The following is a 54,271-nucleotide window of genomic DNA, read 5'->3' as shown; positions in this document are numbered from 1 at the left end:
CTCATCAACACTCAACACCAACTCGGCCTTCGGCCGCCCAGTCCTAGGCATACAACCCACCCTAGACTTATGTTGCGAATTTCAGAAGCAGGACACTAGTGTCCTGCACCGCAAGTTCGCGTCATCAGTCAATCCCGATGCAATCGCGGCTCGGCCGGCGCGGCCCGCAGCCCCCGACCGGCACGTTCGGTCCGCAGACCTCCCCAAACCGGTTCGGGGAGGTCCGTGGACGGAACCGGGGAGCTCTACAGCCCATTTCGGGAGGGTAAACCTCCCCAAAGCCCCGTCGCGGCGCGGCGCGGCGCGGCGCGGCGCAGACACCTTCTAGCCGAAGACGTCTCGGATCATCTCGAGGTAGCCGTGGCCGTGGTGGGTGTCGGGGAGCAACGCCGAGCCCTCCGTCCACTCGTTCCACGCGTTGACGGTGACGATCGGATGCGGCTGGCCGTGGCGTTCGAGGAACGACTTGGCCAGCAGCAGCCCGTCCCTGAACTCCTCGGGCGAGGGATCGAACGTCGTCGTCCACGGATAGCGCCCGCGCTCGAACGCGCGGTTCTGGTCGGTGCGCGGGGACGCGTCCCACCCGACGGTCACGTTCGGGTAGAACGGTACGTCGAGTTCCGCGACGTACCGCTCGTACTCCGCGAACGCCGCGGCGCGCAGCGGCCCGATCTCGGCGCGCGGGAACTCGAACCCGCCGAGATCGGCGTGATGCACCCAGACGTACGACGTGGCCGACCGGAAGCCGAGCCTCCGCACCAGACCGGCCGGCGAGTCGAGCGTGATCGCTGTCGGCAGTACGCCGATACCCCAGACCACCGCATCCAGGTGGAGACCTTCGAAGCCCGCCTGGCGGGTCTGCTCGTCGAACCATGCCAAGGCATCCACGGTCTCCGGCACTCCGCCCAGGCCGGCGATGAGGCTGCCGAGTTCATAGATCGACAGCCACGGCCGGCCGTCGACGGTCAGGTAGTTCGGGCGCACGAAGTACCGGTCGATGACGTGCCTGGCCAGCTTCTCGAAGACGGCGCGATCGATCGCGCCGTTCTTCAGCCGCCGGGGTGAGTCGTTCGACGGGTCGTCGTGGGGGAAGATGTCGACGAGCTCGTGGTTCGCCCACATCAGCGCGAACTTCACGTCGTTGGTGTTCCGCGCGGCGAGCAGGCCGTCGTCGAGAGCGGCCTGCAGATACGGCCCGTCGTCGTACCAGTAGTAGTCGACCAGGAAGCCGTCGACGCCGTACTGCGCGGCAAGCCGGATCTGCCGTTCCGCCGCGGTCGGTGTGGCCTCGTCGAACGAGCCGTCGATCGGCCGGCGCGGTTGCCGGTGCCCCTCGAACCGTGGCCTCGCGGCTTCGAGCAGCGTCCACTCGTCCCAGTCCTCGCCGAACCACTGCGCGTTCCGCGGATCGCGGTGCCAATCCGGGAAGTAGTACGCGAGAACCTGGGGTCGATCCATCAATCAATCATTTCATTCGCCGGCGGAGGTGGATCGGCGGGTGCCCGGCGCAACTTTCCGGTCCCGCGAGGCATCGAGTAAGCAGAAGCGTTACTGCGTAGTGTGACCCGAGGGGCTGGCAATGTCCGGTCGATTGAGCATGGCGATGATCAGCCGGACGCTGACCTACGACACCTTCCTCGCCAACACCCGCGGCGGCGCGCCCCGGTACGGAACGATGCTGGTCGGCATCGACAAGGACACCCAGTCCGCCTACGCGTACGCCGTCGGGCACGCGAACGGCACGGCCACCGTGATCAAGGGGCTCGGCAAAGTGCCGGCCACGTTCGCCGATCCGGTGTACTTCCGGCGCCAGGCCCGTCAGGGCGACGCCCAGATGCTGTTCGGAGAATGAGGATTGTCATGTCCGTTCGACTGAGTACTGCCCGCTGGGCAGTCGCCACCGCGCTCCTCCTGACGGGGACCGTTCCTGGCATCGCATCCGCGAAGACTACAACTGGTACGGCCGCCTCCGCGGCCTGTCGCACTGCCCCGGGATCTGTGACAGCCGGCGGCGACCACACGCGCACGATCGTGACGGCCACGTCGCCGCCGACGGTGACGCCGACCCCTGTTTACACCGACATCTACCCTGACGGCCAGGTTCGGCTGAGCGGGTCCCTCGAGAACGATCCGGACATCACCGGTACCGGCGGGCGGTTCTCCGGTTACGTGGTGATGGGCTCGACGATGTACGGCAGCGGCTATCTGCTGACGGAGGACGGCGAGGTCGACCGGCCGACGATCGGACTCAGCCGGGTGGGCGGCGGCTGGGGTGACGCGACCTTCTTCGACTCGACCACGTACGCGAAGTACGGGGATCCCCTGGTCTTCACCTCGAAGTACTCACTGCGCAGCAACGGCACCCTCACGCGGTGGGACGACCGCTCCGGGACGGTCTGGGGCAACAAGCAGACCGCGACCGGGTTCGCCGCGGTCAAGACGATGGCGCTGATCAGCCAGACCCCGACGTACGACACGTTCCTGGCGAACACCAGGGGCGGCGCGCTCTACACGATCCGGATCCCCCGGACCTCACCGATGAAACCGATCGTCAAGCTCGTCCGCTCCTCGACCTGGCAGGGCTTCGAGGCGATGGTGATCGAGAAGTGCGGCATCTACGGAACGCTGCTGCTCGGCATCGACAAGGACACCGGGTCCGGCTATCTGTACGCTGTTGGTCACGCCAACGGAACCGCCACCGTCATCAAGGGGCTCGGCAAGGTCCCGGCGACGTTCGCCGACCCCGTCTACTTCCGCCACGTCCTCCGCCCGGGGGACAATCAGATGCTGTTCGGGGAGTGAGATCCATGTCGGGACGACTCGGGACTGCGGGGCGGGTGGCTGCTGCTGCCGCACTGGTGACCGGAGTGCTGGCAGTGGCTCCGGGAGAGGCACTGGCCGCTGACACCACCGCCACCGCGGCCTGCAAGCTGGAGGTCGGGTCGGTGACCGCCGGTGGCGATCACACGGACAGGGTGATCACTGCCGGCTCGCCGGCAACGGTGCAGCAGAAGCCGAGCTACCCCGATCTCTACCCTGAAGGCCTGCCCAGGTTGAGCAGTCTGTTCTTCAACGACCCCGTCGTGCAGGGTTTCGGCGGCGCGTACGCCGGCCACGTGGTGATCGGCTCGGGCCTGTACAGCAGCACCTACTTCCTCACGGAAGCCGGCGAGGTCGACCGAACGCAGTCGCACAACTTCCGGATCGGTGGCGGCTGGGGTGACGCCACCTTCCTCGAGACGAGCTACCCGAAAGATCCAGACCCCTGGGCACTGGTCAACCACTACTCGCTGCGCAGCAACGGCACGATCACCCGCTGGGACGACAAGGGCGGGTTCGGTTGGACCAACCCACAGTCCGCGGGTGGGTTCGCGGCGGTGAAGACGATGACACTGCTCAGCCAGACCGCGACGTACGACACCTTCCTGGCCACCACCCGGGGCGGGGCCCTCTACACGATCCGGCTCCCGCTGGCCTCGCCGATGAAACCGATCGTGAAGCGGGTCCGCAGCGCGACCTGGCAAGGCTTCGAGACGCTGATCGCCGAGAAGTGCGGCCAGTACGGCACGCTGCTGCTCGGGATCGACAAGGACACCGGGTCCGGCTACCTGTACGCCGTTGGTCACGCCAACGGTGCCGCCACCGTCATCAACGGTCTCGGCAAGGTTCCGGCGACGTTCGCCGACCCGGTCTCCTTCCGCCGCGTCCTGCAGCCCGGCGACCAGCCGTTGCTGTTCGGTGAGTAGCCGCACGCATGATGTCGCGGGGCGCGGGCACCGACAAGGAGGAACGTACTTCGATTTACTGAGGGTGGCGAGATGGTACTGGATCCGGTGGACAGCCTTGGTACGGCGATGACCAAGGTGGCTGCCACGATGCACGCGCCGGTCGACATGCCGGCGACGTTGCAGGCGATCACTCGCGCCACCGTCGACACGCTGCCGAACGTGGACTACGTGAGCATTTCGCTGACCCGCGACGACGGCCAGATCGTCACGGTCGCCCCGACAGCGCCGCTGGCGGCCGAGGCCGACGCGATGCAGTACCAGCTCGGCGAAGGCCCCTGTCTCGAGGCCGCCCTCGACGAGCCGGTGGTCCTGTCCGAGAACCTGGCCCGGGACGCCCGGTGGCCGTCGTACGGACCGACCGCCGCGCGGGCCGGGCTGGGATCGCAGGTCGCGTTCCAGTTCCTGGCCCAGCACGGTCACGTCCGCGGCGCGCTCAACCTGTACTCCGAACAGGCCAGTGCCCTGGATGCCGAGACGATGCAGATCGGCGCTCTGTTCGCCACCCAGGTCGCCATCACGATGGGCTGGGTGCGGCACGAGGAAGACGTGCAGGCCGCGCTGTACACCCGGGAGGAGATCGGCGTGGCGATCGGGATCCTGATGGAGCGCTACACGCTGACGCGCGACGCCGCGTTCAATTTCCTCGTCCGGACCTCCCAGACCGGCAACGTGAAGCTCCGCGAGGTCGCGGCCGGCATCATCGACGAAGCCGGCCGGGCCTCAGGTGCGGGGTAGTTTGCGGGTGTCGATGAGCTGCTGGGCGACGTCGCGCAGCTTCGTGTTGGTGTCCTGCGAGTAACGCTTGAGGATGGCGAACGCGCGGTCGCCGTCGAGTTCGTAGCGTTCCATCAGGATGCCCATGGCCTGGCCGACCAGTTTCCGGGCGTCGACCGCCTGGGCCATCGTCTGCTCGTGCCGGGCGGTGGCCACCGCGACCGATGCGTGCCGCGCGAGGATGTGGGCGATCGCCTCGTCGTCCGGACCGAAACCGTCCGGCTCCGGGGAGTACAACCCGAGGACGCCGAACGACCGCGCGCTGGCGCCGCCGACGGCCAGCGGCACGTCCAGCACACTGCGGACCCCGAGACGAGTCACCTCCGCCGCCCAGGTCGGCCAACGGACATCCGCCGCGGTGTCGCGGACCAGCACGACGGCCTGCCGGTTCATCGACTCGATCAGCGGGCCGGCTCCCTCGTCGATCTGCAGGTTGTAGATCTCGGCGACGACCGGATCCGTCACGGCCGGAATCTCCGGTCGCCGGCCGCGGTTGTAGAGCGCCACTCCGGAATAGCTGCAGCCCAAGGCTTGCAGCGCGAACTGGACCACCGCGTCGATGGTTTCCTCGACGCCGCCGGCGCTGTGCAACTCGACCGCGAGGCGCGCGAACACATCCGCCGCCTCGTCAACGGTCTCGACCATCCGCAGCCGGGGCTCGTCGGCCCTCTCGTGAGCGTTCAGCTCGAGGGCGTCATCCTCGATCTCGCTCATGCTGCGTCCATACCACCAACGGCCATGGTTCCTCCCAGTCAGCACAAAGTCACCCACCGGCTGCTGACTGCCCAACAGTCGCCGCTACCGAGCTTGCCACGATCCCGACCTCCACACCAGTCCCCTCTCCGACGGCTTCTGCTCGGCAAACGAGTGATTGCGAAAGGGGTGCAGGGGGCACTGGGGCGGTATGGCTCGTACACCGCAGACACGAGCGACGCGTACCGATCGGGCGCCGCAGTTGAGATATGTACGGACGTTCGGTTGTGCTGCGGACCGCTTGTGGAAGCTCATCACCGTCCCGGAGCAACTCAGTGGCTGGCTCGGACCGGCCGTTCTGAGTGACACGCAGTACGGCGGGTTCATGGTCGTCGCCGGCCCGCGGGTCGAACAGACCGGGATCGTGACGGTCTGCGAGCCCCCGCACTACTTCCGGGCTGCCTTCGACGACCCGCCGCACCCGGCGAGCACGGTCCTGGTGGACGTGATTCCGGGGCAGAACGAAGCGCACCTGATCCTGACCCACGGCGGCATCCGCCACAGCCTGCTGGCCGAGTACGACGCGCTGTGGACCGGCGCCTTCGACCGCCTCGCGGAGGTGGCGGGCGTCAGGTGGCAGGCTGGACCGCGCGGGTGAACGTGGTTTCGGCGGCCGGCGCGGCGTAGGAGTGGGCGCGGTCGCTGGCCAGTCGGGCGAACATTCCTGGGGTGAGGGCCCGGCTCGATCTGCGTGAGCATCCGCCGGCTGGCCTACTCTGGACGTCGGCTTGCTCACGTCATGATCGCGACCTCGAGGAGTTGTCTGAATGACCGGCTTGCGTGTGCTCTTTCTCGGTGGGACGGGGATCATCAGCTCGGCCTCCTCGTGGCGGGCCGTTGAGGCGGGGCTCGACCTCACGGTCGTCAACCGGGGGAAGACCTCGACTCGCGCGCTGCCTCCGGAGGCGCGGGTGCTGACCGCCGACGTCGACGACGCATCGGCGTTCGCCGCGGTGGCCGGTGAGGAGTTCGACGTCGTGGTCGATTGGTTGGCGTTCACGCCTGATCAGGTGCGGGCCCGTACCGACGCGCTGCGTGGGCGGGTCGGGCAGTACGTGTTCATCAGCTCCGCGTCGGCGTACCAGACGCCACCGGCGCGGCTGCCGATCACCGAGTCGACGCCGTTGCGCAATCCGTTCTGGCAGTACTCACGGAACAAGATCGCTTGCGAGGATCTGCTCACCGGTCTGTATCGCGAGGAGGGGTATCCGGTCACGATCGTGCGGCCTTCGCATACCTACGACCGGACGCTCGTTCCGTTCGACGGCGGGTGGACGATCGTGGAACGCATGCGACGCGGTCAGCCTGTCGTCGTCCACGGCGACGGCTCCTCGCTCTGGACCCTGACCCACCACCGCGATTTCGCCCGCGGCCTGGTGCCTTTGCTCGGTCATCCCCGGACGCTCGGCGAGGCCTTCCAGATCACCTCCGACGATGTCCTCACCTGGGACCAGATCGCAAACGCACTCGCCGCCGCGGCGGGCGTCACCGCCCAGATCGTCCACGTCCCGTCGGACGCGATCGCCGCAGTCCATCCAGCGTGGGGCGCCGGCCTCCTCGGAGACAAAACCCACTCAGCAGTCTTCGACAACACCAAACTCCGCCAAGTCGTCCCCGACTATGTCGCCACCATCCCCTTCGAGACCGGCGCCCGCGAAATCATCAGTTGGCACGACGAAGACGCCTCCCGCCGACGGGTAGACACCGACATCGACAACGCCATGAACACCCTCATCGCCCGATACACAATCTGACATGGCACGCCACATCATCACGACCGCGAATGCCCCGACTTCGCCGCTCTACAGCCAGGGAGTCAAGGCCGGATCCCACGTGTTCGTCTCAGGCACCGCCGGTATCGACCCGAGCACCGGCAGCCTCGTCGAAAGCACCATCCAGGCTCAGACACGGCAGGCACTGACGAACTGCGAGGCGATCCTCCACGCCGCCGGCGCCAGCCTGGACGACGTCATCGAGGTGGGCGTGCTCCTCGCAAACCCCACCGACTTCACCGGTCTGAACGAGGAATACGCGCGCTGGTTCCCCTCCGAGCCGCCCACGCGGTACGTCGCCAAACTGGGCCCTGAGCTACCCGGGCTACTCGTCTCAATCCGCATGACAGCCTTCACCGAATAACACCGCCCCCGGCACCTCTGCCCGAGCGCAAGGTCGGGGATCGCGGGCCCTTGAACACGTTATTGCGTGCCTCCATCCACCAGTTCCTGTCCACTCCCACCAGAAGCTGTCTCACGGCACCGCGATTCGCCCACCCACGCCTCACGAGAGCCGGGACTACTTCTTTCGCGGAGCGTGGTGGGTGAGTTGTCCTGCGAAGGTTCGGGTGATGCGGGTGGGGTGGGTGATGGCGCTCCCGACGACGACGGCGTACGCGCCGGCGTTCAGGCAAGCCAGGGCGTCGTCGGGGTTGCGGATGCGTCCTTCGGCGATGACCGGGACAGTCAGCTGTGCGACGAGTTCCTTGAGTAGGTCGAGGTCGGGGCCTCGGGTGATGGGACGCTCACCGGTGTAGCCGGCCAGCGTGGTTCCGATGCAGTCGGCGCCTGCCGCGACGCTGTAGAGCGCATCGTCCAGACTGCCGCAGTCGGCCATCACCAGGGCGCCTGCTGCGTGGACGGCGGCCACGGTCGCAGCCAGCGGTTGTCCATCGGGCCGGTCGCGGCGGGTGCCGTCCACGGCCACGATGTCCGCGCCGGCGGTGACACAGTCCAGCGCATCCGTGACCGTAGGCGTGATGAAGACGCCGTCGGCTCCGCGTTTGACCAATCCGATCAGGCAAACGTCGACGAGCGGACGAATAGCCTCCAGATCCTCGATCCCCTGAGCCCGGACACCACCCGCGCCACCAGCGACGACGGATTGCGCGACAGCGGCCATGATGGCTGGGGACCGCATCGGCTCACCGGGATAGGCCTGGCACGACACAACAAGCCGCCCCTCGATCGAGACGAGTCGCGAGTCGATCATCCGCTCATCCTCCCATCACAGAACGCGCCCCTATGGAAAGGACGCCATGAACGCCATGCAGAAGTTCTCCCTCGAGGGCAAGGTCGCTCTGGTCACCGGTGGTAGCCGGGGGCTTGGACGCGCGATGGCCGAGGCGCTCGGCGACGCCGGTGCGGCGGTGGCTGTGTCGGCGCGCACGCTCGCCTCGGCAGAAGCCGCCGCGACCGAACTGCGCGACCTCGGCATTCGCGCGTACGGCGTACAACTCGAGGTGTCCGATGTCGAGGACGTCGAACGTGCGGTCGAGCAGGTGAGTACCGAGTTCGGAGAGATCGACGTGTTGCTCAACAACGCCGGCATCGGTGTCGCCGGCCGGGCGTTCGAGACGCCCGACGACGCCTGGCACGACGTGTTCTCCGTCAACGTCGACGGCGTCTGGTACTGCAGTCGTGCGGTCGGACGCCGGATGGCGCAGCGCGGCGGCGGCACCATCGTCAACGTCGGTTCGATGTCGGCAGAGATCGTCAACCAGCCCCGCTGGCAGGCGTCGTACCTGTCGTCCAAGGCCGCGGTCCATCAACTGACCAAGGCGCTGGCGGCCGAGTGGGCGCCGCACGGGATCCGCGTGAACGCGATGGCGCCGGGCTATTTCCTGACGGAGATGTCACCCGTCGACCAGCCGGAGTTCAAGCAGTGGTGTGTCGATCCCGCCGCCATGAAGCGCTACGGACTGCCGCCGGAGCTCGGGCCGGTGGCGATCTTCCTCGCGAGCGAGGCGTCCAGTTTCATGACCGGCTCTGTCGTCAAGGTCGACGGCGGCTTCACACTGTTCTGATGGTCACCATAGGCATTGTCGGCGCCGGGTTGCGCGGGAGGCTGTTCGCCGAGGCTCTCGAGGGACAGCCGGACGTCACTGTCGTCGGGCTCGCGGAGCCGTCGGTCAAGGTGGCCGAGGAGGCCAGGGCCGCCACGGGTCTACCTGTCACCGCGTCGCACGCCGAGTTGCTCGGGGCCTTCGATCCGGATGCCGTGATCGTGGCGACCCCCGACTTCGCCCATCGCCAGATCGCCGTCGATGTGGCCGAAGCCGGTAAGCACCTGCTGATCGAGAAGCCGGTCGCCACTACCGTGGACGACGCCCGCGCCATAGCCGCCGCGGTCCACCGCGCAGGCGTTCGATGCCTCGTCGGCTTCGAGAACCGCTGGAACCCGCATGTCGTCCAGGCCAAGGCGGCGATCGCGAACCTCGGCAGGCCGATCACGGCGTCGGCCACCCTCAGCAACTCCTTCTTCGTGCCGACCACCATGCTGTCGTGGGCGGCTCAGTCGTCGCCGGCCTGGTTCCTCCTGCCGCATACCCTCGACCTGGTCCTCTGGCTCACCGGCCGGAAGCCCGAGTCGGTCAGCGCGGTGGGATCTCGCGGTGTCCTTGCTGAGCGCGGCATCGACACCTGGGACGTGGTGCACGCCCTGGTCACCTTCGACGACGGATCGACCGCGACACTCTCCTCGGCGTGGACGCTCCCGGACGCCGGGGACGGCATCGTCGACTTCCGGTTCCAGGTGATCGGCACCGGAGGGTCGGTGACAGCGGATCTGTCGCATCAGGGCCTCACGGTGGTGAGCGACAAGCACCGGTCGGTGTGGCCGGTCTCCGGCCGGATCGGGCGATCACAGGTCGGCCCGGCCGTGTGGATGGTGCAGGACTTCGCGGCCGGACTCGTCGACGGCGGCGATCTCGGGCCGGGCATCGACCACGGCGTACTCGTCACCCAGATCATCTGCGCGATCGAAGACTCGATCAGCACCGGCCAGACCGTGCACCTGTCCGCTCCGACTGGTTAGGACACCCTGGATAAACTGGATTCATATGATCTTTTGGGTGGGCGGGCCCGCGGGAGCGGGTAAGACGACGGTCAGTCGGTTGCTGGCGCGGAAGTATGGGTTTGTTCGGTACAGCGTGGATGCGCATGCGCGGGATCATGAGGCGCGGGCGGCCGCGGCGGGCCTTCATGTGTTGGGGAGCGGACCCGGGGATTTCGACCGGCGGCCGATGATCATCGAGGACATCCAGGCGCTACCCGGGGACACGTCGGTCGTTGTCGAAGGCGCCTTTGTCACTCCGGTGATGGCCGGGGTTGGCGAGAACGCCGTGTGGCTGATGCCTTCGCGCGACGAGCAGCTTGCGCGGCTGGAGCGTCGGAACCCCGGCGGCGATCACAAAGGTCTGGTCTGGGGGTGGGAGTTGGTGCGCAGCCAGCTCGACGGGTCCGGCGCACGGGTGATCGTGGTTGACGGTCAGAGTGTCGAGCAGACCGTCGAGGCGGTCGAGCAGGCGTTCGGCTGGGTGGCGCCCTGACACGCTGTCCCGATGCGGCCGGCGGGGAGACGAATGATGATGGTCCCTGCGTGTCTACTCGACGGGAGGAATGTGCCGGCATGGAATCCAGTGGTTGGTCGTTCGAGGACGATCGGCAGCAGCACGTCGCACTGGCGGGTCGTCCGGCGCGGGTGCTTGCGTACGCTCAGGCGGCGCAGACGTTGGGGCAGCTCGGCGTACCGGTCGTGGGGTACTTCGGCTCTCAGCACCACGCCGACAGCGGAACGGCGGCAGGGCTCGACCTTCCTTGCGTGGGAGCCGGTGACGGCATCGACCTCGACCTGGTCAAGTCCCTCCGTCCCGACCTCGTCGTGGGTGTCACGTATGCGGGTGAGGTGTACGGCGTTACGCCCGCCGTCGCCGACCAACTCGAAGGCATCGCGCCAAGCCTGCGGATCGGCATCGCCGGCGACCGGACGCTCCCATCCGTCATCGGTCGCTTCCACGAGCTGGCGAGCGCGCTGACCTCGACAGACCTCCCGGACTCCGAAGCTGACCTGACATCGGCGCTCGACGCACTCGGTGAGAAACCGTCGGTGCAGGTGGTTGCACTGTCGGGTGGCACCGAAACCGACGCCTACGTGGCGAACCCGGCCTACTGGCCGAGCCTGCACCTCCTCGCCGACGCAGGCGTGCAGTTCACGCCGACCACCACCGCAGGCGGGTGGGAGGTGGTGAAGTGGACCGAGCTCGCCGCGAAGCACCCTGCCGACCTCGTGCTGTACGACCAGCGCCCGAACTCGCTGGGCGCCGACCGCCTGGCCAACATCCCCGGGTGGTCCGAGGTCCCAGGTGTGCGCACCGGCAAGGTCCTGCCCTGGAACCCCGAACCACCGCTGACGTTCACCACCGCCGCCGCGTTCGTCACGACCGTCGCCGAACACCACTAGCGTCCGTCTCCATACCCCGTCGTCGCCCCAGGGCAATCCACCACCGGTCGAGCAGACGAGGACAAAGTTGCACGGAGCGACCATTTCTATCCCCACCACGACAGCTCACCCCACACCTCCACCCCGCCGGCGCCTGCAGCGAGCTGCCGGTTATCCCGGGCTCTGCTGACTGCTGGCAGCAGGTCCAGCCTTAGGTCTGGGTTAAGGGAATGAGGTTGAGGGCGGCGAGGTCTTGCCAGAGGGCCGGTGGGATCGGGCTGTTGAGGTGGGCCAGGTTCTGGTGGAGTTGATCGGGAGCCGCGGCGCCTGCGACGACTGAGATGACGCGTGGATCGAGCAGCGGGTATTGCAGTGCGGCGGCGGGAAGGGCAACTCCGTGGCCGGCGCACACCTTGTCGATCTCGAGCGCACGAGCGAAGACCTCGTCGGGCACGGCCTCGTAGTCGTACCTCGCATCGCGGCTCGGCGTCGAAGCGAGCAGCCCACTGTTGAACACCGCCGCCGCCACGATCCGTACGCCGTACTCGTCACACGCCTCCACCAGCTCCGGTACGGCGCTCTGGTCCAGCAGCGTGTAGCGATTCGCCACCATCAGTACGTCGGCCAGCCCGGTGCGGACTGTCGTCAGCTGAGCATCGATGCCGAGCGAACCCGTACCGATCGCAGCCACGATCCCCTCGTCACGCAACTCGGCAAGTGCTTCCAAGGCCGACTCCGTCGCGCCAGGGACCCCGGACAATTCCGGGTCGTGCACGTAGAGGATGTCGACCCGATTCAGCCCCAACCGCGTGAGTGACTCCTCGACCGACGCCCGTACGCCGGCGGCCGAGTAGTCGAGGACTCGCTGCAGGCGGGCGGGGACGACGAACCCGCCGGCCTCCATCGCCGCGCCGTCCCACGACGGATCCTCCCGCAGCAGGCGGCCGACCTTCGTGGACAGGACGTACTCGTCGCGCGGCTTCGTCGCGAGGAAGCGGCCGACCCGTTGCTCGGACAGTCCGAGCCCGTAGTGCGGCGCGGTGTCGAAGTGCCGGACGCCGGCGTTCCAGGCCGCGTCGAGGATCGCGTCGGCCTCCGCCTCGGAGTACTGCCGGAAAAGGTTGCCGAGCGGCGCGCACCCGAGACCGAACCGCGGAACGTCGATCACATCTGCTCCCCAGCGTTCTGAACCGTGGACAGCACGCTAGACATCATATGTTTCACCTGTCAATGTGAAACGAAGCCGCGAATTGTCCGGTCATGCATGGTGAAAGATACGATCTGGAGGTCCTACGATGAAGTTCGCCCGCTTGGGTCCTGTCGGTGCGGAAGCGCCCGTCGTCGTCACCGAGGACGGGGTCCGCAGCCTCGCCGGGATCACCGCGGACCTCGACGCCGGGTTCTGGGAGTCCGGCGGGCCGGCCCGCGTCGCGACCGCTCTGGCCGCCGGTGAGCTACCGCTCGTCGAGGACGCGGACGACCTGCGGATCGGTGCGCCGATCGCCCGGCCGGGCGCGATCGTGTGCATCGGTATGAACTACGCCGCGCACGCCGCCGAGTCGGGCGCCGAGCCGCCGTCGTCGCCGGTCATCTTCTTCAAGGCGCCGAACACGCTGGCCGGCCCGAACGACCCCGTGACCATCCCCAAGGGCAGCACGAAGACGGACTGGGAGGTCGAGCTCGGGGTCGTGATCGGCAAGCGCGCGTCGTACCTCGACTCCCCCGCGGACAGCCTGGAGCACGTGGCCGGTTTCGTGGTGGCGAACGACCTGTCCGAGCGCGCGTTCCAGATCGAGCAGTCCGGCGGCCAGTGGAGCAAGGGCAAGATCGCGGCCGGCTTCAGCCCGGTCGGTCCCTGGCTGGTCACCCCTGACGAGGTCGAGCACCAGAAGCTCACCCTGCGCAGCTTCGTCAACGGCGAGTCGCGGCAGGACTCCAGCACCGCCGACCAGATCTTCGACGTCGCCACCGTCATCCATCACCTGAGCCAGTACATGGTGCTCGACCCGGGCGACCTGATCATGACCGGAACGCCGGAGGGTGTGGCGTTGTCCGGGCGGTTCCCGTACCTGCGGCCCGGTGACGTCGTCGAGGTGGAGATCGACGGATTGGGCCGGCAGCGTCAGGAGTACGTCGCGTTCGAGGCCGGTCGATGAGCGGCGGGGAGTTCGACGGGCTGGTCGCGATCGTCACCGGAGGCGGTTCGGGGATCGGCGCGGCGATCGCCCGCGAACTCACCGCGCGGGGCGCGCGCGTCGCGGCGTTCGACCTCGAACCCGCCGGTGTCCCGGACGGCGTGCTCGGTATCAAGGCCGACGTGACGGACGACGCCGGCGTACGGGCGGCGGTCCAGCAGGTCGCCGACACGTTCGGCCGGATCGACGTGGTGGTCAACAACGCGGGCATCGGCGCACAGGGCACGATCGAGGACAACCCGGACGACCAGTGGCACCGCGTCTTCGACGTCAACGTGATGGGCGCGGTCCGGGTCAGCCGGGCCGCCCTCGCGCACCTGCGCGAGTCGCCGGCCGCCGCGATCGTCAACGTCGCCTCGGTCGCCGCGACCACCGGCATCCCCCAGCGAGCGCTCTACTCCACCACCAAAGGCGCGGTGCAGTCGCTGACGCAGGCGATGGCCGCCGACCATCTCCGCGAAGGCATCCGGGTCAACTGCGTCAACCCCGGTACGGCGGCGACACCGTGGGTGCAGCGTCTGCTCGACGCGGCCCCCGATCCCGCCGCCGAGCGGGCCGCCCTCGACGCCCGTCAGCCGCACGGACGGTTGGTCTCCGCCGAAGAGGTGGCGCTCGCCGTCGTCTACCTGGCCGGCCCGTCGTCCGGCTCGACCGCGGGGACGGCACTCGCCGTCGACGGCGGCATGGCTACGCTGCGACTCCGCCCCAAGGACCCCGCGGGCGCCAAGGACTGAGAAGGAAACGCATGGCTCTGACCGATGTCGCGATCGAGAAGATCAAGGCGATGATTCTCGACGGCCGCCTCAAGCCCGGCGACAAGCTGCCCCGCGAGGCGGATCTCGCGGAGCAGCTCGGTATCTCGCGGAGCCCGCTGCGCGAGGCGGTCAGCGTGCTCTCGATGCTGCGGATCCTCGACGTCCGACGCGGCGACGGGACCTATGTCACGAGCCTGACGCCCAACCTGCTGCTGGAGACGATGAGCTTCATCATCGACTTCCACCAGGACTCCAGCATCCTCGATCTGTTCGAGGTACGCCGGGCACTCGAGCCGATGGCCGCGGAGAAGGCGGCCCTCCTGATGAGCGCCGACGACGTGGCGGAACTGCTCGCCCTGACCGAGGCTGTCGACGCGGACAGCCCGGTCGGCGAGGTCGTGGCGAACGATCTCGAGTTCCATCACCGGATCGCGACGGCGGCCGGGAACCCGGTGCTCTGCTCGTTCGCCGACAGTGTCGCCGGGCGGACGCAGCAGGCGCGGATCTGGCGCGGGGTCACGCAAGAGGACTCCTTCGAGCAGACGCAACGCGAGCACCGCGCGATCGCCCTCGCAATCGGCGACCACCAGCCCAGCGTCGCCGCCGCCCTGTCCCTGTCCCACGTCGCCGGCATCGAAAACTGGATCCGCCGCAACCTAGGACCGGGCACTATGACCGCGTGAAGCGCGGAACCCGCTTCTCTGCGAAGGCTGCTCGGCCCTCGGCCGCGTCGTTCGTCGCGAAACAGACCGTCTGCAGATCACGCTCGTACGCGACCGCCTGGTCGAGCGGCAGGTTGAGCGCGGCCGCCACGTTCGCCTTGGCGGTCTCGACAGCGATCGGAGCCCGCGACGCGATCGTGCCGGCCAGCTCCAGCGCACGCGGCAGCAACGCATCCGGCTCCACCACCTCGCTGACCAGCCCCCAGCTCAAGGCACGCAAGGCATCGATCGGATCGCCCGTCATCAGCATCAGCGCGGCGTTCCCCGGCCCGATGCTGTGAGTCAGCAGCGCAGACATACCGCCACCACCGATCCATCCCAGCTTCACCTCCGCAGCCGCGAAACTCGCGGTCGTCGACGCGAGCCGGATATCGCAGATCAGTGCAGTCTCCAGCCCTCCGCCGAGCGCGAACCCGTTGACCGCGGCAACCACCGGCTTCCGCAGCACCTTGAGCGAGTCGCAGTAGTCCGCCCGGTTCCGGAACGCCCACGGCGTCGGGTACTTGTCGAGCTCCCGGATATCCGATCCCGCGCTGAACGCCCGCCCGGCCCCGGTCAGTACGACGGCCCGCACCTCGTCGGACTCGTTGCAGTGCCGAGCCAACTCGACCAGCGCATCCGACATCTCCGCCGTGACGGCGTTGAGCTTCGCCGGCCGATTGAGCGTGATGACGCCGACCTGTCCCCGCTGCTCGAACAGCACCTCGTCACTCATCGTCGATTCCCTTCCACAACATAGCGATCCGATCCAGGCCCGCACTGGTCGAGACGGCACCGTCCACGACCTCGCGGACCACCTCACTCGCCGCGGTCTGGAAGCCGATGTAGCCGGCACGCCTCGGCCGGACCCAGGCTGACGTGATCGTCGGCAGCGTCCGGCGATAGAAGTTCCCGACCGGTTGGTTGACCTGCTCCGACGTCCACGCGCTCAAGCGGGCGGGCTGTCCGGCGTGTTCCGGGATGAAGGACTCCTGGGCAGTTGCTGAAAGCAACCACTGGAGATGGTCGAAGAGCTCCGGCGAGGTCTCGCACCGTTTGGTGATCGCCAGCCCTGTTCCGCCGATCGTCGAACCCGGACGGGATCCCAGCCACTCCGACGGCGCATCGGTGAACGTCACGACGGGCGCATAGTTCACGTAGCCGTAGACCAACGGGCAGTGCGCGACGGTGTCGTCCGACACCATGTCGTCCAGCAGGCCGATCGGATCGAGCGACAGCGAATGCCGCGGAGCGCGAGAGGTCAGGTCCGACATCACGTCGAGCGCCCGACGGCCGGTCGCGGACGGCATGAACGAGTCAGGTTCCTCCCCGAGCGCAACGCAGATCGACAGGTAGGTGAGCAGCGCGTGTGGCCCCGCGAGCGACACCGTCACCGGCGCCCGATACGACAGCGCGATCACCTCGGACCACAGCTGTGGTGTCTCGCCGGCCAGGTCCACGCGGGTCGCGGCCACCTGCGTGGCGGCGTCGAGCGGCAGCGCCCACAGGTGCCCGTTCATCCGGTACGACGCGACGCTCGGCCCGACGAATTCGCCGTACAGGAGTTCGTCGACCGGTTGCAGGTGCCGCACCGCGTCCCCGAGGTGCGGGTGGTCGAGCACGATCACGTCGTACTTCTCGGCGAGCTGTTCGATCGGCGTGGACTCGAAGCCGCTCAGTGGGTGCACGTCCCAGGTCAGGTCGATCCCGCGATGGCGCGATGCCTCGACCAGCGCGTCCCGTCCGCGCGGATGGTCCCAGGTCAGTCCTCGGTAGCGCGGCATCACGGCACCGGATCCGGCAGCGGGGTCTCGGCGACGACGCCCGACGTCAGCAGGCCGTCGATCTCGTCCGCGCCGAACCCGGCCTCCGCCAGCACCTCCCGGCTGTGTTCCCCGACGAGGGGCGCACCGCGCTCGACCGTCGCGGGCGTCTTCTCGAAGCCGTACGGAAAGCCCGGTGTCTTGACGCGTCCCTCGGTGGGATGGTCGTACTCGACGAACGTGCCGTTGTGGCGGATCTGCGGATCGTTGACGAGTTGTTCGTAGTCGTAGACCGGCCCGCACCAGATCCCGGCCGCGGTCAGCTCCGCGAGCCACTCGTCGGTGGTCCGCCGGAGCAGACGCTCGGCGGTCAGCCGGAAGATCTCGTCGCGATGCGTCCAGCCGTGCACCTCGGAATCCATCGCGAGGAAGGTGTCCTCGCCGATCACCCGGCCGAGCGTCGGCAGATCCGGCATCGCCAGCGCGAGGAATCCGTCGGCGGTCTTGAAGGTCCCGTACGGCGCCCTGATGTACACGTGCGCGTGCGGCTCGGAACCCCTGTGCTGCGGCACGTTTCCGGCAGTGAAGACCGACAGCTCCTGCATCTGCAGGGTCGTGATCGCGTCGAGCATGTTCACCGTCACCAGCTGTCCCTGACCGGTGCGCTCCCGATGCAGCAACGCGGCGAGCGCCGCCTCGAACGCGGTCGACGCGGTCACCGCGTCGACGAGGTACTGCCCGGCCGGCTGCGGCGGTTCGCCGTGCCGTCCGGTCGACAGCATCGCGCCGGACTTTGCCTGCAGCAACAAGTCCTGCCCGGGCAGGTTCCGGTGCGGCCCGTCCTCGCCGTACCCGGACATCGACACGTAGACCAGACGCGGGTTGACGGCCGACAGGGTCGGGTAGTCGACGCCGAGCCGTTCCGCGACGCCCGGCCGGTAGTTCTGCAGGAACACGTCGGCGGTCTCGACCAGGCGCCGGAGAACACGTTTTCCTTCCGTTGCCTTGAGGTCGACGGCCAGCGAGCGCTTGTTGCGGTTCAGGGACAGGAACGACACGTTGATCGCGTTGCCCTTCGCGCCGCCGGCCGCGGCGTGGCGTTGCCATTCACCGGTCACCGGCTCGACCTTGACGACATCGGCGCCGAGGTCGCCGAGGCGCTGGGCCGCGAAGGGACCAGCCATCGCGATCGAGCAGTCGAGCACGCGGTACCCGTCGAGAATGCTCACAGTGTGGGTCTCCTGAGGTCGTCAGTCGGGCTGGCCGGCGACGCGGCGGATCGCGTCCCGGGCAGCGGTGGTGGCCTCGGCGCCGTCGAGCACCCGGATCGTCGTGCTGTACGCGCGCGACTCGCCGTGCTCCAGCCAGGTCATCGTGCCGTCCTCGCGCGCCGCGGCGTTCCCGGTGACGTGGTGGGTCGACGGTTCGAGGCCGACGGCGTACTGGCCGCTGCGGAGGTTCTGCCATTCGAAGAAGCACGGCATCGCGGCCGCGTCCCAGGTCACCTCCACGCCGAGCGTGCTGTCGCCACGGATCAGCGCGACCCGATGCCGGCCGTCGGGGTCCGGAACCAGGCGGTGCTCGTACACCTGCTCCACGAACCCGGGCTTCGGGTCGGGCTGCACGCGGTACGAAACGCCTTGCTCGGCGACGGAATCGCTGCGCCAGGTCGTCTCGGCGATCGGGGCGACGAACTCGGTACCGGCGTCGATCACCGGCCAGCCGAAGTTCAGGTGATACAGGAACATGTGCGGCGTGCGTTCGTACCCGAGGTTGTCCACGACGTCGGACAGCCGGATCTCGAGACCGTCGAAATCGACCTCGACCGTTCGGGTCAGCCGCAGGTGTTCGCCGAACGACGTCGCCTGCACGACCTCGCCCCGCACCCGCAGCGTGCACCGGTCGCCGTCCCAGACCTCGCCGGCCTCTAGCAACCGGCCCGGAATCGCGGCCAGCCGGCCGTGCAGACCGTGCGCCACGGACTGCTTCGGCGGATAGCGGTAGTGACCGGCGTCGACCTCGGCGCCGAACAGCGTGTGGTCGAGACCACCGGACACCAGCAAACCATCGAGCGCCCGCAGCCAGGACAGACCGCCCTCGTCGTTGTTCTCGTGCAGCCCCGGATGCCGAAACCCGTTCCCCGACCGCCACCCGAACGGCACCCCGCGAAACCGCGCCGCCCCCAGATCGAGCGCACGATCCACGAGAACCTCGACCTCAAGCCCCGCCGCACTCCGCAGCTGCACCGCACGCACACCCCGCTCGACACCGTTGCTCAGGACAACTTCTCGCACCCCGGCGACACTCGCCAGATCACCGGTCCGCTCCCGCAGCGCCGCAACGGACAACTCGTCTCCGAAGATGTTCACTCCATCACCCATCCGCCATTGACGTTGAGGGTCTGCCCGGTGACGAAGGAGGCGTCGGGGCCGACCAGGAAGGAGACCACTGAGGCGATCTCGGCCGGTGTGCCGCGGCGTTTGATCGACTGGTGGTCGAGGACGAAGGCGTTGTAGGCCTCGGGATTCTCGTGGATCGTCTCCGCCTTCGTCGGGAAGGCGCCGGGTGACACCGCGTTCACGCGGATGCCGTCCGGGCCGAGTTCGCGGGCGAGCGCCCGGGTGAGTGCGACCGCGGCGCCCTTCGTGCTGACGTAGCTGGCCAGCTTCTCCCAGCCGCCGTGCCAGGTGATCGAAGCGACGTTGACGATCGAACCCGCTCGCCGCGCGCGCATCGAGCGGGCGGCGGCCTGGGCCGCGACGAAGTACGCGCGCTGGTTCACCGCGACGACGTCGTCGTACTCGTCCAGCGAGATGTCGAGCAGCGGTGTCGCGGGATAGATCGCGGCGTTGTTCACCAGTACGTCGAGCGCACCCAAGGACTCGGCCTCGGCGAGCGTCCGCACGAGGGCCGCCGCGTCGCGCAGGTCGATCGGGAAGACGCCGTACCTCGCCCCCGCTGCCTTCAACTCAGCCGCTGACTCGTCCAGTCCGTCACCCGGTAGGTCGAGCAGCGCGACGCCGTACCCGTCCTGAGCCAGCCGGAGCGCGATCGCCCGGCCGAGAGAACCACCGGCGCCGGTCACAACAGCGGACTTCATTCCTGCGTCTCCCATCGTCCGGAGCGGATCGCGGGTTTGCCGACCAGCCGGCGCCCGGCGCGATCCGGGCGTACGTGCGGTCCCGCGTCGTCGTCCCAGCTGCCCGCTTCGCCGAGCCGCGCGACGGCGTCCTCGTCGAGGGTGTAGCCGAGGCCGGGTGATTCGCCGAGCACGAGGTGGCCGTCGGTGATCTCCTGGTCCGCGCCGATCCCGACCGGCGGCGCGAGGTCCTGGATCTCGATCGACAGATGGTTCGGTACGACGGCGGCCGCATGACCGAGCGGGTTGGCGTCGTACCCCACCGGGCTGATCGGGAGGTCGAACGCGTGCGCCAGCGCGGACACCCGGAGGAAGTGCGTGATCCCCCAGACGCTGCCGGTCTGGACGATGTCCACGGCGTTCGCGGCCACCAGCGGGCGGAACTGTTCGAGTCCCGTCAGGTTCTCACCGGTCGCGACCGCCGCCTTCACCGCACGCGTAACCATCCCGAGCCCGTCGACGTCCCAGCGCCGTACCGGCTCCTCGACCCACGCGAGGTCGACATGCTCCTCGATCCGCCGGATGTGCCGGACCGCTTCCTTGCGCGACCACGACTCGTTCGCGTCGAGCATCAGCGCGGGCGTCTGCCCGGTCTCGTCGCGGTACAGCTCACTCAGTACATCGAGGCGGCGCAGATCCGCGGCCACGTCGAGCCCGCCCTTCAGCTTCGCCGCCTGCAGACCACGCTCGGCGAACTGCTTGTGCAGCCTGACCAGTTCGTCGTCGGCCAGTGGGCCGTCGAGGCCGGACGCGTACGCCGGTACGACGTGATCGCGGGCGCCGAGGAGCCGCCACAACGGCTGCTCGACCGCCTTCGCCTTGAGGTCCCACAACGCCATGTCGAGTGCGCCGATCGCACCGAAGACCGCACCGGCATGCCCGCGCTTGAACACCCAGGCGAGCATCCGGTCGTACAGCGCCACCACCGCGCGCGGGTCCTGGCCGTCCAGCGCGGGGAACAGCGTGTCGATACCCTCGTGCGAGCCGAGCCCGATCCCTTCGAGGCCGACATCGGTGGTGAGTACGACGACCGGCACCGAGGTCTTGCCCGACCCGACCACCCCGTTCGCGTCACCGATCGGTCTGCCCCAGTCGTGCACCGTGGTGAGGGTGCGATATCCCGTGATGCGCATCTGGCTATCCCTTGGTCGAGCCGGCGGTGACGCCGTCGGTGATCTGGCGCTGGAAGAACAGGTAGATCGCGATCACGGGCAGGGCCGCGACGAGCACTCCGCCGGCGAAGAGCGGGATGTTGTCGGAGTACTGACCGCGCAGCGCGGTGACCCCGACCATCAGCGTGCGGTGCTGCTCGGACTGCATCACCAGCAGCGAGATCAGGACGTCGTTCCAGCAGAACAAGGCGTTCAGGATGCCGACCGAGAGCAGGGCCGGACGTCCGAGCGGCAGCATGATCCGCCGGTACACGCCGAGCGTCGTACTGCCGTCGACCCGCGCCGCCTCGACGATCTCGGCCGGAATGCGCGAGTAGAAACTCGTCATCAGGAAGATCGTGAACGGCAGGAACTGACCGGTGTACGCGAGGATCAGCCCCACGTGCGTGTCGAGCAGGTGGATCTGGCCGAGCACCCGGAAGAACGGCACCATGATCACCTGGAACGGGATCATCAACGCGCCCAGGCAGACCAGGAACAGCCACCGGCGGCCGCGGAACGTGAGCTGGCTGAACGCGTACCCGGCCATCGAGCCGAGCAGCAGCAACAGTGCGACCGAGCCCGCGGTGACCAGCACCGAGTTGAAGGTGTAGCGACCGAGACCGGAGGAGTTCCAGGCGTCGGCGATGTTCGCCGCGGTCAGGTGATCGGCCAGCGAGAACCGGTCCAGGACGTACTCGCGGCGCGACTTCATCGCGACGTTCAGCGTGAACACCATCGGATAGATCGTGGCCAGCGCCAGCAGGCACATCGGGATCGCGACGACCCAGCGGCCGAATCCGCTCCTCCGCATCGCTCACACCTCCTTGGTGGCGCGCTTGATCAGCCGGATCTGCGCGAGCCCGACCAGCAGCATCAGCACGAACAGCACCATCGACGCGGCCGACGCCAGCGCCGGGCTGTTCATCTGCCCCTGCGTGACCCAGATGTAGAACTCCGGCAGGTACGTCGCACCGCCCGGCCCGCCCGCGGTCATCACGTAGACCAGCCCGAACATCCCGGTCAGCATGCCGATCATCGTGGTGACGAAGACGAACTGGATCGTCCGGCTGAGCTCCGGGATCACCACGTGCCAGACGGTCTGCGGCAGCGTCGCGCCGTCGCAGCGCGCGGCGTCGAGCAACGACTGGTCCAGGGTCGAGAAGCCGGCCATGAAGATCACCAGCGCCATCCCGAACGTCGCCCAGACATGCACGCCGATCACCGACAGGATCGCGATGTGCGAGTTGCCCAGCCAGTCGACCGGCGCGATCCCGGCCTTACCGAGCAACTGGTTCAGCGGACCGTCGAACGACAGCAGGATGTTGAAGATCGCGCCGATGATCACCGGCGACAGCACCACCGGGAAGAAGTACACGCTGCGGTAGAACCGATGGCCGGGAACCTTCAGGAACAGGAACGTGGCCAGCAGCCCTGGTACGGCCACCGCGACCGGCAGCGCCAGGAACAACAGGCCGACGTTCCTGAGCGCGGTCCGGAAGACCGGATCGTCCAGCAGGGTCCGGTAGTTGGCCAGGCCAACGAACAGGCCGTTGCGGTCGCCGTCCCCGGTGAGCGAGTACTGCGCACCGAGGACGAGCGGGACGATCCGCAACCCGACGATGATCAGCAGCGCCGGCGTCACCAGCACCAGCGCCGCGATCTTGTGCTCGCTGAGGTGCCACCGGCGAGCTGCCGTCGTACGGCGGGCTGCGGGTACTGCCATGCTCTGCTCTCCGGACCCTGCGACTTGTTGGGTCACTTGTCCGACGCCGCCAACTGGGTCAACACCTGGTCGACCGTCACATCACCGCTGATCAGTTGCTGGGAGAGCCGGTGCATGAGGTCGAGCGTCTTCGCCGACAGCGCGGTGTGCAGCAGCGGCTTGCTGTCCGGCAGCCAGGACACGATCTCGCCGGCAGCCTTCACGTCGACCGACTTGGTGTCCACCGTCTTGTCCGCCGCGATCGCGCCGGCCTTCTCGAAGAACGACTTCTCCGCGTCCGTACTCGCCAGGCTCTTCACCAGGTCGACCGCGAGCGCCGGGTCCTTCGTCCACTTCATCACGCCGTACCCGATGCCGCCCTCCGCGGGCAGGAAGGTCGAGGTGACCTGTCCCGGGTTCGACACCGGCGGCTTGTAGACGCCGAGATCCGGGCCGAGGAACTCGTCGAACGACTTCCAGTGCGCGGTGTCGGAGATCAGCCCGATCACGTTGCCGCCCTTGCCGCCGGAGAACATCGTGAACTGGTCCATGAACATGGCGGTCGAGTTGACGCCCTTGTTGTACCAACCCTCGTCGTTCGTCTTCTTCCACAGGTCGAAGATCTGCTTGACCTCGGGCGACTTCCAGTCCCGCTTGCCGGCCAGCCACGCGTCGTACTGCGCCTGGCCGAACACGCCGGGGCCGAAGCCGGACAGGAAGAACTCGATGCCGAGGCCTTCCTTGTTGCCGAGGTTGAAGCAGGCGTTGCCGGACTTCTTGATCGCCGCGCAGGCGGTCTGCAGTTCGGCCAGGGTCTTCGGCGGCTTCTCCGGGTCGAGGCCGGCCTTCCTGTAGACAGCCTTGTTGTAGTAGAAGGGGAAGCCTTGCAGCGTGACCGGTACGGCGTACGTCGCGTTGTCCTTGCGGAACGCGTCCCAGCCGACCAGCCGGTCCTTCAGGTCACCGACCTTGTCGTCCAGCGGCAGCAAGGACGTGGCGCGATCCCGCATCTGGGCGCCGCCGTTGAACATCGAGATGTCCGGGCCCTTGCCGGCCTGGATCGCCGTACCGAGCAGTGTGTAGTACTGGTCGTAGGGCTGCGCGACGAACTCGACCTGGACACCCGGGTGCTTGGCCTCGAAGTCCGCCTTGGCCTTCGCGTAGTACTCCTTGGTGGTCGCGTCGCCGGAGTGCCAGTCCCAGACGACGAGCTTGCCGCCGCCGGCACTCGCCCCACTGCCGGACTGGGTCTGCGAGGCTGCGGCACCGCAGGCGGCGGACACGAGTGCCAACGCCGGCACGAGCGCGGCCGCGAACCAGCCGCGCCGCGAGCCGCGGATCCCGCGGGTGGTCGAACCTGAGGCGGTCGGCATGACGCGCCCTCCTTCTGTCGAGTTCCTCGAGCTCTTCAGCTCGGTTTGATGTTAGTTGTCTGTTGTCTGTTGTCAAGAGTTTGTTGACTGCTGAAGGATGGGCGAGAATCCGGTGACAGACATCGGTGCAGAGAACTCGGGAGGCATCATGGCGTCGGACCCCGGACAGGCTCCCGGACAGGCCACCGTTCGACTCGCTCCAGCGGCGGCCGCGCAACGTCCGGCGCGACTGGCCGACCTCGTGGTCGAGTCGATCCTCGACGGCGTGGTGTCCGGCGCGATCCAGCCGAACGCCGTACTCCCGCCGGAATCCGCCCTGTCCGAGCAGTTCCAGGTCAGCCGGATCACGGTCCGCGAGGCGGTCAAGCTGCTCGAGGCCAAGGGCCTGGTCGAGGTCCGCCGCGGGATCGGCGCCGTGGTGAAGGACGACTCGAACTGGAACCTGCTGGACTCCGCCGTCCTCGCGGCCGCGGTCCGCAACGACGCGAACCTGGGCATCCTCGACGAGCTGGTCGGCGTCCGGGTCGCGCTCGAGTCCAACCTGGCCGGGCTGGCCGCGACGCAGGCGACCGACGAGGACCGCGCGGCGATCGAGGCGATCTTCCACCGGCTCGAGGCCGACACGGCACGGCCCGAGGTCTTCATCGGGACCGACGTCGAGTTCCACGACCGGATCATGGCGGCCTCCGGGAACCGGCTGGCCCGGTCGATCGTGAGCACCGTGCACAGCCAGGCGCGGACCAGCATGCGCTACCAGGGCCACCCGAGTGTCGACGACGTTCGGACGACGAACGGCGAGCACCGGATCGTGCTGGAACGGATCCTGGACCGCGACCCCGCCGGCGCCGCCGAGGCGATGACCAACCACATCAACGCCGCCTGGCAGCGCCGCCGGCCACTCCCACGCACCTAGGCCGAATCCGGACCGGCGGTCCCGGTTCTCGAGATCAGCTGTTGCCCGATCCCGGGGTCGCTTCTACAGTGCCGCTGACAGATGTCAGACAACAGACGACATAGGAGTCAAGCATGACCCGACCTCGTCCGCTCCGAGTGATCGCCGCCTCGTGCGCGCTGATCCTCGCCGCCGCCCTCTCCGCCGCACCCGCCCAAGCCGCCCCACGGCCGACCAGCGTCATCCTGGTCTCCCCCGACGGCAAGAAGCCCAAGGACCTGCACGCCGACCAGGTCGTCCGCACTGTCGACGCCGCCCAGGCCCTGGCCCGGGCGAAGAACGCCACCGCCGACGTCCGCGTGCTGCTGACCGGCGGCACCTACGAACTGAAGAAACCGCTGCGCTTCGAGTCCCGCGACGGCGGCCGCAACGGCCACACCGTCACCTGGCAGAGCGTTCCCGGTCAGCACGCCGTACTGTCCGGCGGCGCGAAGGTGACGGGCTGGACGCTGACCGACCCGGCAAAGAACATCTGGTCCGCCGACGTCCCGGTCGGCAGCCGGTCGCGCCAGCTGTACGTCGACGGGCAGCTCGCGGAGCGCACCCAGCTCCTGCTCGCGGAGTCGAAGAAGACCCGCGACCACCTGGTCTTCAGCCGGCGCGGCCTGACGGTCAACGATCCGGCGCTGGCCGAACGCATCGCCGGGCTGTCGAACCCCGGCGAGCTCGAAATCGAGGAGCTGGGTTCGTTCACGGACCGCTACTCCCCTGTCCAGACGGTCGACGGCAGCACCCTGGTGATGGAGCAGCCGGCCTGGGACAACAACAACTTCGGGTACGACACCCTCAAGTCGCCGTACAACCGCGGTGCGGTCTACCTGAACAACGCGTACGAGCTGATCTCCGGCCCGAACCAGTGGTACCTCGACTCCGCGAAGGGCAAGGTCTTCTACCGGCCGGCCGACGGGCAGTCGATGGCGGCGGCCGACGTCCGGCTGCCGCGGCTGGAGTCGCTGGTGCAGGTCAGCGGCAGCTACCGCGACCCCGTCCAGAACCTTGCCTTCAGCAACCTCACGTTCGCGCACACCACCTGGAACTTCCCGAGCGGTCCGCAGGGGTACGTCGACCAGCAGAGCGGCGCGCACATCGTCGGGGAGTACGCCAAGCCGGCCGACTTCCTGACCAGCTGCCAGGACGGCTGTCCCGAGTTCGAGAAGACCCGCAACGAATGGCACCAGATCCCGGCCGCCGTCCAGGTCTCCGCCGCGGAACACGTCACGTTCGACGGCAACAGCTTCGAGCAACTCGGGTCGGTCGGGCTCGGCCTCGGCATGGACCCGAACGCGCACGCGTCCGGCGTCGGGTACGGCGCCGCCGAGATCGATGTCCGCGGCAACAGCTTCACCAACAGCGCCGCGTCGGCGATCGTGGCCGGGGGCGTGCAGCCCGACGCGCACCACCCGCGGGACCCGCGGATGACGAACCACGACGTACGCATCGTCGACAACACGATCAAGGGCGTCTCGAAGAACTACCGGGACAACGCCGGCATCCTGTCGACGTACGTCACCCGCGCGACGATCACCCACAACACCCTCACCGACCTGCCGTACGACGGTGTCGACATCGGCTGGGGATGGGGGATCAACGACCCGGGCGGCAACAAGTACTACCTCGAGGCCGGGCTCTACAACTACCAGCCGATCTACCGGACGCCGACGACGTTCCGGGAGAACTACGTCGCCTACAACCTGATCCACGACACCAAGCAGGCGATGCACGACGGCGGCAGCATCTACACGTTGTCGTCGAGCCCCGGCACCGTGATCGAGCGCAACTACGTGTACGACAGCCGGACCACGTTCGGCGCCCTCATCGACCAGGGAACGCGGTACGTCGTGATGCGCGACAACGTGTTCCTCGGGAGCAGCCGCTGGGTCTACGTCAACGCCGACGCCGATGACCCGGACACCTTCAACACCAAGGACAACCTGGTCACCGGCAACTGGTGGGACATCGGCCCGGCCCGCAACCCCGAAGGCCCCGGTTTCAACAACCAGCTGATCGACAACGTCCAGATCACCGACGGCGTCTTCCCCCCGGAGGCACAGAAGGTCATGACCGAAGCAGGCGCCCGCCGCTGAAGTGGTGGACGGTTCGGTGCCAGGGGTTTGAGCGGAGGGTCGGGTTGAGGAGTGCCGCGGCTACGCAGTACTTGCTGACCTGGATCGGGCGGACTCGGAGGTCGCGCAGTACGGCGTCCGCGGCACCGGTGCGGCCGCTGGTCTTGCTTTCGACGAGGACGGCGTCGGGGAGGACGTCGAGCGCGCTGGTCGCGTCGGCGAAGCGCAGGTCGATGTCGCAGGTCAGGCGCTCGTGCGCGGTCGGGTCGGTGAGCGTGCTCCTGCGGTACGTCGTGACCAGCGCGGGCCGCAGTCCGTCCACGGGCCCCACGCCGTACGCCGTCCTGAGTTGTTCGGCGAGGAAGTCGCGGGCGGGTTCGGTCAACCGCCCGCGATCCGCGGCGGCGTACGGCAGTCGTGACTTGATCGTCTCGGAGCGATTGCCCTTCAGCTTCACCTCGAAGCTGCACTCGCCGCTGTCCAGGTAGGTTCGCGTGCGGACCTTGTACCGGTAGCGCCGGCGCTGGAGGTGCTGCCGGTACAGCCCGAGCGACGGCGTGTCGAAGTACACGGATTCGTACTGAAAACTCCGCTGCCCGTCGATCTCCAGTACGGCGAACCGGTCGCGGAGCCGGCTCACCAGCTCGACGAAGACCCCGATCGGCACCAGATACTTGCGATCCACCCGAACCTGCAGCGCCGCCTCCGCCAGCACCTCCGCCAACGAGATCGGCTGCATCTCGGCCAGCACGCCGGTCACCGCGGCCCGTGTCCTCACGACGCGTACCGCTGGAACGGACGGACGGCGGCCGGTGCGTCCGGCAGGATCCGGTAGCGCACGTCGACGACGGTCGTGTCGGTGACCAGATCCAGATCGAGTACGACGAAGTACCGGACGTCGGCGCGCAGCAGCCGCCCGAGCGCCGGACCGACGTCACGGACATCCGGATACGCCTGGTCGAGAACGACCCGCTGCCGCCGCGACCGCAGCGTGAGCCGCGGGTGGTCGACGACGTACATCAGGGCGACCAGCAGGAAGCTCAGCGCGGGCGCGACCCAGAACGGACCGGGATGCAGGCCGTTGACGAGGCCGAGGGCCAGCGAGATGAAGTAATACGCCACCTCTTCCTGGGTGATCGAGTCCGAGCGGAGCCGGATGATCGACAGGATCCCGAACAACCCCAGCCCGAGGCCCACCCCGGCGCCGCTGCCGGCCAGCATCGCGGTGACCGCGAGCACGCCGGCGTTCAGCGCGACGTACGCGAGCAGCAGGTCGCGGCGGTGGTAGCGGCGGAAGTACGTGCCGTAGGCAAGCAGACCGATGGCGAGCAGATCGGCGGGTATCGCGAGTCCCAGACCGGACATGGTTTCCTCCAGGTGGCTGATGTTGCTACCACCTTTCCGGCCGTGGGTGAGACCTCGCTGAGGCGATCGTGAGAGAGCTCTCACGGAAGCAGGCGATACCCCATCCCGCGCACCGTCTGGATCCGCTCGGCGCCGAGTTTGCGGCGCAGGTACCGGATGTAGACGTCGACAACGTTCGAGCCCGGGTCGAAGTCGAAGCCCCAGACCTGTGAGAGCAGCTGTTCGCGGGACAACACCTGGTCGGGATGACGGCAGAACACCTCCGCGAGCAGGAACTCCCGCGCGGTGAGGTCGATCGACGCGCCGTCGACGAACGCACGACGCGTCCGCAGGTCCAGGCTGAGCTCGCCGACCTGCAGGATATTCGCGTCCGGCGTCCCTTCGCTGCGCAACCGGAGCCGGACCCGCGCCAGCAGTTCCTCGAACGCGAACGGTTTCGCGATGTAGTCGTCCGCACCGCCCTCCAGCCCGGCGACCGTGTCCCGGACACTGTCGCGCGCGGTCAGGATCACCACCGGCAGCGTGACCCTTGCCTCCCGCAACCGTCGCAGCACCGTGAACCCGTCCACCCGCGGCAGCCCGATGTCCAGGATCAGCAGATCATAGTTGCCGGTAGCACCTTCCTGGTACGCCGTCTCGCCGTCGCCGACCACCGTCGTCACGAACCCGTTGCTGCGCAGGCCGCGCTCGACGAACGAGGCGATCCGCTCCTCGTCCTCGGCGATCAGAATCCGGTTCATTCCGCCTCCACTCCGCGCGGTAACGTCAACTCGAACCTCGCGCCCGGCCCGGCCGCCAGCCGGACGTCACCACCGTGCGCCCGGGCGATCGACCGGACGATCGCCAGCCCCAACCCGGCGCCTTCGGTACGGCGTTGCGCCGTACCGCGGGCGAACCGCTCGAAGATGCGCTCGCGATCCTCCGGCGGAACCCCCGGCCCGGAGTCGGCCACCCACAGCAGCACGCTCCCGTCGGCGTCGACGTACGACCCGACCTCGATCCGGTCGTCCGTCTTCGTGTGCCGGACCGCGTTGGACACCAGCTGCATCAGGGTCTGCGTGAGCCGCTGCCCGTCGGCGACGATCGTCGCGTCCGCAGTCGCCGCGACCCGCCAGGCCCGCTCGGCCAGCGGTCGCGCCTTCGCCACCACCTCGACGACGAGTTCGGTCAGATTGACCTCGCCGAGTTCGAGGAACCCGGGCCGGTCGCTCTTCGCCAGCACCAGCAGGTCGTCGACCATCCGGTTCATCCGGGCCAGCTCGTCCAGCACCAGCGCCTTCGTCTCGGCGCGGTCCCGCGGGTCGTCGCCCATCAGTTCCAGGTGCCCGCGAATCACCGTGATCGGCGTCCGCAGCTCGTGGCCGGCGTTGTCGACGAACTCGCGCTGCGCGACGAACGCGTCCTCGAGCCGGTCCAGCATCGTGTTGAACGTCCGCGCCAGATGCGCGACATCGTCGTTGCCCACGACATCGATCCGGCGCCGCAGGTCGGTCTCGCTGATCCGTTCGGCCGTCGTCCGGAGCTGCCGGATCGGGGCCAGCACCCGGCCGGTGACCAGCCAGCTGGCGCCGGCCGCCAGCACCAGCGTGAGCGCGGCGATGATCACCAGCGCGCGGGCCGCGTCCATCGACGGCTGTGCGATCAGGTCCCGGAACTCGAGCACGACGAGCTGCGCCCGGACCGGCTGCGCCCCGATCCGTACCGGTAGTACGCCGTACCGGACGCGGCCCGCGGTGCTGTCGATCCAGCCGTACGCCGGTTCCTTCGCGCCGGCGAGGTGCCGTACGAAGGCCGTGTCGGTGTCGAGGCGGGCGGGCGGACTGCCCTGGCTGCGGTGGTACGGATTGCCGTTGACGATGGTGAAGAGCGCCTCGGAATCGTCCGGCAGATTGCTCTGCAGCCAGCGGTCCAGCAGGTCCTCCGGGCGCTGGAAGGACGCGGCGGCGGGTGAGGCCGCGAAGGCGCGGAACTTGTTCGCCTCATGGGTGAGTTCTTCGTCCGCGGAGTCGTCGGCGCGGGCCGCGAGCACCTGCCAGGTGAGGAAGACCAGAGCGCCCAGGGCGAGGGTGAGGACGCCGAACATCCAGCCGATGATCCGCACCCGGGCGCTGACCACCGGGCGGCGGTCAGCCATCGTCGTCCGGGTCGTCCACACCGTCATCGTCGTCGTCCACCCCGGCCGTCCGGGCCGGCGGCGGCGCGACCGGGGACGCACCGGTGGCCGTCGGTCTCGGTGTCGGCGTGGTGGTCGGTGTCGGCGTCGATGACGGCGTGCTGGGCGCCGTACTCGAAGGTGCCGGGACGACGACCGTGTCGCCGAGCTCCGGCGCGGACCGGCCGGCCAGGTACCGGGGCAGGACGAACCCGGCCACCACCAGCACGCCGGCGACGACCCCGTAGATCACGCGTGGAGACCGCATCCTCAAAGCCTGCGATCCCTCCCGGAGAACCGCATGAGCGGAACATTACAGACTTCTCATGTTCCACGGGGTCGCCGCCGGCCAGGGCTAGGCGGTCTTGCCGAAGGCTTCTAGTTCGTAGAGGGAGTAGCCGTACGTCGTGCCGCGCGCGGTGCCGTAGACGCGCAGGTACCGGCCCTGGCCGTTGAGGTTCGACCACTCGTCGGTGCCGCCGTTGCCTGCCGTCTCGGTGGCGAGGTTCGTCCAGGTGGAGCCGTCGGCGGAGATCTCGACCCGGTAGGCCTTCGCGTACGCGGCCTCCCAGGTCAGCTTGACCTTCGCAACGGTTGCTCCCGCTCCGAGATCGACCCGGATCCACTGCGGATCGGAGCCTTCGGCGCTCGCCCAGCGGGTGGACGCGTCGCCGTCGACGGCGCGGTCGGCAGTCAGCGTCGAGTCCTCCGTCGAGGACGAGGTGGTCGGCCGGTGCTGCGAGATCAGCACGCCGGCGGGGTCCGGTCCGGGATCGGTGCCGGGGTCCGGGTCGGTGTCGATGCGGAACGGCTCTCCGTACACCGCCCAGGCCAGCGGGGTGTTCAGATCCAGGTTGCCGTTGTCGAGGAAGACCCGTTGCGCGGTGTCGACCCGACTGGTGTCCTCGTGCGCCGCCTCCTTCTTCATCTCGACAACGCGTGCGTCCAGGAACGCGTTCAGGTACTCCGTCTCGTCGCCACCGTCGGCCGGAGTGGCGGCATGGTTCCTCGCGTCGGCGCGGATGCTGTCGAGTCCGCCCTCGCCGTGCATGACGATGGCGTCGTAGTAGGCGAACTGGCCCAGCGTCCGCAGGCCGTCCTGCTTGGCCTGCGTGACCGCCGGGTTGAAGTAGACCCGGTCGCGCTCGTGTTCCTGCGCGGCCTGGAACTCCGTCGTGGTGGCCGCCTGCTTCCAGGCGTCGGTGAAGCCGGGGTCGAGCCCCTCGTGCGAGTCGCTGCCGTCGACCTCACGGAGCGCCGGAAGGTACTCCGCGAGCGGGTTGTCCGGAACCTGATCGGTGTAGTACTCGACCAGTTCGAGCATGTCGTGCGTCCCCGAGCAGAAGCCGATGATGCCGGCCGTGTAGCCGCGGCCGTCGCCGATGTCCTCGATGTAGCCGAACTGGTCCCGCCAGTTCAGCGACGAGTTCTCCGCGGAGGAAACGATCTGCTGGGCGATTTCCTTCTTCACCGGATCGTCCAGGTCCGCAGCCTCGGCCGCGTGACCGACACCGAGGAACACGGTTGCCGGTACGGCGGCCAACGCCAGGGCTGTCACGAGCCGTCCAACGACCCGCCAGGGCGGGGCGGACGCCGGCTTCAGCGAATGCGTACGCATGCTCTTCTCCTTCTTCCGGGTGGGGCGGTGCCCAGGCAGGGAGGGTGCGCTCGACTGTTAGTAAACTTTCCTAATCGTCAAAGGTATTGATAGCGCGCCCTACCCCGCCTCCGCAAGAGGAGAGGTCAGATTGCCGGGTAGACCTCGAGTTCGTAGAGGGAGTAGCCGTACTGTGTCGCGCGATGGACGCCCTGCACGCGAACGTAGCGCGCGGTGGCGTCCAGCCAGAGTGTGTCGGTCCCGCCGTCGCCGTCCGTCACCTCGGTCGCGGTCGTCCAGGTACTCGCGTCGTCCGAGACCTGCACCCGGTACGCCGATCCGTACGCCGCCTCCCACCGAAGTACGAGCTTGCCGAGGCGCGTCGACGTACCGAGGTCGACCTGGAACCAGGACGCGTCGTCGTAGCCGGATGCCCAGCGCGTGGCGGGATCTCCGTCGACCGCGAGATCCGCCGTGAACGACGTACCGGGTTCGATGCTTGAGGCAACGGCCGGTCGATCCAGGGCCGCGTTGGCGGCACCGGTGCGGGGGCGTACGGCGACGCGCAGTACGGCGTCGAACGTGGTCGCGCCGGACGTGAACGTCACCGGGATGTCCACGTCGGCAAGGGCTGCGTCGGCGGGAGGTGTCAGCGTCACGGTGACGGACTGGGTGAATCCGCGCTTGACGGCGACCGGCGTACTGGCCGGCTCCGCGATCCATCCCGCGGGCGCGGCAACGCGCAAGGTGCCGCTCACATCGGCGCCGCGCTCGGCGGAGATGTCGACGACGAAGCTCGACGCCGTACCGCGGACCACGTCGGCCCGGTTCGCGTCGACGTGAAGCCCGGCGAGCGGCGTGTCACTCCACAGCGGCACGATCTCGGCCACGGCCGGGGGCCCGCTCTTCCACACCAGCCGCACGGCCTCGGCACGCAGATCGTTCGCAGGCACCTCGACGTACGCCGATGACACGGAGCCGATCCGCTGCCAGGCTCCCCCGACCTTGACCTCCACGTCCGCCGACCCCACGTTCGCCGACTGCTGGAGGATCGTGAGACCCGCCAGCTCCCTCGGCGCGGACAGGCCGACGGTCAACGCATCGCCTGCACTGGGCGCCGCAACCGGAACGTACGCCGTCTCCAAGTTCCCGTCCACCGCGCGCTGGTACGACGATCCCGGCGCGGGCGCCGGCGTACCAGCGGCTGTCAGCGTCGTCTTCCGGCCGCCGATCGTCTCCACCGAGAACTCTCGAACGACGACCCAGAAGTCGGTCGAGGACAACGACCGGTACCGCACGTAGCGCGCGGTCGTGCCCGCCGGTGCCGTGGTCCGGACTTCCGCCGTGGTGGCGCGCGTCAGCTCGGTCCAGCGCGTGCCGTCGAGCGAGTACTCCAGCGCACCCGACTGGATGTAGTCGTTCGGGCTGGACGTCTTGCCCATCAGCAGTTCGATCGCGCCGATCGTCGCGGGCTCACCGAGATCGACCCGGACCTCGGAACCCTGATCGGGAGCGCCGTTGCTCCAGAAGAACGTGTTCGGATCACCGTCGACCATCCGCGCCGGCACGTTGTCCTGGTAGGTCCCCAGGTTCGTCGTCGCGGTGCGGCCCGGCTGGACGCCGAGCCAGCGGTCGTGGACGCGGCCGGTCTCGGCGATCAGTTCGTCGACGACCCGTTCGCCGATCCGCGGATAGGTGCCGCTGTGCGGCAGCCGGCCGTCCCGGATCGCCTTGGCCGCGGTGACCAGACCGCTCAGCTGCTGCCGCTCGGTCCAGGCCGACGCTCCGTCGCCGGCGTCCAGCGCCGCGAGCAGATCCAGGGCGCGGCCCATCGCCTGTCCCCACAGCTCCGTTGCCTTGAGCCACGATTCCGCCTCGGCGGCGAACGCGGGATCCACTCCGGCCCGGATCGTTCCCGGCGCGGCAGTGATCGCGGCCACCCACGGCCGCAGCCCGGCGATCGCCTGGGCGCGCTGCCCGGAGCGCCAGCGCTGCCAGAACTGCTCGACCGCCGCACCGAACACCGGCGCACTCTCCGGATGCAGCGTGCCGTCGTACGTGTTCAGATCCGCGAACACCTGCAACGCAGCGGCTGTCGCCTGGTTGCCGCCCGCCTGTTCAGTCAGGGCACGCCGCCAGGACGCATCGGCGTCGTACTTCGCCGGATTCCAGCCGAGCTCGGCGAACGAGTACAGCGCGATCTTGCTGACTGCCGCCTGGTTCATCGGGTTCGAGATGACGCCGGCGACGTGATCGGCGATGGCCGGCTCACGGCCGCTGTACGGAGCGAGCAGCAATCGGCCGGCCGCGTAGTCGTTGACCGGGTAGTTGTCCCAGATCAGGATGTCGTGGCCGAACACGGCCTTCGCCTGGGCGGCCTGCGCGGCCGTGATCGTCCGCGGCACCACGCCGATCCCGGTCCAGTGCACGACCACGTCGGTGTCGAGCTGCTCCCGCAGTGCCTTCTTGTACGGCGTTTCGCTGACGTTGTAGTACTCCGTCGGCACCATCTGCAGCGGCGCGACGTCCGCCTTCGTCTCCACCCACTCGCGCTGCACCCGGTTCAGCAGGTCGCTCTGCGCCCGGCCGGCGGCGCCTCCGCCCGTTCCGTACTTCGCCTTGTCCGCATCGCAGTGCCACGCGTTGTAGTCGATGTCGTCGAGCGGCACGTTGAACGACCGCGCGCCAACGTCGTACAGCGCCTGGAACTTCGCGACCAGGGCCTGGAAGTCGGCGTCCGAGGTGTAGCAGATCGACAGGCCCGGCGAGAGCGCGAAGGTGAAGTCAACCTTGTTCTGGCGCGCCCGGGTGACGAGCTCCGCGAGTTGGGCGAGTTTGTCGGCCGGATACGGGTCGCGCCACTGCTCGCGGTGGTACGGGTCGTCCTTCGGCGCGTACTCGTACGTGTTCATGCGATGGTCGCCGAGGTAGCTGAGATGGTCGAGGCGGTCCGCGTGCGACCACGGCGTGCCGTAGAAACCTTCGATCGCGCCGCGGTAGCGCATCGTCGGCCAGTCCCGGATCGCGACGCCGGGCATCCAGTCGCGACCGGGGCGGGCCTGGATCAGCTGCGCAAGCGACTGCGCCGCGTAGTACGTGCCGTCGGAGTCGACGCCGTCGAGCACCACGTGACCGCGATCGTGCCGATCGCGTCCGGCGGCGAGAACGTACCCTTCGACGGGCAGGCCGGTGCTGTCCGCGACACGCAGGGCGCGGAGCACCGACGGGTCGCGGCCCAGCCAGATGGTCGTCGGCGTACCGGGGTCGCTGCCGTTCGTGGTCCGGATGTTCGTGACGCCGGCGCGGTTCAGCGCCTGGCGTACGACGCGCTCCGCGTCCGCGTCGGACCGCGCGGTGCGGACCAGGCCGACCACCGGGGTGAACGGGAAGCCGTCGGGACGTTGCACGAGTTGTTGCGGCTGGGGCGAGACCGCGGCGGCCGCGGGACCGGCCGCACCGGCGGGCTGCGGCAGAAGTGCGAGCGGGGCGACCAGGGCGAACACGCAGACGGCAGACCGGAGCAGGCGCATCGAGTCTCCTCGGGCATGGGCGGGTGAAGCCAGTTAGCCAGTGCGCGTAACTGCACGTCAAGTACTCGACCTAGGCAGTTCCAGTCAGGACTCGGAGGTACCTGGCAGCGGGGTGCCGCGTTCGTCGGGAGCGGCGGCGAAGACGGACGGGTGGTCCTTGGTCAGTGCGCGCCAGCGGTTGAAGAACAGGTTGAGGAGTACGGCGGTGACCGCGGCGGCGCTGATGCCCGAGTCGAGGACGACGCCGACGCCGGACGGGAGCTCGTCCCAGAAGTGCGGGCGGGCGATCGGGACCAGACCCATCGCCAGGGACACCGCGATCACGACCAGGTTCAGGTTGTCGCCGTACTCGACCCGCGAGAGCGTGCGGATGCCGCTCGCCGCGACCGGGCAAGGGCAGGCATTCCACACACCGGTGTCCGAGCAGCGCCGTCAGGAAACTCGGGCTTATTCCGTCGCAGGCAGGGTTCTCCCCTCGTGTATCAGTAGACACCCCCGGCTCGAGGGATTAACCGGCTCTCCTGTCTGATGTATGGGTGGTGCTCAGCCCGATCTGGGGTCGTGCGCTACCCGTCGAGCAGACTATGGGTTATCCCCTCGTGTTGGGGGTTCTCTACTGGTACACGAGGGGAGAACCCTCCACAGCAGGGGATATCCGGCGCTGTGTTGGACCTGCAGGCGGTGTGACCGAGGAAGCCAGGTCTGGGAGCTGGGGACTGCTACCCACCTGAAATGACCAGCCAGAGTCCCCGATCGCGCCACCGGACTGGTCGCCCCGCCTGCCGCGGACACCGAATACCCAGGCACGAGCCCACCAGAACCTGTCCTGCGGCCCCACAGTTCACCCACACATCGGACAGGAGAGCCGATTAACCGCTGCGAGCTGGCTAGGGTGGGCGATCATGGGGTCCTCGGTGGTGGACGGTGGCGATCATTCGCGGTTGCGGCAGCTGAACGAGCGGGCTGTGCTGGGCTCGGTTCGGGCTGCTGGGGAGTTGCGGGTTGCGGAGATCGTCGAGCAGAGCGGGCTGGGGCGGACGGCGGTCGAAGAGGTGCTGGCGAGTCTGGTGACTCGGCAGTGGCTGGTCGAGGTGAGTCCGGCGATCCGCGGGCGCGGGCGGCCGGCGCGTTCCTATCGGTTCCGGGCGGAGGCCGGGTACGTCGTCGGGCTGGACATCGGCGCGTTCTCGGTGCGTGGGGTGCTGACGGATCTCGACGGGCGGATGCTCGCGAACGTACGGCGTTCCGTGACACCGGAGACGCCACGGAAGCAGCGGCTCGCGACGGCCGACCGGGTGATTGCCGACTGCGCGCGAGAGGCCGGTGTGCCGGTTGCGCGGGTGTGGGCTGTCGGGGCGGGTACGACCGGGTTGGTCGATGCCACGGGCACCGTCGTCCGCGCGAATGCGATCCCGGACTGGGCAGGCACCAACCTCGCCGGCCACTTCAAAACCCAACTGGTTGTCGCCGACAACGACAGCCAACTAGCCGCCCTCGCCGAACAACGCCGAGGCACCCCCAACTCCTCCTCCCCCGCGGACATGGTGTTTTTACATGCGGGGCGGCGTACGGGGTTGGCGTTGGTGCTCGATGGGCAGTTGCGGCGGGGAGCGTTCGGGGCGGCGGCTGACATGTCCGCGCTCAAAGGTGTCGCGTGGGAGGCGGCGCTCGAGTACTTGCACGACGTCGTGCCGGCGGAGATTCCCGCGGTGGACAAGGCCGAGCGCGCCTTCGCGGCCGCGCGGGAAGGCGACCGCGCAGCACGCGCCGCCGTCCGGAAGTACGCCCGCGCCATGGCAGTCGCCGCCGCGACGGCGATCGCGATCGTCGACCCGCGACTGCTCGTCCTCGGCGGAGCCTTCTCCCAGGCGGCCGACGTACTGCTCGAACCATTGGCCGCCGAACTCGACCGCCTCTGCCCGCGCGTCCCCGAACTGCGCGCCTCCTCCCTCGGTCCCCTCTGCGTAGCCCTCGGCGCAGCCAGCCTCGCCCAGGACGCGATCGACACCCGTCTGCTGAGCCCCAGCCGCGGCCCGCTCCCCCAACTGTCGGCCCGGAGCCTCTGACCTCAGGTTGGCCGATTGTTCACCGGGCCGTTGACGCATGTCCGGTCCGGCAGCTAATAATGTCGGAAACAGGCAATAATGCGCACTAACGCGCACCCCTCCGCCAGGAAGCAGGTTGCCGTGAACAGTCGGATCCGCCGCCGCACGTTCCTCACCACCACCGGCGCCATCGCCACCGCGACCGCGGTCGGCGACGTCGCGTACGCCACCCCGCACGCCCTCGACGACGCCGCCTACGGGTCCTCGGAGTACGTCGACGTGCAGCTCTTGAACATCACCGACTTCCACGGCTACCTGCAGCCGACGACACCCAGTCAGGGCAGCGTGATCACCGGCGCGGGCGGCGTCCAGGTGACCGTCGGCGGCGCCGGATACCTGGCCACGCACCTGAAGCGGCTGCGCGAGGGACAGCGGAACTCGATCTTCTTCTCGTCCGGTGACAACTTCAACGGCTGGCCGTTCGAGGTCGACGCACACGCCAACGAGCCGACGATCGAGGCGCTCAACGCGCTCGGGCTGCAGTTCAGCACGGTCGGCAACCACGAGCTCGACCACTCGGTGGAGTTCCTCGTCGACCACATGGAGAAGGGCAAGCCTTACCCGGCGGTCAGCGGGCGCGACGACAACTTCGTCGACTCGACCGGGCAGCGTTTCCAGGGCGCGAACTTCCGCTTCTACACCGCGAACATCGTGCACGCGGACACCGGCCGGACGATCGTGCCGCCGTACAACATCGAGTGGGTCGACGCCGGCCGCGGGCGGAAACTGCCGATCGCGTTCATCCATCTGACCCTGGTCGGTTCGGAAACCGGGTCGACGTCGTACCAGCCCGGACTCAAGTCGCTGTCCGACCTGGCCGAGGCGAACAAACTGGCCGCGCAGCTGAAGAAGCGCGGCATCAACGCGATCGTCATCAACATCCACGACGGCGGCGTCGCCGGGAACGACTACAACGCAGGGACGAACCCGTCGGGGCCGGTCTTCCAGCTGGCCGCGAACGCCTCCCCGGACATCGCCGCGATCGTGACGGGGCACTGGCACTGCCGGTTCAACATGATGGTCCCGGACCCGAACGGCGTACCGCGGCCGGTCGTCGAGGCCGGCAACCACGGCTCGCTGATCAACGAGATCAACCTCAAGCTGGACCCGCGCACCGGCGAAGTCATCCGGGAGCTGACCCGGTCGACCAACCACGCCAACACCCGCGACGTACCGCTCGACGAGGAGCTCCAGTACATCGCCGACTACTGGACCGCGCAGGGCAAGAAGCGGTACGCGACACCGCTCGCGCGCGTCACCGCGGACTTCACCCGGACGCCGAACGCGTCCGGGGAGAGCACGATGGGCAACCTGGCCGCGGACTTCGCCTACTGGGACGCGAACCAGCACCGCGACGGTCGCGCCGACCTGGCCCTGATCTCGGTCAAGCCGGTGTCGGGGTCGAACGCCGTGACCGGCGACCTGTTGTTTGCCAAGGGCACCAATCCGTCGGATGTCGACGGCACGGTGCTGTTCGGCGAGGCGTGGGGCGCGTTCGGGTACGGCAACCCGATCCTGACGGTCACACTGCCGGGCACCCAGCTGCACGCCGCCTTCGAGGCGCAGTGGGTGCCGCAGGCGAACGGGACCGAGAAGTTCGCTCCGTTCGCGGTGTCGCAGAACGTCAGCTACACCTACGACACGACCAAGCCGACCGGTCAGCGCGTCGACCCCGCGACCGTGCAGATCAGCGGAAAGCCACTCGACCTGAACCGGGACTACCGCGTCGCCGCGCTGGCCTACACCCTGATCGGCGGTGACGGTACGACGGTCTTCGCCGGCTTCACCGATCCGGTCCGCAACGACCGCGACCACGAGGGCTTCATCGCATACCTGCGCGCACACCCGGTCCTCACACCCGCACCACTCGGCCGCGCGCGTCCGGTGAGTTAGGCTCCGGATGATCTGAGTCCCGGATGATACGAGAGCTGAAGTATGCCGAAGCCGCCGTCGCGCACTGCCGTGGTCAGGACCGCGTTGCGGGACCTGCGGGTCCAGCTCGCCCTGCTGAATCACCAGGTCGGGTCGCAGCTGTCCCTCAAGGACGCCGAGCTGGACTGTCTGGACGTGCTCGCCAGGGACGGGGCGCTCACACCGAGCGCCTTGGCCCGGCGGGCCGGCATCCATCCGGCCACGATGACCGGGATCCTCGACCGGCTCGAGCGCGGCGGCTGGGTCGTCCGCGACCGCGACCAGACCGACCGCCGGCGGGTCACCGTCCGCGTCGTCAAGGAGCGGACGGCCGCGGTCTACCAGGCGTACCGCGGGATGAACGGCGCGATCGACAAGATCTGCGCCGGCTACTCCGAGGACGAGCTCGACCTGATCGCCGGTTTCCTGAACCGCTGCGCCGAGGCCGGCCACACCTCCACCGAGAAGCTCGCCGCGAACTGAGCCCTCGCTGGCTGGTCGTTGTTGGAAGCGCTCTCGGCGGCAGAAGCTGAGGCGGTTTCCTGTTTTCACCAGCTGCTGCACAGATGGTTGACGGCAAGGCGGCTGATCCGACACGATCGGGGCGGTAGTAACTGGAAGCGCTCCCGGAGTGTCCGCCCCCAAGCTCGAGACAGGAGCAGCACATGCGATGGATCCTCAGAGGCCTGGTCGCGGCCGGCCTGACGCTCGGCGTCGTCCTCCCCACGCACCAGGGCGCCGGCGCCGCCACCACCGGCAACCCGGTCCAACTGACCAGCGGCTTCTACGTCGACCCGAACTCGAACCCGGCCGCCTGGGTCCGGAACAACCCCAACGACAGCCGCCGGACCGCGATCCAGAACTCGATCGCGACGAAACCGATGGCCCGCTGGTTCGGCAACTGGAGCAACCCGATCGGTACGTCGGTCGGTAACTTCGTCGGCGCCGCGGACGCCGCGGACAAACTGCCCGTGCTGGTTGCGTACAACATTCCCGGGCGCGACGCGTGCGGCGGTCATTCCGGCGGCGGCGCGGGCACCCCCGCGGCGTACCGGGCCTGGATCCACGACTTCGCCGTTGCCATCGGCAACCGTCCCGCCGTGGTCGTGATCGAGCCCGACTCGCTCGGTGATTTCAACTGCATGAACGCGGACCAGATCGCCGAGCGCAACGGCATGCTGACGTACGCCGTCCAGCAGTTCAAGGATCTCGCGCCGAACGCGTGGGCGTACCTGGACGGCGGCAACGCCGGCTGGGTGGCCGCCGACGTGATGGCGCAGCGGCTCAAGGGCGCGGGCCTGGCGAACGCGCACGGCTTCGCACTCAACGTGTCGAACTACTACACCACCGCGCAGACCCTCACCTACGGCAACGCAGTCAACAGCCACCTGACCACGAAGAAACCGTTCGTCGTCGACACCAGCCGGAACGGGAACGGCACGGGCAACGACTGGTGCAACCCGCCGGGCCGCAAGCTCGGCGTGCCGGCACAGACCGGCGGCGGCACTCAACAACCAGAGATGCTGCTGTGGATCAAGGTCCCCGGCGACTCCGACGGCGACTGCGGCATCGGCGCCGGCATCCCCGCCGGCACCTTCAGCCCCGACCTGGCCATCCACCTGATCAACGGCAACTGATCACGGCGTCTTTGTGCACCCACCAACCATTTTCCCCGCGGATTTGTGGCTGAGCCGTGCACAAAGACGACGGACAGAGTGGTGGAGGCGCGTTACGACGCCTTCAGCGGTGCGGGGTGGTGGCGCGTGGCGAGGAAAGCGGCGACTTCGTGACGGTAGACCGGTCGGGCGATGTCGCAGGTGTTGGTGAGCTGACCGGTGCGGAGCATCCGGTGGACCTCGTCGGCGTCCACTCCGAGCGCGGACGCGGCGGTCGGCACGGACCACCAGCTTTCGCGCAGGCGGGCGAGGACGTCCACGTCTTCGCGTCGCAGCGGCAGTTCCTTGCCGTGTGCCGTCAGCAGTCCGGCCGTGATCAGTCGCCGTACGCCGGTCTGCCCGAGGCCGAGCACCACGCCGGCCTCCGCGACCGACATCCACTGGTCGAGACCCGACCGTACGACGTCGGACAGCAGCAGACGGCGGTGAGCCCGAGAGCGCGCCGGCAGATGCCCCGCCCGGATCAGCCCCGCGACGCGCTGGGGCGGAACCTCCAGCAGTAGCGCGGCCTGTGCGGTGGTGACGAGTGGATCGTCGACCATCAACGGCTCTCCGAGCAGCTCGATCAGCCGAGCCCGAAACTCCCTGTCAACGTCCCCAGCACCCATTGCGTCCTCCCCAGATCCGCGCCGCCAGATGTGTGAGCGAACGACACGGGGTCCGGGGGCCACAGGCTCTGTTGCATTGTGGCACGCTCCGCGATGAATTGATCTATGTCAGTACCGGCAATTACCGGCTGTGGAGGGAGTCTCGGAGAGTGACGAGGCCTGAGCAGCGCCCGCGGGCGACGAACCCCGGCGCCGGGTCCTGGATCGCGCCTGGGGTGCGGGAGTCGGCCCCTGGAGTTCCATCGCACATGCCCGGGTACGCCGCGACGCCGCTGATCGAGGTGCCCGCGCTCGCGGAGCTGCTCGGCGCAGGAAGCGTGTGGGTGAAGGACGAATCCAACCGGTTCGGGCTGCCCGCGTTCAAGGTGCTCGGCGCATCGTGGGCGGTCAACCGTGCGCTCGGACCGGCGCAAACGTTTGACGAACTCGTGTCGCAGGTCGCCGGTCGCGCCGGTCGGCGGATCACGCTGGTGACCGCGACGGACGGCAGCCACGGCCGGGCCCTGGCCTACCTCGCGCGGGCACTCGGGCTCAGGCCTTCACCGGGTCGCTGGCCGTTGGTCAGGCCATCAACCGGGCCGGCGCCGGCCGCCGGATACGGACCCAGCTTGAGCTCGGCGGCAAGAACGCGCTGATCATGCCGGCCGAGCCACCGCGGAGTGGTCCGGCTGATCCCAGGCGCCGGTGCCCTACGCCGCAACTTCGCGCCGCAACCTTCGCGCCGCAAGCCCGCCCCCAACCGAACCTGACGCTCCGACAACCCTCCCCAAACCGGTTTGGGGAGGCTCCTGCCTCCGACCGGGGAGCACCACTGCCCGATCCGGGAAGGCACGACTCCCCAAACCGGTTTGGGGGCCCGAAGGGACGGGCATCGGCGAGACAGTGTGTGTGCACGGACCACCTTCGCGCTTAGGTGCGCCGACAGGACTATCCGACTGACGGGCCGAGGCCCAGGGATTGCGGTGTGCTGGGATCCGGGGACGGCTGGTGCAGTCCTTCGTCCAGGGCGCCGTACTCGGTCATCAGGGCGGGACTGCCGCCCCACGGGGTTTGCTCCTCGGCGATCAGGGTGTTGGTGGTGAGCAGCAGGCCGGCGACCGAGGCGCCGTTCTGGAGCGCTGAGCGGGCGACCCGGAGCGGGTCGATGATGCCCATCTCGAGCATGTTGCCGTAGCGGCCTTCGAGCGCGTCGAAGCCGTCGTCGACACCCATCTGGCCGGTTCGCTCGAGCACCTCCGCGCCGTTGTAGCCGGCGTTCGTCGCGATCAGGTACGCCGGTTCACGCAATGCCCGCCGTACGATCTCGACACCGGTCGCGTAGTCGCCCTTCACCTGCAAGGCGTCGAGCGCCGGTGCGGCATGGAGCAGTGCCATCCCACCGCCGGCGACGATGCCCTCGGCCATCGCGGCGCGGGTGGCCGACAACGCGTCCTCGACCCGGTGCTGCAGCTCCTTCAGTTCGGCCGGCGTCGGTGCGCCGACCCGGATCACCGCGACCTTGCCCGACAGCGACCCGATCCGTTCGGTGAGCACGTCCTCGTCGACGCCGAAGCTCGCGCGCTCCAGCTCGGCACGCAACTGCGCGATCCGGAACGCGACCTCCTGCTCGCGCCCGGGAGACGCGACGATCGCCGTCCGGTCCGCATTCACCCGGACCTGGTCCGCGCGGCCCAGCTGGGCGACGGTCATCGTCTCGAGACTGAACCCCGAGTGCCGGCTGTACACCGCGCCACCGGTGATCGCGGCGATGTCCTCCAGCTTGTGCAGCCGCCGGTCGCCGAACCCCGGCGCCTTGACGGCCACGCACTGGAACAGCCCGTTGACGTGGTTGTGCACCAGCATGCTGAGCGCCGTACCTTCGAGGCTCTCGGCGATGATCACCAGCGGCCGCGGCTCGCGCATGATCTTGTCCAGCAGCGGCATGATCTCCTGCACCTTGGTGATCTTCTCGCTGCACAACAGGATGTACGGGTCGTCGAGGTTGGCCTGCAGACTGCCCGGATCCGTCACCATGTACGGCGACAGGTAGCCGTTGTCGAACTCGAATCCCTCGACGAAGTCGACCCCCATGCCGTGCACGGCGGACTCCTCGACCGTGACGATCCCGCCGTCGCCGATCGTGAACAGCGCCTTCGCGATCGCGGCGCCGACCAGGTCGTCGTCGTTGGCCGAGATCGCGGCCACCCGGGCGAAGTCCTGCTCGGTGGCGACCGGATGGGCGACCTCTCGCAACCGCTCCACCAGCTTGCCGACGGCCAGGTCGATACCCCGTTTCACCAGAACGGGGTTCCCACCGGTGCCGATCGCGGCCATGCCCTCGCGGATGATCGCCTGCGCGATCACGGTCGCGGTGGTGGTGCCGTCGCCGACGATGTCGTTGGTCTTGATGGCCGCTTCCTTCACCAGTTGCGCGCCCATGTTCTCGAACTGGTTCTTGAGGAAGATCTCGCGGGCGATCGTCACGCCGTCGTTGGTGACGACCGGCGACCCGGTGATCTTCTCCAGGATCACGTTGCGGCCCTTGGGCCCGAGCGTCGACTTCACGGCGTCCGCCAACTGGTCGACGCCGGACAGCAACAGGTCGCGGGCCTCTTCTCCGAATCTGAGTTCCTTGGCCATCGGTTCCCTCCGGAAATGGTCGTTACGGAACGAGGATCGCGCGGCCGCGGACGCGGCCGGCGTCGAGATCGGCGACCGCCTCCGCGGCCGCGTCGAGGGGGTAGGTCCGGGTGTGCAGCGTGACCTTCCCGGCCTGGGCGAGCGCCATCAGCTCGGCCAGCTCGTTGAACGTGCCGACGATGTTGCCGACGATGTTCCGTTCGGTGGAGATGATGTCCAGGGTCGGGATCTGCACCTGCCCGCCGTACCCGATCACGAAGTACGACCCGCCCGGCGCCGTCATCGCGAACCCGTCCTGCTCGGCGCCCTGCTCGGCGACGAAGTCCAGTACGACGTGCGCGCCGCTGCCGTCGGTGAGCTCGAGCACGGTCTCAACCTGCTTGCCGTCAGCAACCACTGTCACGTCCGCGCCGAGCTGCTCGGCCAGCTTCAGCGCCTCGGGGTTGCGGTCGACGACGATGATCCTGGCCGCCGTCAGGGCGGACAGGCACTGGACGCCGATGTGCCCGAGACCACCCGCTCCGATCACCACGGCCGTCGTACCGGGTGGCAGCAGCGGGATCGCCTTGCGGACCGCGTGGTACGCCGTGATTCCGGCATCCGCCAGCGCCGCGACGTCCTGCGGCCGAGTGCTCGGGTCCAGCTTCACGCAGGCGCGGGCGGAGGTGAGGAGGTACTCCGCCATCCCCCCATCGCTGTCCAGCCCCGGGAACGAACTGTTGGAGCAGTGCATGTCATTGCCGGCCCGGCAGGCCTGGCAGAGCCCGCAGGTCGGCGTCGGGTGCAGGATGACCGTGTCCCCCACCTGGACGTTGGTCACGGCGGAGCCGATCTCGTGCACCCAGCCGGCGTTCTCGTGGCCGATCGTGTAGGGCAGCGACGGATGCATCGCCGCGTCCCACTGGCCCTCGATGATGTGCAGATCGGTACGGCATACTCCGGCGCCGCCGATCTTGACGACGACGTCCAGTGGGCCCTTGACGACCGGTTCCGGTACGTCGTCGACCACTGGTTGCTGGTGGTACCCGTGCAGTCGAACGGCCTTCATCCCTGTTCCTCCTCGCCCGCACCGGACTCGGCGTACCGGTGCTTCAGCATTCCCCTGCAGATCCCGGTGTTGGCCTCGATACCGGTCCGGGTCAACCGGGCCAGCCCGAGGTGCCGTGGCGCCGCGGCACCGTCGATTGCCGCCCCGGTGCCGGCATCGACGAGCAACGGCGCGTCAGGGCCCACCGGCAGCCCGAGCTCGGTCCGGCGTCGGAGCAGCCGGGCGAGCTCGGGTGACGGCGGCACGTCCTTGATCGTCAGGCCGACCGGATCGATGCCCGCAGCAATCAATGGCCGACAGACCGTGTCAGTGCCGGCCAGGACAGCCTTCTGCACGAAGGTCCGGCGCAGGTCGTCCAGCTCGGCCGCCGCCTCACCGGCGAACGATCCGACGAATCCGGCCCGCGCCGCCACGCCGGCGTTGATCTGCGCGGCCGCGAAATGGTCCACCAGCGCGACGTCGACCGAGCGTACGGCGGGTAGCGCGGAGACCACGTCGTACGCGTCGGCGACCATCAGGAAGGCGAAGTTCGGCGCACAGAAGTACGTCGGCAGCCGCAGCCGGACGACCACGTCACCGGCCGCCGACACGACGCAGGTGGACACGAAACCCAGCGTCGTGATCGGCTCGTCCAGCTCCGGGTCCCGGACCACACTGAGTGCGTCCAGAACCCGGTCCCGCTCAGCGATGACTGCTGTCATCAGGATGCGACCAGCTTGGAGTCGTCCTGTGCGGCCGGTGTCTCGTCCTTCAGTTGCAGTTCGTCCGGCACCTTGAGGTCGTACAGCTTGGCGGCGTTCAGCCCGAGGATCTTCTTCTTCCCGTCCACCCCGAGCCGCGGGTAGTCCGCGAACTCCGGCTGGTCGGGCATCTCCCAGTCCACGAAACCCTCGATCTGCCACTTCGGCTCCCAGATGCCGTAGTCGCTGCCGAACGTCATCTTGTCCTCGCCGACCCAGAACAGCAGCTCGCCCATCACCTTGGCGAAGAACTGCGGGCGGGCGTGCATCAGACCGCCGATCACCACCGACAGACCGGCGTACACATTGGGCTCCTGGGTCGCCATGAAGCAGAAGTCCTCGATCCGCGGCAGCCCGACGTGCTCGACGATGAAGTTGAGCTCGGGGAAGTCGGTCGCGGCGTGGTCGATGTCGGAGACGTCGAACGCATCCTTGTCCAACGGCCAGATCGTGGGGCCCTTGTGGACGTGGATGTTCTTGATCCCCAGCTCCTGCGCCTTCTCCAGGTAGCGGTACGACGCCTGGTCGCTGAGCTTGTAGCCCCGCGATCCGTTGTTCCACTCGGCGGTGTAGAGCTTCACGCCGCGCGAGCCGTACCGGTCGACGTTGCGCTTCAGCTCTTCCAAGCCGGCGTCGCTGTCCCGCGGGTCGAACCGGGTGTTGTGGACGAACATGCCCGAGTGCTTCTCACCCAGGGCCGCGTTCCTCTCGGTGGTGTTGAAACCTTCCTTGTACCACTCCTTCAGGTACGTCGGCTGGAACACCGCGACGTCCACGTAGCCGTCCTCGAAGACGTCCTTCATCAGGTCGTCCTCGGAGTACTTCATGAACTTCTCGATCGTCCAGTGGGTCTCCTTCGGCGCCAGGCTCTGGTAGGCGTGGAAACACTCGATCCAGCCCTTGGCGTACTGCTCCGCGCCGGCCACCCAGTTGCCGGGCGACGCGTCCCAGAAGTGCATGTGGCTGTCGACCACGAAGTACTTCTCACCGTTCTTCTCGTACACGAAAAGACCCCCTTGTCAGCTGGATGCGGTCAGGTCGAAGCCGATGTACTCGGCGGCGTCCTCGGGGTTGGCGAACATGATGGTCCGGTCGTCCAGGTGCACCATCCGCCCGTAGTGGGTGGACATGTTCTCCTCGAACTCGGCCTGGTCGAAGTACCCCGGCTCCTCGCCGAGCGCCTCGGAGATGTCGTCGTACACGAAGTCCATCCGGCCGATCGCGTCGACCCGGATCATCGACGGCAGGTGCGTGACGGTGACGTTCGGCACCCCCGTCATCACCTCGGCGACGACCGCGCCGACCTGGTTGTTCATCAGCGTCACACCGCACTTGTTGGACGCGGTGCTGTCCGACTTGAACGGGCTCTCGACGACTGCCCTGAGCGTGGTCACTGTGCCAACTCCTTCGGTGCCTCGAGGCCCAGCTGGCCGAGGATGCCGCTGAACCGGTTCTTCACGCGGTCGAGACCGTCCTCGAACCGTGGTGGTTTGGCGTCCGGCTGCGACCAGAGCGGCTGCAGCTTCCGGGCCGCGCCCAGCGCCTTCTCCGTCCAGGACCCCAACCAGTCCGTCAGGATCGCCTTGTTGTGGTCCGCGAACTCCTTGTCGTTCGTGAGCAGCTCGAACATCGCCGTGGTGTAGCGCAGGTCGCGTTCGGCGAAGTCGTACTCGGCCGCGCCGATCACCGTCGGGGTCACGAAGTCACCGTTGCGCGGGGACGCCTGCTGGACCAGCTGGCTGCGGAACAGTTCGCCGACGAGCGGTTCGAAGACGACGTTCGCGGCGAAGATCGCCTCGCACCAGTCGTCGATCGCCGTCAGCTGCTCGGCGACGTCACGGACGCCCTGCCAGGCCGGGTCGTCGTTCCAGGTCTGCAGGTGCGCGCCGCCGTCGAACCCCTCGATCTCCTCCGAGAGCGTGAGGTTGTAGAGCGCGAGGTCCTGCGCGGCGCGGATCCGGTGCATGCTGTTCACCGAGATCGCGTTGTTGTGCATGTTCGTCGGCGCGCGCCGGTTGGCGTTCGCGAACAGGTACAGGCCGAGGCCGTGGTCGACGTGCATCCAGGCGCCGACGTGGTGCTCGACGAAGCGCACCCAGTTCGGGTTCCACTGTTCGAAGGCCTTCGACTGCTTGGCCGCCTCGACGTTCTGGGTGACCTGGCGGACGACGTTGGAGTTGTAGCGGTAGAGGGTGAGTTCCCATTCCTCGTTCGGGTCGCGGAACTCGTGCCAGCCGGTGGCCGGCCAGTCCTTGACCATCATCCCTCCGGTCCCGGGCCCGCGCTGCGGTGACGGTTTGTCGGAGCCCCAGGCCTTCAGCGCGGTCCAGTCCAGCGGATATCCGCCGCGGCCGTCGGCGAACCCGTAGAGCCAGCCCTGGCTCAGGTAGTGCCGCGGATCGGGCTGTACGTCGACAGTCACGTCCTCGTAGTGGCTCTGCTTGCGCTTCTGCGGCTTGTAGTAGTTGTAGTGCCGGAGCGTCGAGTCCGGGAACTCCTTGGCGCCGGCCTCGGCGTCGGTGAAGACCGGCTTGGGAACACTGCGTTCGAACTTAGGTGAGTCCTGTGTGGTGGTCATAGGTTTCCTGCCTCCAGCACCTTCGAGTCACCGGCGTCGCCGGTCGTGGTGAACTTGTCGTAGTAGATGTGCTTGGTCGCGACACCGAGCCGTTCGAGCAGCGGGATCGCCGCCTCGACCATCGGCGGCGGACCGCACACATAGGCGTCGGCTCCGGTCAGATCCGGCTCCAGCCGGCGGACCACATCGGTGATCAGTCCGCTCTCGCCGTCCCACTCGTCCTCGGACAGGGCTGGTACGAACCGGAACTGCGGCAGCCGTTCCTCCAGCTCGCGCAGTTCGTCGGTGAAGCACAGGTCGCCGCGGGTGCGGGCGCCGTAGTAGAAGGTCGCCGGCCGGTCGATGCTGCGGTCGGCCATCGACCGCAGCAACGACACGATCGGCGCCAGTCCGGCGCCGCCACCGACGAAGACCAGCCGGGCGCCCGGGTTGTCCCGGAGGGTGAACACCCCGAAGGGCCCGCTCAGCTCCAGTTGGTGGCCGACCTGCAGCTCGGTGTCGAGAAACTCCGAGAACAGGCCGCCCGGGTAGACCTTGATGACGAACTCCAGTTGCCCGCTGTCCCGGCTCGACGTGTTGGCCATCGAGAACGAGCGGCTGGCATCCCAGCCCGGCACCCGCAGGTCGACGTACTGCCCGGGAAAGAACTTCAGCTCGCCGGGGCCGGACAGCTTCAGCACCAGGTGCCGCAGGTCGTGGGTCACCGGGGTGATGGCCACGACCTCGGCGGTGCGTTCCTGGATCGGCAACCCGGAACGGATCATCTCCTCGTCGTAGTTGAGCAGCTCGATCGTGAGGTCCTCGAACGCGTGCGCCCGGCAGAGCAGGGTGTAGCCCTCGTCCAGCTCGTACTCCGGCAGCGCGAAGGTGGAGTAGCGGTCCAGGTCGATGTCCTCACCGTCGAGGACGAACGACTTGCAGGACGCGCACTGCCCCTCCTTGCAGCCGTGCATGAGCATCACGCCCTGCTCGGCCGCGGCACGCAGGATCGTCTGGTCCTCGTCGACCTCGATCTCGATGCCGACGGGCTCGAACCGCACGATGTGCTTGCCGCCCATGAGATCTAGGCGTCAGCAGGTGCGGGGCGGCCGGCAGGGCCTCCCTTGACGTAGCGGGCGGCGAACGCGGTGCGCTCGTCATCGGACATCTCGTTGAGCAGCACGTTCGGGCTCGCCAGCGGCGGGCACTTGCGCAGGTGGTCCAGCGTCCACATCTTGTCCGGGTTCAGGTCGAGATGCGGTTGCGCGACCATGGTCTTGCCGTCGTCGCGGACGAAGCCCATGTCCGACACCACGTCGGCCCAGTTCCAGCCGTGGTACAGCGTCTCCCACTCGCGGTGACCGATCAGCTTGCCCATGTTCGGCGTCTGCCGGCCTTGGTACGTCGGCCGGAACGCGGTCTCGTCGGTCCACTTGCACATCTCGTGGCAGTACGTGCGCCACTGGCCGTCGACCTTGGCCATGACCATGTCCTCACGGACCAGGCACGGCACCATGCACGTCCAGCAGCGGTGCGGGTACTCGTAGTCCACGTCCTCGAAGACGATCGGCTTGTGCCCGTTCGGCCGGGAGAGCCGGTTGTAGTTCTCCCACCAGGCGCCGTACTTGTCGTACCAGCCCGGGTACTTGTACTCGAACCACTCGAAGTCCTTGTCCGTCATCGGGTCGATCCGCCAGTAGTTGGCGAGCCAGCCGGTGGCGAAGAACTGCGCGACCTCGTGCACGTAGCCCTTGTTCCAGATCTGGTTCCAGGACTCCTCGATCAGGTCGTGCGGGATCTCCAGCCCGTACTTCTCCAGCGGTACCAGGTAGCTGCGGTAGTAGTCGTCGTAGATCCAGCGCCGCCACATCTCGGCGTACGACTCGCGGTCCTTGCGGCGGTCCTTGGTGCCGTACTCGATGAACGTGCCGATGGCCGCGTCGACGACGCGGTGGTTGTTCCACCACGCGTACCGCAGGTCGCGGGCCAGCAGCTGGTGGTTGTCCTCGTCGGCGAGCGCCATCAGCAAGGTGGCGTAGCCGTTGCTGATGTGCCGGGACTCGTCGGACTGCACCGAGTGGAAGACCGTCGGCAGCAGGTAGTCGCCGTTGGCCGCGGCCTCGGCCGGCATCGCGACGAACAGGGTGTTGGTGAACGCGGTCTCCGCCACGATGGTCAGGTAGATACTGGCCGCCGTGATCGCGTCACCGGTGATGAACCCCTCGGCGAACTGGCGGCCGATGGTGCCGCAGTAGTCGCTCTGGAAGTTCCGCAGGCTCGAGTTGAAGCCCGCCGGGTCGATGTAGTTGTTCATGTACAGGCGCTTGAGGTTCTGCTGGATCGTCGAGTGCCTGACCTCGTCGATCATCTGGATGGCCTGCCCGTTGTGCAGTTCGGGGTTCGGGACGGTCCGGAACAGCAGCGGCATCGCCCGCGCGGCGGAGATCTCCGGCAGCGGGATGATGCTCAGGAACAACTTCTGCCACTCCAGCCAGCGCTCCTGCACCTGGCGGAACATGTTGCCGCGGATCGCCCCGTCGGAGGCGCCGTACACCCGGTGGTCCTTCTCCTCCTGCATCGGGAAGTACGACCGCAGGACCTGCTTCAGCGGGTCCTTCTTCTGCGCCTTGCGGAACGTGTAGTCGGTGCCGTACTGGGAGACCGGCTCGTGGTACGCCGGTTCCCAGGACAACTCCTGGATCTTCTGGTGGGCCTTCGCCACACTCTGGCGACTCATGGCACTCCTCCCGCTCATGTGACCGGCTGTCCTTTGCAGTACACGCGGGAGGGAGTGTGCTGAAGGTCTCAAATTGAGAAGGGCTTACGGCGCCCCGAGCATCCTGGCCCGGAGCTCCGCCAGCTGTTCCGCGGTCTGTTGGGCGATCCGCTGGTCGCCCTGCGGATCCGGCCGGATACCGAAGCAGCGCAACAGTTCGGCGGCCGGCTCGCCGGGGTGCCCGGTCGCGCCGAGGACCGGATGCAGGCCGGCGTCCGCGAGGTGCTCGAAGACCAGGTGGACCACGGTCCACGGGTTGTACGACTCCTCGTTCTCCATGTTCTCCAGGTTCTCCGCGCAGACCCTGGGCGCGCGGCCGGTTGTCTCATTCTGAGACAGCAGTTGCGGCTGGGTGCATTACTCTCGAAGAGGACCGGGTGGGGCCACGGATCCGTGATGTTTCCACCTGGCGTCAGGAGGCCCCGGTGGACGAGATCGCACCCTCGATGGAGGACAACCGGCGGGCCGCGACGGCCCGGCTGAACTTTCTCACCCTGGATCCGGTCGCGCCGCAGGACGTCCGGCCGCCGATCCTCGCTTCCTGGGTCCGGTCGCGGCACTGGAACCTGCCCGCGGACAAGATCACCTTGCCGTACGTCGCGGACCCCGACAAAGACCTCCCGCTCACCCGCAGCGCGGGTCCGGTACTGCGCAGACTCCACGAGAACCTCGACGGCCAGCCGATCAGCGTCATCCTCACGGACCGCTCCGGCCTGGTGCTGCAGCGCCTGACCGCGGACACCGAACTGGCCCGGCACCTCGACAAGGTCTACCTGGCCCCGGGCTTCAGCTACGCCGAGGAGTTCGCCGGGACGAACGGGATCGGGACCGCGCTGGACGTCGGCGGACCGATGCACGTCTTCGGTCACGAGCACTACGCGGAGGACCTGGAGGACCTCGCGTGCGCCGGCGTACCGATCAAGCACCCGTTGAACGGCAAGACGATCGGTGCGATCGACCTGACCTGCTGGCGCAAGGACGCCGGGTCGCTGCTGATGGCGCTTGCCAAGAGCACGGCCGAGAGCATCCGCGCGGCGCTGCTCCGCGACAGCTCGACGCGGGAGCTGTCCTTGCTGGAGGCGTACCTGCAGACGTCCCGCCGGCTGGGTGACATGGTCATCGCGATCGACGACGACCTGCTGCTGATGAACGCCAAGGCGCGGCAGTCGCTCGACGCCGGCGACCAGCGCGCAGTCCTCGGGCACGCGGCGGAGATCCTCAGCCACGGCGGTACCGAGACGATCCTGGCCGAGTTGCCGACCGGGGCGTGGGTCCGGATCACCGGCCGCCCGATCGGTGGCCGATCCGGGTCCGGGATCCTCCAGATCAGCCCACATTCCGCCGGTGTGGACCTCCGATCGCAGGCGTCCGGTCATCGCCCGCCGCCGCGGCCGGTGCTGCCAGGACTGGTCGGCCGGAGCGCAGGGTGGCTCGGCAGCAGCCGCGAGGTCGACAACGCCTGCCGGGCCCGCCAGTGGGTCGTGCTCAGCGGCGAACGCGGCGTCGGCAAGGTCGCGCTGGCGCGTGCCGCGCACCACCAGAACAGTCCGGGCGGCGCGTTCCACATCGTCGACGCTGCCCGGACGGGTGACGGTTTCGCCGCCGAACTCGATGCGGAGCTGGCCGACGACTCCGTGCAGGCCCTGGTGATCCGGCACGCCGAATGCCTCGACGCCGACGGTCTCGACAGCCTCGCCGAGGCGCTGTACGGCGTACTCGAGCGCCGGCCGTCCACACCGCCCTGGATCGCCCTCACGCTCACTTGCGAGAACGGCGACACCCCGGACCTCGGCGAACTGCTGACCCTGTTCCCGCTGACCGTGGACGTGCCGCCGCTGCGGCACCACATCGAGGACGTCCGCGACCTGGTTCCGCACTTCCTCAACCAGCTGAGCCACGGTGACCTGACGTGTGCACCGGACACCATGCAGCAGCTGCTGCGCTCGTCGTGGCCCGGAAACACGGCCGAGTTGTGCCAGGTCCTCAAGCAGGTCGTCGTACGGCGTCGCCGGGCCGGTGTCATCACGCCCGCGGACCTGCCGGCCCGCACCCGGGCCGTCAGCCGCCGCAGCCTCAGCCAGCTGGAAGCGCTCGAGCGCGACGCCATCGTCCACAGCCTGCTCGCCAACGGCGGGCACAAGGGCCGCGCCGCCAAGTCGCTCGGCATGTCACGCGCGACCATCTACCGGAAGATCCACGACTATGGAATTCAGTCTCCGTAAATGTGATCGGAGTTGCACCTGAAATCGTCACTTCTGGCAC

At 68.3% G+C, this 54,271-nt stretch carries 54 protein-coding genes; 23 read left to right on the top strand and 31 right to left on the bottom strand.

Annotated features, from left to right (window positions below):
* Positions 1 to 324: 324 nt before the first annotated feature.
* Entirely contained in the window at positions 325 to 1,458 is a 1,134-nt protein-coding gene (locus tag E0H50_RS28990) for a glycoside hydrolase family 99-like domain-containing protein (RefSeq protein WP_131293686.1), read from the bottom strand.
* Between the two features lie 121 nt (positions 1,459 to 1,579).
* Between E0H50_RS28990 and E0H50_RS28985 the strand changes: the two genes are divergently transcribed.
* The 4 genes from E0H50_RS28985 to E0H50_RS28970 all read left to right on the top strand — a co-directional run bounded on the left by E0H50_RS28985 (position 1,580) and on the right by E0H50_RS28970 (position 4,523).
* Positions 1,580 to 1,852, top strand: coding sequence for a hypothetical protein (locus tag E0H50_RS28985; RefSeq protein ID WP_238151319.1), 273 nt, complete (start codon positions 1,580 to 1,582; stop codon positions 1,850 to 1,852).
* An 8-nt stretch (positions 1,853 to 1,860) separates the two neighbouring features.
* Complete coding sequence (locus E0H50_RS28980) at positions 1,861 to 2,802, top strand: hypothetical protein (protein ID WP_238151317.1); 942 nt, start codon at positions 1,861 to 1,863, stop codon at positions 2,800 to 2,802.
* Between the two features lie 5 nt (positions 2,803 to 2,807).
* A complete protein-coding gene (locus tag E0H50_RS28975) occupies positions 2,808 to 3,746 on the top strand; it encodes a hypothetical protein (protein WP_238151316.1) in 939 nt (312 codons plus the stop codon).
* A 72-nt stretch (positions 3,747 to 3,818) separates the two neighbouring features.
* Positions 3,819 to 4,523, top strand: coding sequence for a GAF and ANTAR domain-containing protein (locus E0H50_RS28970; protein WP_131293685.1), 705 nt, complete (start codon positions 3,819 to 3,821; stop codon positions 4,521 to 4,523).
* Here E0H50_RS28970 and E0H50_RS28965 read toward each other — a convergent pair.
* Positions 4,509 to 5,207, bottom strand: coding sequence for a GAF and ANTAR domain-containing protein (locus E0H50_RS28965; RefSeq protein WP_131293711.1), 699 nt, complete (start codon positions 5,205 to 5,207; stop codon positions 4,509 to 4,511). The two genes, E0H50_RS28970 and E0H50_RS28965, sit on opposite strands and share 15 nt — an antisense overlap.
* Positions 5,208 to 5,556: 349 nt before the next feature.
* Between E0H50_RS28965 and E0H50_RS28960 the strand changes: the two genes are divergently transcribed.
* From E0H50_RS28960 to E0H50_RS28950, 3 genes are all read left to right on the top strand, one after another.
* A complete protein-coding gene (locus E0H50_RS28960) occupies positions 5,557 to 5,913 on the top strand; it encodes an SRPBCC domain-containing protein (protein ID WP_165547330.1) in 357 nt (118 codons plus the stop codon).
* A gap of 169 nt (positions 5,914 to 6,082) precedes the next feature.
* Entirely contained in the window at positions 6,083 to 7,069 is a 987-nt protein-coding gene (locus E0H50_RS28955; RefSeq protein WP_131293683.1) for an NAD-dependent epimerase/dehydratase family protein, read from the top strand.
* Position 7,070: 1 nt separating this feature from the next.
* Positions 7,071 to 7,451, top strand: coding sequence for a RidA family protein (locus E0H50_RS28950; RefSeq protein WP_131293682.1), 381 nt, complete (start codon positions 7,071 to 7,073; stop codon positions 7,449 to 7,451).
* A gap of 156 nt (positions 7,452 to 7,607) precedes the next feature.
* On the opposite strand, the gene E0H50_RS28945 is transcribed toward E0H50_RS28950, so the two are convergent.
* Positions 7,608 to 8,300 carry an N-acetylmannosamine-6-phosphate 2-epimerase gene (locus E0H50_RS28945; protein ID WP_131293681.1) on the bottom strand — a complete coding sequence of 231 codons (693 nt, stop codon included), beginning with the start codon at positions 8,298 to 8,300 and terminating at the stop codon, positions 7,608 to 7,610.
* Between the two features lie 46 nt (positions 8,301 to 8,346).
* Between E0H50_RS28945 and E0H50_RS28940 the strand changes: the two genes are divergently transcribed.
* From E0H50_RS28940 to E0H50_RS28925, 4 genes are all read left to right on the top strand, one after another.
* Entirely contained in the window at positions 8,347 to 9,114 is a 768-nt protein-coding gene (locus E0H50_RS28940) for an SDR family NAD(P)-dependent oxidoreductase (protein ID WP_131293680.1), read from the top strand.
* Entirely contained in the window at positions 9,114 to 10,124 is a 1,011-nt protein-coding gene (locus E0H50_RS28935) for a Gfo/Idh/MocA family protein (protein WP_131293679.1), read from the top strand. The genes E0H50_RS28940 and E0H50_RS28935 overlap by 1 nt, the downstream gene beginning before the upstream one ends.
* Positions 10,125 to 10,332: 208 nt before the next feature.
* Positions 10,333 to 10,638: a P-loop nucleotide/nucleoside kinase family protein gene (locus E0H50_RS28930; protein WP_131293678.1), complete on the top strand. Its 306-nt coding sequence runs from the start codon at positions 10,333 to 10,335 to the stop codon at positions 10,636 to 10,638.
* A gap of 80 nt (positions 10,639 to 10,718) precedes the next feature.
* Positions 10,719 to 11,549: an ABC transporter substrate-binding protein gene (locus E0H50_RS28925; RefSeq protein ID WP_131293677.1), complete on the top strand. Its 831-nt coding sequence runs from the start codon at positions 10,719 to 10,721 to the stop codon at positions 11,547 to 11,549.
* 190 nt (positions 11,550 to 11,739) lie between these two features.
* Here the strand turns inward: E0H50_RS28925 and E0H50_RS28920 are convergent, their stop codons facing one another.
* The gene (locus E0H50_RS28920) at positions 11,740 to 12,696 is read right to left on the bottom strand and encodes an aldo/keto reductase (protein ID WP_131293676.1); all 957 of its coding nucleotides are present in this window, start codon (positions 12,694 to 12,696) and stop codon (positions 11,740 to 11,742) included.
* 127 nt (positions 12,697 to 12,823) lie between these two features.
* On the opposite strand from E0H50_RS28920, the gene E0H50_RS28915 reads away from it, so the two are divergent.
* Genes E0H50_RS28915 through E0H50_RS28905 form a run of 3 tightly spaced genes read left to right on the top strand, consistent with a single transcriptional unit; the run spans position 12,824 to position 15,161 of the window.
* A complete protein-coding gene (locus E0H50_RS28915; protein ID WP_131293675.1) occupies positions 12,824 to 13,684 on the top strand; it encodes a fumarylacetoacetate hydrolase family protein in 861 nt (286 codons plus the stop codon).
* Entirely contained in the window at positions 13,681 to 14,457 is a 777-nt protein-coding gene (locus E0H50_RS28910; RefSeq protein ID WP_131293674.1) for an SDR family NAD(P)-dependent oxidoreductase, read from the top strand. Before E0H50_RS28915 ends, E0H50_RS28910 begins: the two co-directional genes overlap by 4 nt.
* 11 nt (positions 14,458 to 14,468) lie before the next feature.
* Entirely contained in the window at positions 14,469 to 15,161 is a 693-nt protein-coding gene (locus tag E0H50_RS28905) for a FadR/GntR family transcriptional regulator (protein ID WP_131293673.1), read from the top strand.
* Here the strand turns inward: E0H50_RS28905 and E0H50_RS28900 are convergent.
* Genes E0H50_RS28900 through E0H50_RS28860 form a run of 9 tightly spaced genes read right to left on the bottom strand, consistent with a single transcriptional unit; the run spans position 15,148 to position 24,310 of the window.
* A complete protein-coding gene (locus tag E0H50_RS28900; protein ID WP_131293672.1) occupies positions 15,148 to 15,915 on the bottom strand; it encodes an enoyl-CoA hydratase/isomerase family protein in 768 nt (255 codons plus the stop codon). The genes E0H50_RS28905 and E0H50_RS28900 overlap by 14 nt on opposite strands.
* Positions 15,908 to 16,963: a type 2 periplasmic-binding domain-containing protein gene (locus E0H50_RS28895; RefSeq protein ID WP_131293671.1), complete on the bottom strand. Its 1,056-nt coding sequence runs from the start codon at positions 16,961 to 16,963 to the stop codon at positions 15,908 to 15,910. The genes E0H50_RS28900 and E0H50_RS28895 overlap by 8 nt, the downstream gene beginning before the upstream one ends.
* Positions 16,963 to 18,171: a CaiB/BaiF CoA transferase family protein gene (locus tag E0H50_RS28890; RefSeq protein ID WP_131293670.1), complete on the bottom strand. Its 1,209-nt coding sequence runs from the start codon at positions 18,169 to 18,171 to the stop codon at positions 16,963 to 16,965. The genes E0H50_RS28895 and E0H50_RS28890 overlap by 1 nt, the downstream gene beginning before the upstream one ends.
* A gap of 21 nt (positions 18,172 to 18,192) precedes the next feature.
* Entirely contained in the window at positions 18,193 to 19,311 is a 1,119-nt protein-coding gene (locus tag E0H50_RS28885; RefSeq protein WP_202868369.1) for an aldose 1-epimerase family protein, read from the bottom strand.
* Entirely contained in the window at positions 19,308 to 20,042 is a 735-nt protein-coding gene (locus E0H50_RS28880; protein ID WP_131293668.1) for an SDR family NAD(P)-dependent oxidoreductase, read from the bottom strand. The genes E0H50_RS28885 and E0H50_RS28880 overlap by 4 nt, the downstream gene beginning before the upstream one ends.
* Positions 20,039 to 21,214, bottom strand: a complete 1,176-nt coding sequence (locus E0H50_RS28875) for a mandelate racemase/muconate lactonizing enzyme family protein (protein ID WP_131293667.1) — start codon at positions 21,212 to 21,214, stop codon at positions 20,039 to 20,041. The genes E0H50_RS28880 and E0H50_RS28875 overlap by 4 nt, the downstream gene beginning before the upstream one ends.
* Before the next feature lie 4 nt (positions 21,215 to 21,218).
* Entirely contained in the window at positions 21,219 to 22,046 is an 828-nt protein-coding gene (locus E0H50_RS28870; RefSeq protein WP_131293666.1) for a carbohydrate ABC transporter permease, read from the bottom strand.
* Positions 22,047 to 22,049: 3 nt separating this feature from the next.
* A complete protein-coding gene (locus E0H50_RS28865) occupies positions 22,050 to 22,958 on the bottom strand; it encodes a carbohydrate ABC transporter permease (RefSeq protein WP_131293665.1) in 909 nt (302 codons plus the stop codon).
* A 32-nt stretch (positions 22,959 to 22,990) separates the two neighbouring features.
* Entirely contained in the window at positions 22,991 to 24,310 is a 1,320-nt protein-coding gene (locus tag E0H50_RS28860; RefSeq protein WP_131293664.1) for an ABC transporter substrate-binding protein, read from the bottom strand.
* 148 nt (positions 24,311 to 24,458) lie between these two features.
* Here E0H50_RS28860 and E0H50_RS28855 point away from each other — a divergent pair, with 148 nt between their 5' ends.
* Together E0H50_RS28855 and E0H50_RS28850 are read left to right on the top strand one after the other, a co-directional pair.
* On the top strand, positions 24,459 to 25,223 hold the full coding sequence (locus E0H50_RS28855) for a FadR/GntR family transcriptional regulator (protein ID WP_131293663.1): 765 nt from the start codon (positions 24,459 to 24,461) through the stop codon (positions 25,221 to 25,223).
* 113 nt (positions 25,224 to 25,336) lie between these two features.
* Positions 25,337 to 27,346, top strand: a complete 2,010-nt coding sequence (locus E0H50_RS28850; RefSeq protein WP_131293662.1) for a right-handed parallel beta-helix repeat-containing protein — start codon at positions 25,337 to 25,339, stop codon at positions 27,344 to 27,346.
* On the opposite strand, the gene E0H50_RS28845 is transcribed toward E0H50_RS28850, so the two are convergent.
* From E0H50_RS28845 to E0H50_RS28810, 8 genes are all read right to left on the bottom strand, one after another.
* Positions 27,318 to 28,103 (bottom strand): polyphosphate polymerase domain-containing protein, encoded by a 786-nt coding sequence (locus E0H50_RS28845; RefSeq protein WP_131293661.1) that lies wholly within the window; start codon positions 28,101 to 28,103, stop codon positions 27,318 to 27,320. The two genes, E0H50_RS28850 and E0H50_RS28845, sit on opposite strands and share 29 nt — an antisense overlap.
* A complete protein-coding gene (locus E0H50_RS28840) occupies positions 28,100 to 28,690 on the bottom strand; it encodes a DUF4956 domain-containing protein (protein WP_131293660.1) in 591 nt (196 codons plus the stop codon). Before E0H50_RS28840 ends, E0H50_RS28845 begins: the two co-directional genes overlap by 4 nt.
* Positions 28,691 to 28,770: 80 nt before the next feature.
* Positions 28,771 to 29,430, bottom strand: coding sequence for a response regulator transcription factor (locus E0H50_RS28835; RefSeq protein WP_131293659.1), 660 nt, complete (start codon positions 29,428 to 29,430; stop codon positions 28,771 to 28,773).
* Positions 29,427 to 30,851, bottom strand: coding sequence for a sensor histidine kinase (locus E0H50_RS28830; RefSeq protein WP_238151309.1), 1,425 nt, complete (start codon positions 30,849 to 30,851; stop codon positions 29,427 to 29,429). Before E0H50_RS28830 ends, E0H50_RS28835 begins: the two co-directional genes overlap by 4 nt.
* Positions 30,817 to 31,110, bottom strand: a complete 294-nt coding sequence (locus E0H50_RS28825) for a hypothetical protein (protein ID WP_238151307.1) — start codon at positions 31,108 to 31,110, stop codon at positions 30,817 to 30,819. The genes E0H50_RS28830 and E0H50_RS28825 overlap by 35 nt, the downstream gene beginning before the upstream one ends.
* Before the next feature lie 87 nt (positions 31,111 to 31,197).
* Positions 31,198 to 32,460 (bottom strand): chitosanase, encoded by a 1,263-nt coding sequence (locus E0H50_RS44270; RefSeq protein WP_272948529.1) that lies wholly within the window; start codon positions 32,458 to 32,460, stop codon positions 31,198 to 31,200.
* A gap of 125 nt (positions 32,461 to 32,585) precedes the next feature.
* A complete protein-coding gene (locus tag E0H50_RS28815) occupies positions 32,586 to 35,969 on the bottom strand; it encodes a glycoside hydrolase family 84 protein (RefSeq protein WP_165547329.1) in 3,384 nt (1,127 codons plus the stop codon).
* An 84-nt stretch (positions 35,970 to 36,053) separates the two neighbouring features.
* Positions 36,054 to 36,380, bottom strand: coding sequence for a hypothetical protein (locus E0H50_RS28810; RefSeq protein ID WP_131293658.1), 327 nt, complete (start codon positions 36,378 to 36,380; stop codon positions 36,054 to 36,056).
* Between the two features lie 491 nt (positions 36,381 to 36,871).
* Between E0H50_RS28810 and E0H50_RS28805 the strand changes: the two genes are divergently transcribed.
* The 4 genes from E0H50_RS28805 (at position 36,872) to E0H50_RS28790 (ending at position 41,622) form a co-directional block, all read left to right on the top strand.
* Entirely contained in the window at positions 36,872 to 38,035 is a 1,164-nt protein-coding gene (locus E0H50_RS28805; RefSeq protein ID WP_131293657.1) for an ROK family transcriptional regulator, read from the top strand.
* A gap of 120 nt (positions 38,036 to 38,155) precedes the next feature.
* Positions 38,156 to 39,967 (top strand): bifunctional metallophosphatase/5'-nucleotidase, encoded by a 1,812-nt coding sequence (locus E0H50_RS28800; protein ID WP_238151306.1) that lies wholly within the window; start codon positions 38,156 to 38,158, stop codon positions 39,965 to 39,967.
* Between the two features lie 42 nt (positions 39,968 to 40,009).
* Complete coding sequence (locus tag E0H50_RS28795) at positions 40,010 to 40,468, top strand: MarR family winged helix-turn-helix transcriptional regulator (RefSeq protein ID WP_131293655.1); 459 nt, start codon at positions 40,010 to 40,012, stop codon at positions 40,466 to 40,468.
* A gap of 182 nt (positions 40,469 to 40,650) precedes the next feature.
* Positions 40,651 to 41,622: a glycoside hydrolase family 6 protein gene (locus E0H50_RS28790; protein WP_131293654.1), complete on the top strand. Its 972-nt coding sequence runs from the start codon at positions 40,651 to 40,653 to the stop codon at positions 41,620 to 41,622.
* 92 nt (positions 41,623 to 41,714) lie between these two features.
* On the opposite strand, the gene E0H50_RS28785 is transcribed toward E0H50_RS28790, so the two are convergent.
* Complete coding sequence (locus E0H50_RS28785; RefSeq protein WP_131293653.1) at positions 41,715 to 42,269, bottom strand: MerR family transcriptional regulator; 555 nt, start codon at positions 42,267 to 42,269, stop codon at positions 41,715 to 41,717.
* A 149-nt stretch (positions 42,270 to 42,418) separates the two neighbouring features.
* Between E0H50_RS28785 and E0H50_RS28780 the strand changes: the two genes are divergently transcribed.
* A complete protein-coding gene (locus E0H50_RS28780) occupies positions 42,419 to 42,904 on the top strand; it encodes a pyridoxal-phosphate dependent enzyme (protein WP_238151304.1) in 486 nt (161 codons plus the stop codon).
* The gene (locus E0H50_RS44410) at positions 42,820 to 43,182 is read left to right on the top strand and encodes a hypothetical protein (protein WP_337590389.1); all 363 of its coding nucleotides are present in this window, start codon (positions 42,820 to 42,822) and stop codon (positions 43,180 to 43,182) included. The genes E0H50_RS28780 and E0H50_RS44410 overlap by 85 nt, the downstream gene beginning before the upstream one ends.
* A gap of 14 nt (positions 43,183 to 43,196) precedes the next feature.
* Here E0H50_RS44410 and groL read toward each other — a convergent pair whose 3' ends face one another.
* The 9 genes from groL to E0H50_RS28735 form a co-directional block, all read right to left on the bottom strand.
* Entirely contained in the window at positions 43,197 to 44,888 is a 1,692-nt protein-coding gene (groL, locus tag E0H50_RS28775; RefSeq protein WP_131293652.1) for a chaperonin GroEL, read from the bottom strand.
* A gap of 22 nt (positions 44,889 to 44,910) precedes the next feature.
* Positions 44,911 to 45,936 carry an NAD(P)-dependent alcohol dehydrogenase gene (locus E0H50_RS28770; protein WP_131293651.1) on the bottom strand — a complete coding sequence of 342 codons (1,026 nt, stop codon included), beginning with the start codon at positions 45,934 to 45,936 and terminating at the stop codon, positions 44,911 to 44,913.
* Entirely contained in the window at positions 45,933 to 46,637 is a 705-nt protein-coding gene (locus E0H50_RS28765; protein ID WP_131293650.1) for an iron-sulfur cluster assembly protein, read from the bottom strand. The genes E0H50_RS28770 and E0H50_RS28765 overlap by 4 nt, the downstream gene beginning before the upstream one ends.
* Entirely contained in the window at positions 46,637 to 47,680 is a 1,044-nt protein-coding gene (locus tag E0H50_RS28760; RefSeq protein WP_131293649.1) for an amidohydrolase family protein, read from the bottom strand. Before E0H50_RS28760 ends, E0H50_RS28765 begins: the two co-directional genes overlap by 1 nt.
* A 15-nt stretch (positions 47,681 to 47,695) precedes the next feature.
* Positions 47,696 to 48,070 (bottom strand): propane 2-monooxygenase effector subunit MimD, encoded by a 375-nt coding sequence (mimD, locus tag E0H50_RS28755; RefSeq protein ID WP_131293648.1) that lies wholly within the window; start codon positions 48,068 to 48,070, stop codon positions 47,696 to 47,698.
* On the bottom strand, positions 48,067 to 49,254 hold the full coding sequence (locus tag E0H50_RS28750; RefSeq protein WP_131293647.1) for a ferritin family protein: 1,188 nt from the start codon (positions 49,252 to 49,254) through the stop codon (positions 48,067 to 48,069). The genes mimD and E0H50_RS28750 overlap by 4 nt, the downstream gene beginning before the upstream one ends.
* The gene (locus E0H50_RS28745) at positions 49,251 to 50,312 is read right to left on the bottom strand and encodes an NADH:ubiquinone reductase (Na(+)-transporting) subunit F (RefSeq protein ID WP_131293646.1); all 1,062 of its coding nucleotides are present in this window, start codon (positions 50,310 to 50,312) and stop codon (positions 49,251 to 49,253) included. The genes E0H50_RS28750 and E0H50_RS28745 overlap by 4 nt, the downstream gene beginning before the upstream one ends.
* Before the next feature lie 5 nt (positions 50,313 to 50,317).
* Entirely contained in the window at positions 50,318 to 51,970 is a 1,653-nt protein-coding gene (locus E0H50_RS28740; protein ID WP_131293645.1) for a ferritin family protein, read from the bottom strand.
* A gap of 84 nt (positions 51,971 to 52,054) precedes the next feature.
* A complete protein-coding gene (locus E0H50_RS28735; protein WP_131293644.1) occupies positions 52,055 to 52,288 on the bottom strand; it encodes a hypothetical protein in 234 nt (77 codons plus the stop codon).
* Positions 52,289 to 52,434: 146 nt separating this feature from the next.
* Between E0H50_RS28735 and E0H50_RS28730 the strand changes: the two genes are divergently transcribed.
* Complete coding sequence (locus E0H50_RS28730; protein WP_165547328.1) at positions 52,435 to 54,231, top strand: sigma-54-dependent Fis family transcriptional regulator; 1,797 nt, start codon at positions 52,435 to 52,437, stop codon at positions 54,229 to 54,231.
* The last annotated feature ends 40 nt before the right edge of the window (positions 54,232 to 54,271 follow it).

Source organism: Kribbella sindirgiensis (assembly GCF_004331435.1).
GTDB classification, from domain to species: domain Bacteria; phylum Actinomycetota; class Actinomycetes; order Propionibacteriales; family Kribbellaceae; genus Kribbella; species Kribbella sindirgiensis.
This window is presented reverse-complemented; position numbering and strand designations above follow the sequence as displayed.

Bases quoted from the DNA above. Each gene is read 5' to 3' on its own strand.
- E0H50_RS28735 (WP_131293644.1), bottom strand. From the start codon at position 52,288: ATGGAGAACGAGGAGTCGTACAACCCGTGGACCGTGGTCCACCTGGTC.
- E0H50_RS28750 (WP_131293647.1), bottom strand. From the start codon at position 49,254: ATGACCACCACACAGGACTCACCTAAGTTCGAACGCAGTGTTCCCAAG.
- groL (WP_131293652.1), bottom strand. From the start codon at position 44,888: ATGGCCAAGGAACTCAGATTCGGAGAAGAGGCCCGCGACCTGTTGCTG.
- E0H50_RS28950 (WP_131293682.1), top strand. From the start codon at position 7,071: ATGGCACGCCACATCATCACGACCGCGAATGCCCCGACTTCGCCGCTC.
- E0H50_RS28870 (WP_131293666.1), bottom strand. From the start codon at position 22,046: ATGCGGAGGAGCGGATTCGGCCGCTGGGTCGTCGCGATCCCGATGTGC.
- E0H50_RS28740 (WP_131293645.1), bottom strand. From the start codon at position 51,970: ATGAGTCGCCAGAGTGTGGCGAAGGCCCACCAGAAGATCCAGGAGTTG.
- E0H50_RS28925 (WP_131293677.1), top strand. From the start codon at position 10,719: ATGGAATCCAGTGGTTGGTCGTTCGAGGACGATCGGCAGCAGCACGTC.
- E0H50_RS28880 (WP_131293668.1), bottom strand. From the start codon at position 20,042: ATGAAGTCCGCTGTTGTGACCGGCGCCGGTGGTTCTCTCGGCCGGGCG.
- E0H50_RS28940 (WP_131293680.1), top strand. From the start codon at position 8,347: ATGAACGCCATGCAGAAGTTCTCCCTCGAGGGCAAGGTCGCTCTGGTC.
- E0H50_RS28935 (WP_131293679.1), top strand. From the start codon at position 9,114: ATGGTCACCATAGGCATTGTCGGCGCCGGGTTGCGCGGGAGGCTGTTC.
- E0H50_RS28840 (WP_131293660.1), bottom strand. From the start codon at position 28,690: ATGTCCGGTCTGGGACTCGCGATACCCGCCGATCTGCTCGCCATCGGT.
- E0H50_RS28955 (WP_131293683.1), top strand. From the start codon at position 6,083: ATGACCGGCTTGCGTGTGCTCTTTCTCGGTGGGACGGGGATCATCAGC.
- E0H50_RS28855 (WP_131293663.1), top strand. From the start codon at position 24,459: ATGGCGTCGGACCCCGGACAGGCTCCCGGACAGGCCACCGTTCGACTC.
- E0H50_RS28910 (WP_131293674.1), top strand. From the start codon at position 13,681: ATGAGCGGCGGGGAGTTCGACGGGCTGGTCGCGATCGTCACCGGAGGC.
- E0H50_RS28975 (WP_238151316.1), top strand. From the start codon at position 2,808: ATGTCGGGACGACTCGGGACTGCGGGGCGGGTGGCTGCTGCTGCCGCA.
- E0H50_RS28930 (WP_131293678.1), top strand. From the start codon at position 10,333: ATGATCATCGAGGACATCCAGGCGCTACCCGGGGACACGTCGGTCGTT.
- E0H50_RS28945 (WP_131293681.1), bottom strand. From the start codon at position 8,300: ATGATCGACTCGCGACTCGTCTCGATCGAGGGGCGGCTTGTTGTGTCG.
- E0H50_RS28895 (WP_131293671.1), bottom strand. From the start codon at position 16,963: ATGCCGCGCTACCGAGGACTGACCTGGGACCATCCGCGCGGACGGGAC.
- E0H50_RS28805 (WP_131293657.1), top strand. From the start codon at position 36,872: ATGGGGTCCTCGGTGGTGGACGGTGGCGATCATTCGCGGTTGCGGCAG.
- E0H50_RS28765 (WP_131293650.1), bottom strand. From the start codon at position 46,637: ATGACAGCAGTCATCGCTGAGCGGGACCGGGTTCTGGACGCACTCAGT.
- E0H50_RS28785 (WP_131293653.1), bottom strand. From the start codon at position 42,269: ATGGGTGCTGGGGACGTTGACAGGGAGTTTCGGGCTCGGCTGATCGAG.
- E0H50_RS28970 (WP_131293685.1), top strand. From the start codon at position 3,819: ATGGTACTGGATCCGGTGGACAGCCTTGGTACGGCGATGACCAAGGTG.
- E0H50_RS28860 (WP_131293664.1), bottom strand. From the start codon at position 24,310: ATGCCGACCGCCTCAGGTTCGACCACCCGCGGGATCCGCGGCTCGCGG.
- E0H50_RS28815 (WP_165547329.1), bottom strand. From the start codon at position 35,969: ATGCGCCTGCTCCGGTCTGCCGTCTGCGTGTTCGCCCTGGTCGCCCCG.
- E0H50_RS28980 (WP_238151317.1), top strand. From the start codon at position 1,861: ATGTCCGTTCGACTGAGTACTGCCCGCTGGGCAGTCGCCACCGCGCTC.
- E0H50_RS28985 (WP_238151319.1), top strand. From the start codon at position 1,580: ATGTCCGGTCGATTGAGCATGGCGATGATCAGCCGGACGCTGACCTAC.
- E0H50_RS28825 (WP_238151307.1), bottom strand. From the start codon at position 31,110: ATGCGGTCTCCACGCGTGATCTACGGGGTCGTCGCCGGCGTGCTGGTG.
- E0H50_RS28905 (WP_131293673.1), top strand. From the start codon at position 14,469: ATGGCTCTGACCGATGTCGCGATCGAGAAGATCAAGGCGATGATTCTC.
- E0H50_RS28865 (WP_131293665.1), bottom strand. From the start codon at position 22,958: ATGGCAGTACCCGCAGCCCGCCGTACGACGGCAGCTCGCCGGTGGCAC.
- E0H50_RS28900 (WP_131293672.1), bottom strand. From the start codon at position 15,915: ATGAGTGACGAGGTGCTGTTCGAGCAGCGGGGACAGGTCGGCGTCATC.
- E0H50_RS28915 (WP_131293675.1), top strand. From the start codon at position 12,824: ATGAAGTTCGCCCGCTTGGGTCCTGTCGGTGCGGAAGCGCCCGTCGTC.
- E0H50_RS28875 (WP_131293667.1), bottom strand. From the start codon at position 21,214: ATGCGCATCACGGGATATCGCACCCTCACCACGGTGCACGACTGGGGC.
- E0H50_RS28850 (WP_131293662.1), top strand. From the start codon at position 25,337: ATGACCCGACCTCGTCCGCTCCGAGTGATCGCCGCCTCGTGCGCGCTG.
- E0H50_RS28770 (WP_131293651.1), bottom strand. From the start codon at position 45,936: ATGAAGGCCGTTCGACTGCACGGGTACCACCAGCAACCAGTGGTCGAC.
- E0H50_RS44270 (WP_272948529.1), bottom strand. From the start codon at position 32,460: ATGCGTACGCATTCGCTGAAGCCGGCGTCCGCCCCGCCCTGGCGGGTC.
- E0H50_RS28965 (WP_131293711.1), bottom strand. From the start codon at position 5,207: ATGGTCGAGACCGTTGACGAGGCGGCGGATGTGTTCGCGCGCCTCGCG.
- E0H50_RS28835 (WP_131293659.1), bottom strand. From the start codon at position 29,430: ATGAACCGGATTCTGATCGCCGAGGACGAGGAGCGGATCGCCTCGTTC.
- E0H50_RS28790 (WP_131293654.1), top strand. From the start codon at position 40,651: ATGCGATGGATCCTCAGAGGCCTGGTCGCGGCCGGCCTGACGCTCGGC.
- E0H50_RS28990 (WP_131293686.1), bottom strand. From the start codon at position 1,458: ATGGATCGACCCCAGGTTCTCGCGTACTACTTCCCGGATTGGCACCGC.
- E0H50_RS28795 (WP_131293655.1), top strand. From the start codon at position 40,010: ATGCCGAAGCCGCCGTCGCGCACTGCCGTGGTCAGGACCGCGTTGCGG.
- E0H50_RS28830 (WP_238151309.1), bottom strand. From the start codon at position 30,851: ATGACGGTGTGGACGACCCGGACGACGATGGCTGACCGCCGCCCGGTG.
- E0H50_RS28745 (WP_131293646.1), bottom strand. From the start codon at position 50,312: ATGGGCGGCAAGCACATCGTGCGGTTCGAGCCCGTCGGCATCGAGATC.